The organism is Streptomyces sp. NPDC087901, assembly GCF_044742205.1.
Taxonomy (GTDB): domain Bacteria; phylum Actinomycetota; class Actinomycetes; order Streptomycetales; family Streptomycetaceae; genus Streptomyces.
The window spans coordinates 1-56237 of sequence record NZ_JBIUUC010000006.1; the positions used below are offsets into that span (position 1 = coordinate 1).

Annotated in this window: 53 protein-coding genes (1 of these 53 running past the window's edge); 24 read left to right on the forward strand and 29 right to left on the reverse strand. The window is 70.2% G+C overall.

Annotated elements, in window-relative coordinates; all coding sequences use genetic code 11:
* The 7 genes from ACIOEW_RS20225 to ACIOEW_RS20255 form a co-directional block, all read left to right on the forward strand.
* Positions 1-1389, forward strand: a 1389-nt coding sequence (locus ACIOEW_RS20225; protein WP_401964984.1) for a thioesterase domain-containing protein, incomplete at its 5' end; no start/stop codon positions are given.
* A 110-nt stretch (positions 1390-1499) separates the two neighbouring features.
* Positions 1500-2444 carry a proline iminopeptidase-family hydrolase gene (locus tag ACIOEW_RS20230; RefSeq protein ID WP_362550978.1) on the forward strand — a complete coding sequence of 315 codons (945 nt, stop codon included), beginning with the start codon at positions 1500-1502 and terminating at the stop codon, positions 2442-2444.
* Positions 2445-2640: 196 nt separating this feature from the next.
* Positions 2641-3084: a cold shock domain-containing protein gene (locus ACIOEW_RS20235; protein ID WP_362550975.1), complete on the forward strand. Its 444-nt coding sequence runs from the start codon at positions 2641-2643 to the stop codon at positions 3082-3084.
* 129 nt (positions 3085-3213) lie between these two features.
* Positions 3214-3981 (forward strand): enoyl-CoA hydratase-related protein, encoded by a 768-nt coding sequence (locus tag ACIOEW_RS20240; RefSeq protein WP_362550972.1) that lies wholly within the window; start codon positions 3214-3216, stop codon positions 3979-3981.
* A 251-nt stretch (positions 3982-4232) separates the two neighbouring features.
* Complete coding sequence (locus ACIOEW_RS20245; RefSeq protein WP_362550970.1) at positions 4233-4748, forward strand: ATP-binding protein; 516 nt, start codon at positions 4233-4235, stop codon at positions 4746-4748.
* A gap of 540 nt (positions 4749-5288) precedes the next feature.
* A complete protein-coding gene (locus tag ACIOEW_RS20250; RefSeq protein WP_401964986.1) occupies positions 5289-6095 on the forward strand; it encodes a polysaccharide deacetylase family protein in 807 nt (268 codons plus the stop codon).
* Positions 6095-7288, forward strand: coding sequence for a beta-propeller fold lactonase family protein (locus ACIOEW_RS20255; RefSeq protein WP_401964987.1), 1194 nt, complete (start codon positions 6095-6097; stop codon positions 7286-7288). Before ACIOEW_RS20250 ends, ACIOEW_RS20255 begins: the two co-directional genes overlap by 1 nt.
* Positions 7289-7448: 160 nt before the next feature.
* Here ACIOEW_RS20255 and ACIOEW_RS20260 read toward each other — a convergent pair whose 3' ends face one another.
* The gene (locus tag ACIOEW_RS20260; RefSeq protein ID WP_362550962.1) at positions 7449-8087 is read right to left on the reverse strand and encodes a GNAT family N-acetyltransferase; all 639 of its coding nucleotides are present in this window, start codon (positions 8085-8087) and stop codon (positions 7449-7451) included.
* A gap of 142 nt (positions 8088-8229) precedes the next feature.
* Here ACIOEW_RS20260 and ACIOEW_RS20265 point away from each other — a divergent pair, with 142 nt between their 5' ends.
* Positions 8230-8445: an EF-hand domain-containing protein gene (locus ACIOEW_RS20265; RefSeq protein ID WP_326738861.1), complete on the forward strand. Its 216-nt coding sequence runs from the start codon at positions 8230-8232 to the stop codon at positions 8443-8445.
* A gap of 71 nt (positions 8446-8516) precedes the next feature.
* On the opposite strand, the gene ACIOEW_RS20270 is transcribed toward ACIOEW_RS20265, so the two are convergent.
* Positions 8517-8927 carry an STAS domain-containing protein gene (locus ACIOEW_RS20270; protein WP_362550959.1) on the reverse strand — a complete coding sequence of 137 codons (411 nt, stop codon included), beginning with the start codon at positions 8925-8927 and terminating at the stop codon, positions 8517-8519.
* Positions 8928-9432: 505 nt separating this feature from the next.
* Positions 9433-10770 carry an SGNH/GDSL hydrolase family protein gene (locus ACIOEW_RS20275; RefSeq protein WP_362550956.1) on the reverse strand — a complete coding sequence of 446 codons (1338 nt, stop codon included), beginning with the start codon at positions 10768-10770 and terminating at the stop codon, positions 9433-9435.
* A gap of 356 nt (positions 10771-11126) precedes the next feature.
* Between ACIOEW_RS20275 and ACIOEW_RS20280 the strand changes: the two genes are divergently transcribed.
* The 3 genes from ACIOEW_RS20280 to rfbH all read left to right on the forward strand — a co-directional run bounded on the left by ACIOEW_RS20280 (position 11127) and on the right by rfbH (position 14914).
* The gene (locus tag ACIOEW_RS20280) at positions 11127-12065 is read left to right on the forward strand and encodes a beta-ketoacyl-ACP synthase III (protein WP_401964988.1); all 939 of its coding nucleotides are present in this window, start codon (positions 11127-11129) and stop codon (positions 12063-12065) included.
* A 612-nt stretch (positions 12066-12677) separates the two neighbouring features.
* Positions 12678-13574: an NAD-dependent epimerase/dehydratase family protein gene (locus tag ACIOEW_RS20285; protein ID WP_401964989.1), complete on the forward strand. Its 897-nt coding sequence runs from the start codon at positions 12678-12680 to the stop codon at positions 13572-13574.
* Between the two features lie 32 nt (positions 13575-13606).
* Positions 13607-14914, forward strand: a complete 1308-nt coding sequence (gene rfbH, locus ACIOEW_RS20290) for a lipopolysaccharide biosynthesis protein RfbH (RefSeq protein WP_362550947.1) — start codon at positions 13607-13609, stop codon at positions 14912-14914.
* 735 nt (positions 14915-15649) lie between these two features.
* Here rfbH and ACIOEW_RS20295 read toward each other — a convergent pair.
* Both ACIOEW_RS20295 and ACIOEW_RS20300 read right to left on the reverse strand, forming a co-directional pair.
* The gene (locus ACIOEW_RS20295) at positions 15650-16867 is read right to left on the reverse strand and encodes a cytochrome P450 (RefSeq protein ID WP_362550944.1); all 1218 of its coding nucleotides are present in this window, start codon (positions 16865-16867) and stop codon (positions 15650-15652) included.
* 27 nt (positions 16868-16894) lie between these two features.
* A complete protein-coding gene (locus ACIOEW_RS20300) occupies positions 16895-18040 on the reverse strand; it encodes an acyltransferase (protein WP_362550941.1) in 1146 nt (381 codons plus the stop codon).
* 490 nt (positions 18041-18530) lie between these two features.
* Here ACIOEW_RS20300 and ACIOEW_RS20305 point away from each other — a divergent pair, with 490 nt between their 5' ends.
* The 7 genes from ACIOEW_RS20305 to fabG all read left to right on the forward strand — a co-directional run bounded on the left by ACIOEW_RS20305 (position 18531) and on the right by fabG (position 25481).
* The gene (locus ACIOEW_RS20305; protein WP_401964990.1) at positions 18531-19484 is read left to right on the forward strand and encodes a nitroreductase/quinone reductase family protein; all 954 of its coding nucleotides are present in this window, start codon (positions 18531-18533) and stop codon (positions 19482-19484) included.
* A gap of 239 nt (positions 19485-19723) precedes the next feature.
* A complete protein-coding gene (locus ACIOEW_RS20310) occupies positions 19724-20989 on the forward strand; it encodes a beta-ketoacyl-[acyl-carrier-protein] synthase family protein (RefSeq protein WP_350990911.1) in 1266 nt (421 codons plus the stop codon).
* Positions 20986-22191: a ketosynthase chain-length factor gene (locus ACIOEW_RS20315; protein WP_362550935.1), complete on the forward strand. Its 1206-nt coding sequence runs from the start codon at positions 20986-20988 to the stop codon at positions 22189-22191. Before ACIOEW_RS20310 ends, ACIOEW_RS20315 begins: the two co-directional genes overlap by 4 nt.
* Positions 22192-22220: 29 nt before the next feature.
* The gene (locus ACIOEW_RS20320; protein WP_362550932.1) at positions 22221-22481 is read left to right on the forward strand and encodes an acyl carrier protein; all 261 of its coding nucleotides are present in this window, start codon (positions 22221-22223) and stop codon (positions 22479-22481) included.
* 3 nt (positions 22482-22484) lie between these two features.
* Positions 22485-23408 carry an aromatase/cyclase gene (locus ACIOEW_RS20325; protein ID WP_362550929.1) on the forward strand — a complete coding sequence of 308 codons (924 nt, stop codon included), beginning with the start codon at positions 22485-22487 and terminating at the stop codon, positions 23406-23408.
* The gene (locus ACIOEW_RS20330; RefSeq protein WP_362550926.1) at positions 23405-24607 is read left to right on the forward strand and encodes a serine hydrolase domain-containing protein; all 1203 of its coding nucleotides are present in this window, start codon (positions 23405-23407) and stop codon (positions 24605-24607) included. The genes ACIOEW_RS20325 and ACIOEW_RS20330 overlap by 4 nt, the downstream gene beginning before the upstream one ends.
* Positions 24608-24695: 88 nt before the next feature.
* Positions 24696-25481: a 3-oxoacyl-ACP reductase FabG gene (gene fabG / locus ACIOEW_RS20335; RefSeq protein ID WP_362550999.1), complete on the forward strand. Its 786-nt coding sequence runs from the start codon at positions 24696-24698 to the stop codon at positions 25479-25481.
* A 169-nt stretch (positions 25482-25650) separates the two neighbouring features.
* On the opposite strand, the gene fabD is transcribed toward fabG, so the two are convergent.
* Positions 25651-26610 (reverse strand): ACP S-malonyltransferase, encoded by a 960-nt coding sequence (fabD, locus tag ACIOEW_RS20340; protein ID WP_401964992.1) that lies wholly within the window; start codon positions 26608-26610, stop codon positions 25651-25653.
* Positions 26611-26745: 135 nt separating this feature from the next.
* On the opposite strand from fabD, the gene ACIOEW_RS20345 reads away from it, so the two are divergent.
* Complete coding sequence (locus ACIOEW_RS20345) at positions 26746-27714, forward strand: superoxide dismutase (RefSeq protein WP_401964993.1); 969 nt, start codon at positions 26746-26748, stop codon at positions 27712-27714.
* A gap of 87 nt (positions 27715-27801) precedes the next feature.
* On the forward strand, positions 27802-28560 hold the full coding sequence (locus ACIOEW_RS20350) for an FkbM family methyltransferase (RefSeq protein ID WP_401964994.1): 759 nt from the start codon (positions 27802-27804) through the stop codon (positions 28558-28560).
* On the opposite strand, the gene ACIOEW_RS20355 is transcribed toward ACIOEW_RS20350, so the two are convergent.
* A complete protein-coding gene (locus ACIOEW_RS20355; protein ID WP_362550914.1) occupies positions 28536-29801 on the reverse strand; it encodes a nucleotide disphospho-sugar-binding domain-containing protein in 1266 nt (421 codons plus the stop codon). The two genes, ACIOEW_RS20350 and ACIOEW_RS20355, sit on opposite strands and share 25 nt — an antisense overlap.
* 221 nt (positions 29802-30022) lie before the next feature.
* On the opposite strand from ACIOEW_RS20355, the gene ACIOEW_RS20360 reads away from it, so the two are divergent.
* Positions 30023-30622 carry a dTDP-4-dehydrorhamnose 3,5-epimerase gene (locus ACIOEW_RS20360; RefSeq protein WP_362550911.1) on the forward strand — a complete coding sequence of 200 codons (600 nt, stop codon included), beginning with the start codon at positions 30023-30025 and terminating at the stop codon, positions 30620-30622.
* Positions 30623-30835: 213 nt separating this feature from the next.
* Here ACIOEW_RS20360 and ACIOEW_RS20365 read toward each other — a convergent pair whose 3' ends face one another.
* Entirely contained in the window at positions 30836-31780 is a 945-nt protein-coding gene (locus ACIOEW_RS20365) for an MBL fold metallo-hydrolase (protein WP_362550908.1), read from the reverse strand.
* A 53-nt stretch (positions 31781-31833) separates the two neighbouring features.
* Complete coding sequence (locus ACIOEW_RS20370; RefSeq protein ID WP_362550905.1) at positions 31834-32754, reverse strand: AfsR/SARP family transcriptional regulator; 921 nt, start codon at positions 32752-32754, stop codon at positions 31834-31836.
* 590 nt (positions 32755-33344) lie between these two features.
* Here ACIOEW_RS20370 and ACIOEW_RS20375 point away from each other — a divergent pair.
* Positions 33345-34472, forward strand: coding sequence for a glycosyltransferase (locus tag ACIOEW_RS20375; protein WP_362550996.1), 1128 nt, complete (start codon positions 33345-33347; stop codon positions 34470-34472).
* Positions 34473-34652: 180 nt separating this feature from the next.
* On the opposite strand, the gene ACIOEW_RS20380 is transcribed toward ACIOEW_RS20375, so the two are convergent.
* From ACIOEW_RS20380 to ACIOEW_RS20395, 4 genes are all read right to left on the reverse strand, one after another.
* A complete protein-coding gene (locus ACIOEW_RS20380; protein WP_401964996.1) occupies positions 34653-35609 on the reverse strand; it encodes a Gfo/Idh/MocA family protein in 957 nt (318 codons plus the stop codon).
* A gap of 245 nt (positions 35610-35854) precedes the next feature.
* Positions 35855-36889 carry an LLM class flavin-dependent oxidoreductase gene (locus ACIOEW_RS20385; protein ID WP_362550899.1) on the reverse strand — a complete coding sequence of 345 codons (1035 nt, stop codon included), beginning with the start codon at positions 36887-36889 and terminating at the stop codon, positions 35855-35857.
* A gap of 38 nt (positions 36890-36927) precedes the next feature.
* Positions 36928-37659: an SDR family oxidoreductase gene (locus tag ACIOEW_RS20390; protein ID WP_362550896.1), complete on the reverse strand. Its 732-nt coding sequence runs from the start codon at positions 37657-37659 to the stop codon at positions 36928-36930.
* A 38-nt stretch (positions 37660-37697) separates the two neighbouring features.
* Entirely contained in the window at positions 37698-38135 is a 438-nt protein-coding gene (locus ACIOEW_RS20395) for a nuclear transport factor 2 family protein (RefSeq protein ID WP_362550893.1), read from the reverse strand.
* A 252-nt stretch (positions 38136-38387) separates the two neighbouring features.
* On the opposite strand from ACIOEW_RS20395, the gene ACIOEW_RS20400 reads away from it, so the two are divergent.
* Positions 38388-39566 (forward strand): acyl-CoA dehydrogenase family protein, encoded by a 1179-nt coding sequence (locus ACIOEW_RS20400; protein WP_401964997.1) that lies wholly within the window; start codon positions 38388-38390, stop codon positions 39564-39566.
* Between the two features lie 25 nt (positions 39567-39591).
* Positions 39592-40086, forward strand: coding sequence for a nitroreductase family deazaflavin-dependent oxidoreductase (locus tag ACIOEW_RS20405; RefSeq protein ID WP_362550887.1), 495 nt, complete (start codon positions 39592-39594; stop codon positions 40084-40086).
* A 141-nt stretch (positions 40087-40227) separates the two neighbouring features.
* On the opposite strand, the gene ACIOEW_RS20410 is transcribed toward ACIOEW_RS20405, so the two are convergent.
* The 16 genes from ACIOEW_RS20410 to ACIOEW_RS20485 form a co-directional block, all read right to left on the reverse strand.
* On the reverse strand, positions 40228-40911 hold the full coding sequence (locus ACIOEW_RS20410; protein WP_401964999.1) for an ArsR/SmtB family transcription factor: 684 nt from the start codon (positions 40909-40911) through the stop codon (positions 40228-40230).
* Between the two features lie 31 nt (positions 40912-40942).
* A complete protein-coding gene (locus ACIOEW_RS20415; RefSeq protein ID WP_362550880.1) occupies positions 40943-42217 on the reverse strand; it encodes an MFS transporter in 1275 nt (424 codons plus the stop codon).
* Positions 42214-43485 carry a hypothetical protein gene (locus ACIOEW_RS20420; RefSeq protein WP_401965001.1) on the reverse strand — a complete coding sequence of 424 codons (1272 nt, stop codon included), beginning with the start codon at positions 43483-43485 and terminating at the stop codon, positions 42214-42216. Before ACIOEW_RS20420 ends, ACIOEW_RS20415 begins: the two co-directional genes overlap by 4 nt.
* Complete coding sequence (locus tag ACIOEW_RS20425; RefSeq protein WP_401965002.1) at positions 43482-44789, reverse strand: ATP-grasp domain-containing protein; 1308 nt, start codon at positions 44787-44789, stop codon at positions 43482-43484. Before ACIOEW_RS20425 ends, ACIOEW_RS20420 begins: the two co-directional genes overlap by 4 nt.
* A 59-nt stretch (positions 44790-44848) precedes the next feature.
* The gene (cysK, locus tag ACIOEW_RS20430; RefSeq protein ID WP_401965004.1) at positions 44849-45835 is read right to left on the reverse strand and encodes a cysteine synthase A; all 987 of its coding nucleotides are present in this window, start codon (positions 45833-45835) and stop codon (positions 44849-44851) included.
* A 41-nt stretch (positions 45836-45876) separates the two neighbouring features.
* Positions 45877-46485 (reverse strand): serine O-acetyltransferase EpsC, encoded by a 609-nt coding sequence (gene epsC / locus ACIOEW_RS20435; RefSeq protein WP_401965005.1) that lies wholly within the window; start codon positions 46483-46485, stop codon positions 45877-45879.
* Between the two features lie 85 nt (positions 46486-46570).
* Positions 46571-46861, reverse strand: a complete 291-nt coding sequence (locus ACIOEW_RS20440) for a hypothetical protein (protein WP_401965006.1) — start codon at positions 46859-46861, stop codon at positions 46571-46573.
* Between the two features lie 40 nt (positions 46862-46901).
* Positions 46902-47516, reverse strand: a complete 615-nt coding sequence (locus ACIOEW_RS20445) for an NADPH-dependent FMN reductase (protein ID WP_401965008.1) — start codon at positions 47514-47516, stop codon at positions 46902-46904.
* A 23-nt stretch (positions 47517-47539) separates the two neighbouring features.
* On the reverse strand, positions 47540-48787 hold the full coding sequence (locus tag ACIOEW_RS20450) for an FAD-dependent monooxygenase (RefSeq protein WP_401965009.1): 1248 nt from the start codon (positions 48785-48787) through the stop codon (positions 47540-47542).
* Entirely contained in the window at positions 48784-50148 is a 1365-nt protein-coding gene (locus ACIOEW_RS20455) for a dihydroorotase family protein (RefSeq protein ID WP_401965011.1), read from the reverse strand. The genes ACIOEW_RS20450 and ACIOEW_RS20455 overlap by 4 nt, the downstream gene beginning before the upstream one ends.
* Positions 50136-51275: an acyl-CoA dehydrogenase family protein gene (locus ACIOEW_RS20460; RefSeq protein WP_401965012.1), complete on the reverse strand. Its 1140-nt coding sequence runs from the start codon at positions 51273-51275 to the stop codon at positions 50136-50138. The genes ACIOEW_RS20455 and ACIOEW_RS20460 overlap by 13 nt, the downstream gene beginning before the upstream one ends.
* A gap of 14 nt (positions 51276-51289) precedes the next feature.
* On the reverse strand, positions 51290-52300 hold the full coding sequence (locus tag ACIOEW_RS20465; protein ID WP_401965013.1) for a PrpF domain-containing protein: 1011 nt from the start codon (positions 52298-52300) through the stop codon (positions 51290-51292).
* Positions 52297-54096 carry an asparagine synthase (glutamine-hydrolyzing) gene (gene asnB, locus ACIOEW_RS20470; protein WP_401965014.1) on the reverse strand — a complete coding sequence of 600 codons (1800 nt, stop codon included), beginning with the start codon at positions 54094-54096 and terminating at the stop codon, positions 52297-52299. The genes ACIOEW_RS20465 and asnB overlap by 4 nt, the downstream gene beginning before the upstream one ends.
* Before the next feature lie 14 nt (positions 54097-54110).
* Positions 54111-55085, reverse strand: a complete 975-nt coding sequence (locus ACIOEW_RS20475) for a PLP-dependent cysteine synthase family protein (protein ID WP_401965015.1) — start codon at positions 55083-55085, stop codon at positions 54111-54113.
* Entirely contained in the window at positions 55085-55906 is an 822-nt protein-coding gene (locus ACIOEW_RS20480; RefSeq protein ID WP_401965016.1) for an HpcH/HpaI aldolase/citrate lyase family protein, read from the reverse strand. Before ACIOEW_RS20480 ends, ACIOEW_RS20475 begins: the two co-directional genes overlap by 1 nt.
* Positions 55903-56237, reverse strand: partial view of a TauD/TfdA dioxygenase family protein gene (locus ACIOEW_RS20485; protein WP_401965017.1) — the 3' end only. Its footprint extends 523 nt past the window's final position; only the last 335 of its 858 coding nucleotides appear in the window; its start codon lies off the right edge, out of view — the gene reads right to left on this strand; the stop codon is at positions 55903-55905. Before ACIOEW_RS20485 ends, ACIOEW_RS20480 begins: the two co-directional genes overlap by 4 nt.

Below are 56237 nucleotides of genomic sequence, written 5' to 3' on the forward strand. Positions count from 1 at the left end.
GGCCGGGCTGCTCTGGTTCCGTTGCCGATCGATGTCACCGCGCTCCGTACGCGTACCGACACCATTCCCGCGCTCCTCCGCGACCTCGTCCCCACTACCAGGCGCCGCACTGCCGTCACCAGGGCGGATGCGACGTCTCTGCGGCAGCGATTCGCGCAGGCCGACCAGGCCGGGCAGGAGGCCCTCCTCAGGACGCTCGTCATGGAGCGGGCGGCCGCGCTCCTTGGACACAGCAGCGCGGACGCCCTCGACGCGGAACGGGACTTCCTGGAGGCAGGGTTCGACTCGCTCGGCGCGATGGAGCTCCGTAACGCCCTGATGAAGGACACCGGACTGCGGCTCCCCCCGATGGTGGTCTTCGACAGCAAGAGCCCGGCAGAGCTCGCCCGGCTGCTGCGTACGGACCTGCTGGCGGCAGGCCCCCTCGCGGACGGCGAAGCGGGGGCGCCCGCAGGGGCCGACGGGGTGACGAGCGGGGACGTATCCGGTGAGGCCGAGGCCCCTTCGGCCGGCAGGCCGCCCGAGACGCTCCGAGACCTGTTCCATTCGGCCGTCGTCTCCGGCCGCGCGGACAAGGGATTCGCGCTCCTCCAGGCGGCCGCCGACGTCCGGCCGGGCTTCGGCTCCGTGGACGAGATCGAGCGGCTGCCCGCCGCAGTGCGTCTCGCGGACGCCTCCGAGGGGCCGCACCTCATCTGCCTCAGCACGCCCATGGCCACCGGCGGTGTCCACCAACACGCGCGTCTGGTCTCCCACTTCGGAGGCAGGCACAAGATATCCGCACTGCCCGTCCCGGGATTCCTTGCGGGTGAGAGCCTCCCCACGTCATCCGACGCAGCCGTCCAGGCCCTCGCCCGGAGCGTGCTGGACACGGCGGACGGGAAACCGTTCGTTCTGCTCGGCTACTCGTCAGGCGGCACCCTCGCCTACGCCACCGCCGGACACCTGGAACGGGAATGCGGGGTTCGCCCGGCGGGCGTCATCCTGCTGGACACGTTCAAGGTCCACGACGGCGGGAGTGACGGTGTCCCCCTCGACGGCCTCGCGCTCGGCATGTTCGACAAGGAAGCGGTGTTCGGCCGGTTCGACAGCAGCCGGCTCTCCGCGATGGGCCGCTGGGTCGAACTGGTCCCGCAACTCCCGCTCGCCCCGGTCGAGGCTCCGGTGCTCTTCGTCCAGTGCACCCAGTCCTTCGTGCCGCACGGTGACGACGCGTCGCCCGACCTGGTCAGCGGCCGTGCCGAGCCCTGGGAGGCCACCCACACCCTGCGGACCGTACGCGCCAACCACTTCACCCTCGTCGAGGACCGCGCCCAGGAAACCGCGCACGTCATCGACGAGTGGCTGACGTCGCAGACGGCAGGGTCCGACGCCGGAGTGACCGCGTGACCGCGTGACCGCGTGACCGCGTGACCGCGTGACTGAGTGACTGCGTGACCCACCGCTCCCATCCGCGAGCAGCGTGCGGGACGAAACGAATCGAAACGAGGCGAAGTGACGTGACCGTGGCACCCAGCGCGAAGGGGACCCTGCCGTTCGGCGAGCACGAGACGTGGTACCGGGTGACGGGCGACCTTCGCTCCGACCGGCCCACGCTCGTCGTCGTGCACGGTGGCCCGGGATCCACCCACGACTATCTGCAGAACCTGTCCGACCTGGCCGAAGACGGCTGGTCCGTCGTGCACTACGACCAGATCGGGAACGGCGGATCGACCCATCTGCCCGACCGGGGAGCGGACTTCTGGGCGGTCGACCTGTTCGCCGCCGAGCTCGACAACCTGCTCACGGGTCTCGGGATCGCCGACAACTACGTACTGTTCGGGCAGTCCTGGGGCGGCATGCTCATCACACACCACGCCGCGCAACGTCCGGTCGGCCTGCGTGGCCTGGTCATCGCCAACTCGCCCGCCTCCTACCCCCTCTGGCTCCAGGAGGCCAAGATCCTCCGGGACCAGCTCCCGCCCGGTGTCAACGACACGCTGCTCCGGCACGAGGCAGCCGGAACCACCGAGACGGACGAGTACCACGCGGCCATGCGCACCTTCTACGAGCGTCACGTCTGCCGTCTCACGCCCTGGCCCCGCGACTACCTGGCGTCGTTCTACGAGGTGTACAACGACCCCACCGTCTACTACGCGATGAATGGCCCCAGCGAGTTCCATGTGAACGGCACGCTGCGTGACTGGTCGGTCATCGACCTCTGCCCCGACGTCGACGTGCCCACCCTGCTGATCTCCGGACGTCACGACGAAGCCACCCCCGCGACGGTGCAGCCGTTCCAGGACCTCATCCCAGGAGCACGCTGGGAGATTTTCGAGGAGTCCAGCCACCTTCCGCATCTCGAGGAACCGGAACACTTCCGCCAGGTCATGCGGACGTTCCTCGACGAGGTGGACCCGCCGGCGGGACAGCCGGCCTCCTCCGCCCCGTCCCACCGGCCGTAGGCTGGACTGAGTGCTGACAAGATGGTGTGCCGCTGCAACAGGGATCCCGGTGTCACCTGCGGGGCAATGACATCCGGGACGGTAGCGGTCAAGTAGTCGCACGGCGCGTCCGGAGTGGGTGCACGAGGTCCGGGCGGCCTGTCGCGGCAGGGATGTCCCGGACACGGGTCCGGGATTCGTTGAGAGGGCGGTTCCCATGGTCATCGGTCGTGTGGTGCGTTTCGACAGCGCGAAGGGTTATGGGTTCATCGCTCCCGACCATGGTGGCGAGGACGTCTTCCTGCATGTGAACGACCTCCGTATTCCCGAGGCGTCTCTCCGGCCCGGCCTGATGGTCGAGTTCGAGATCGAGGAGGGCGACCGGGGTCTGAAGGCGTCCTCGGTGCAACTTGCCGCAGGCAACGGAAACGGGTCGGCGGCGGTTACGCCGTCGGTCTTCCCGGGGCGCTCCGAGTCCCTGGGCAGGCAGCCCGTGGACGGCGACGACGTGTTGTGCGACGTGCTCAACTCGGAAGAGTACGTACGGGATGTCACGGAAGTACTTCTGGAATCGGCACCCGGACTCACCGCGGAGCACATTCTTCAGGTACGCCAGGGACTGCTGCAGTTCGCCAAGAACCATGGATGGGTCGAGGGCTGAACCGGGAGCGCTGCCGCACGCCGCGGCCCGGGGCGACGGACCCGGGCCGCGCGGGCTTCCCGGCTGTGACGAACGGCACCGGACCCGGCCCTGCCCGGCCCGGCGTTAGCGCCGGTTAACCTGCCTCCCATGACCGTAACCCTCGAAGTAAGCGGCGGCGTCGGCACGATCCGGCTGGACCGTCCGCCGATGAACGCCCTGGACATCGCCACCCAGGACCGACTGCGCGAGCTCGCCGAAGAGGCGTCCCGGCGCGACGACGTGCGTGCCGTGGTGCTCTACGGCGGCGAGAAGCTGTTCGCGGCCGGCGCGGACATCAAGGAGATGCAGGCGATGGACCACCCGGCGATGATCGTCCGGTCCAAGGCGCTGCAGGACTCCTTCACCACGGTGGCCCGGATCCCCAAGCCGGTCGTCGCAGCCATCACCGGCTACGCGCTCGGCGGCGGCTGCGAGCTGGCCCTCTGCGCGGACTTCCGGATCGCCGGCGACAACGCCAAGCTGGGGCAGCCGGAGATCATGCTCGGGCTCATCCCGGGCGCGGGCGGCACTCAGCGCCTCGCCCGGCTGGTGGGCCCCGCCAAGGCGAAGGACCTGATCTTCACCGGCCGTCATGTGAGGGCCGAGGAGGCCTTGACCATGGGGCTGGTGGACCGAGTGGTGCCCGCCGCCGAGGTGTACGAACAGGCGCACGCCTGGGCCGCCAAGCTGGCGAAGGGGCCCGCGCTCGCGCTGCGCGCGGCCAAGGAGGCCGTCGATTCCGGACTCGAGACGGACATCGACACCGGACTCACGATCGAGCGGACCTGGTTCGCCGGCCTCTTCGCCACCGAGGACCGGGAGCGCGGAATGCGCAGCTTTGTGGAGGAGGGGCCGGGCAAGGCCAAATTCCTCTGACCGAACGCCAGTTGGGAACGGCTGGGCGTGCGTTCATCCGTGTGGGCGGATTAGCTGAGCCTTAAGGGAACCTTAAGGCTCAGCTTCCCGTCGGTCGTGGCAAACCCATTCGGACGCGGTATCCATGCAGGTCGGCGCGGGTGTCGGGCAGGGCATTCTGCCACCGGCATATGCCTGGAGCCCGCTTCGGAGCGTCTGATTCCGGGTCAGGGATTCACCGGGAACGGCCACGGAACGACTGCTGTGCAGCCATGATGGTGTCCATGGCGGGCCTGGAGGGTGTGGAGCAGCCGCGACAGCGCAGCAGCGCGACAGCGGCACGGAGAGTGCCGGCCGTCGATGACGAACAGGCGTTCAAGGCGCTGGAGTTGTTCGGAAATCCGACGGAGGACGAAGTCCGGCTGCCCTCCCGCCCGGAGTCCGCCGCAACCGCTCGCAGGCTCACCTCCTGCGTGGTGCTGCGGCAGTGGGCGCTTTCCCCGCAGACTGCCGAGCATGCCGTTCTGCTCGTGTCCGAACTCGTCGGGAACGCCGTGCGGCACACCGGTGCCAGGGTGTTCGGGCTGCGGATGATGCGGCGCCGCGGCTGGATCAGGATCGAGGTGCGCGACCCTTCGCGTGGGCTGCCGTGCCTGATGCCCGTTCAGGAGATGGACATCAGCGGTCGTGGGCTCTTTCTCGTCGACAAGCTCTCCGACCGGTGGGGTGTGGACCTGCTGCCGCGCGGCAAGACCACCTGGTTCGAGATGCGGATCTCCGACCGCTGACCCGGCGGCGCCGCTGCTCACGGATGAGCGGGAGTGCTGGGCACAAAGGGGCCTCAGGGCGCAAGGAGGCCCCCGGAACGCACGGAAGCCTCCGGACACGCGGAAGCCCCTGGGCGCACGGAAACTCGAACGCGCGGAAGTCCCCGGGGCGTATGAAGCCTCCGGACGCACAGAAGCCCCCGGATCGGCCGTGGTGCGGCGCTTCGGGGGCTTCTGTGTGGGGGCCGTGAAATGGGGGGTGAGTTCACGGCCGCTATTGACGACCTGGCCCGGGTCAATGGGGGTCGTGTCCCCGACTATGACAGACGGACGACTCCATCGCCAAAGCCGCATTATCTGTATATCGCGCCAAACATGAACATTCTGTCAGTGAATCAAAGGTGCGATGGGTCACTCGCCTGGAAATTAGTGAGTGCATATGACATTCCCCGGGTGATTCATTGCCTTCCTGAGGGGCGGGCGTGCGCATCCGTGTGACCTTCGTCGGCCACCGTGGGTCAATTGTTATTTTTCTGACATATCGCCCTTAATGTTCTGCGCATGAACGCCCCCGACAGACCGGTGCACCGCCGCAGCGCCCTGCGTGCAGGAGCCGGGGCCGCCCTCACGGCCGCCCTCGCCGCCGGCTGCGCGGACCCGGACGCCACCGGTGCACCGGCGAAACCCGCCACCCGCCCGGCATCGAAGAAGCAGGCCGCCACCACCGGCGCGCACGCCCCCGCACCCGCACCGCACCGCATCGCCGGGCAGCCCGTGCAGATCGACCACGGCCCCCGCGACCGGGCACGCGTCGCCCTCACCTTTCACGGACAGGGCGACCCGGCCGTCGCCCGGACCGTCCTGGGAGAGGCCGAGCGTGCCGGGGCGAGGGTCACCGTCCTCGCCGTGGGCAGCTGGCTGGACGAGCACCCCGAGATGGCCCGCCGGATCCTCGACGGCGGCCACGACCTCGGCAACCACACCCAGCACCACGTCGACATCTCGTCGATGGACGAGGCACGGGCGTACGCGGAGATCACCGGATGCGCCCAGCGACTGCGCCGGCTCACCGGCTCCATCGGCACCTGGTTCCGTCCCTCGCGAACCCGGTACGCCACCCCGCTCGTCCAGCGGCTCGCCGTCCGGGCCGGATACCCGCACGTCCTCTCGTACGACGTGGACTCCCTCGACTTCACCTCGCCCGGTGCCGCGGCCGTCACACGCAAGGTGGCCGGGGAGATCCGCAACGGATCGGTGGTGAGCATGCACTTCGGCTATGCGGACACGGTCGCCGCACTGCCCCTCCTCCTCACCGAACTCGACCGCCGCCAACTGCGTGCGGTGACGACCACGGAGCTGCTGACCTGATGTCTCCCTCCACCACACGCACCGCGGCCCTGCTCGGGGGCATCCTGCTCGCCGTACTCACCGGCTGCGGCGGCACTCCCGCGGACAGGGACGCGTCGGACGCCCCCACCGAGGCCGCCGCCCCGCCCGCCCGGCCCAAGCGCGTCACCCCGCCCGCGCCGCCGGGCCTGCCCGGGATGCCGCCGGTGCTCGACGCCAGGAACGTGTACGCCGCCGACGCCCCGGGAAAGCTGTCGCCGGCTGTCAAGGGCTTCCCGTCCCGCGTGTACGTGCCCAACACCAACTCCGACACCGTTTCGGTCATCGACCCCGCCACGTACAAGGTCATCGAGACGATCCCGGTCGGCCGTCAGCCGCAGCACGTCGTCCCGTCGTGGGACCTGAAGACGCTCTGGGTCAACAACGACGTCGGTGACAGCCTCACCGCCATCGACCCGGCGACGGGGAAGGCGGGGAAGACGGTCGACGTCTCCGACCCGTACAACCTCTACTTCACGCCGAACGGCACTTACGCCATCGTGATGGCCTCGATGGACCGCGAACTGGTCTTCCGTGACGCGCACACCATGAGGACGGCCAAGACCGTCCCGGTGAGCTGCGCGGGCGTCAACCACGCCGACTTCTCCGCGGACGGCCGGTACTTCATCGTCTCCTGCGAGTTCTCCGGCGAACTGCTCAAGGTCGACACGGCGAAGATGAAGGTCGTGGGCCAGCAGAAGCTGCCGTTCAAGGGCGCCATGCCGCAGGACGTCAAGCTGTCCCCGGACGGCAGCACCTTCTACATCGCGGACATGATGGCCAACGGCGTGTGGGTGCTGGACGGGGAGAAGTTCACCACGCCGGAACTGCTGCCCACAGGCAAGGGCTGCCACGGGCTCTACGTCAGCCGCGACGCCAAGGAGATGTACATCTCCAACCGCGGTGAGGGCTCCGTCTCCGTGTTCGACTTCGCCCGGAAGAAGCTGGCGAAGAAGTGGCACCTGCCGAACGGCGGCAGCCCGGACATGGGCGGGGTCTCGGCGGACGGCAAGGTCCTGTGGCTGTCCGGGCGTTACAACGCGGAGGTGTACGCGATCGACACCACCACCGGCAAGCAGCTGGCCCGGATCCCGGTGGGCAGCGGCCCCCACGGGCTCGCCGTCTACCCGCAGCCGGGCCGGTACTCGCTCGGTCACACCGGAGTCTTCCGCTGAGCCGGTAGTTGCTCGGTCACACCGGAGTCTTCCGCTGAGCCGGTACTTGCTCGGCCACATCGGAGTCTTCCGCTGAGCCGCTACTCGTCCGGCTTCCTCCGCTGAGCCGGTCGCGTACCGTGCGGCCCCCCGGCCGCTCACCGCGTGGGCGGCCGGCGGCTCACCCCGTGATCAGCAGCGCCTCCGAGCCCACCGGCCGGTATCCCGCCGCCTGGAACGTCCGCACACTGCGGGCGTTCCCCGGCGACTGCTGGGCCCACACCACCGCGTCCGGCACCAGATGGCGGGCAGCCCGGGCCAGCCGCTCGCCGAGCCGTTGCCCGCGCGCTTCCTCCGCCACCTCGACCGAGGTCTCCCAGCGCCCCGCCACACCGCGGCCGAGGATCACCACACCGCCCTCGGTTCCCCACACCCGCACCTCGTCGCGGAACATCATCGCCCGTGCCACCCGGGGGTGTCCGGGGTCGCGGATCTCCCGCAGCTCCAGCTCCGGTGCGCCCCGCAGCGCGGGTGCGACCGTGAGCAGATCGGTCGTGTTCATGTGCCGGCCCGTGCGGGTCAGCAGGGCGCTCAGGAAGCGCGGACTCATGGTCGCGGCGAGCGGGTCGCCAGGAGTGGCGGCCAGCGCGTCGTGCACCCACCGCGGGTCCTCGTCGGTGAAGACCACCGAGTGCGCGGTGAACGCCAGCACCCCGGCGTCCCGCGTGCTCGGCTGCCTCACCACGGTCGTGGAACCGTCCGGCGGCGGGAACCGCCCCTGCGCCGCGGCATCCAGAATCCTTGCCAGTGCCTCGCTCATCCCGCCTTGCGCTCCCCGCTCGGGTCAGCGGCCACCGGGTGGTGGCCGGCCCACCCATGATCGACGACCGGCCGCCGCGAGGGCCATCCGTCGCGCCCGTTAATCTGACCTCCGTCAGACAGTCATACGAAGGGGCGGAAAAGTGGCGGACATCGAGTCGGCGCGCAAGGCATTCGAGCGGTTCGACCTGAACAGCGACGGGCTGATCTCGGCTGTCGAGTACAAGAGCGTCATGGCTCAGCTGGGTGACCCCTACGTCACCGAGACGGTCGCACAGGCCGTGATCAACTCCCACGACGCGAACGGGGACGGGCTCCTCACGTTCGACGAGTTCTGGGCCGCGCAGAACAAGGGCTGACGGCCGGGGTCCCCCGGCCGGCGGGCCGGGGGCCGCGGGACGGCGCTGGGTGGACGGGCGCACCGCACCGCTCAGGAGGCGGCAGGAGCTACGGGCTCCGCCGTGCGGAAGGCCTCGTCCGGGGTGGCCACCGGACAGAACAGATCGTGCAGCCGGCCGGCCCGCAGCAGGCGCAGGATCCGAGGGCAGCCGCAGACGAGCCAGAACCGCCCGTCACGGTCCAGCACGCGCCGTCGGGCCCGGCACAGCAGCGTCAGTCCCGAGCAGTCGAGGAAACTCACCTCCGTCAGGTCGACCACCAGCTGGGGTGAGCCGGCCGACGTCGCCCCGTCCAGGGCCGGTGCGATGAGCGCGGCGGTCGCGAGGTCGATCTCGTCGCGCAGTGCCACCACCGTGCGGCCGTCCCTGCGGTACACCCGGCCGCACGGCTCGGGCAGCGGGGCCGGTACGGAGGGTGCCGTGGGGGCCGGCGTCTCGGTCATTGATGCCTTTCCTCGCAGCGCCGGGCCCGCAGGACGTGCTCAGGAGCCCCATGACAGCCGGTGGGGGACGGTCGGTGAGGTGACAGTCGGTGAACCTAACCCGAGGGTCCGGCAAGTAGCGATGCAGAAACGTTCGAGCTTTCTCCAATGCCTTCTTCCGGGTGAACGTCCGCTGTCCCCATGGACAGGGGCGGGCGATTTGTGTGGTTGTCGGTCAGGGAGGGGTGGGCGGTGATTCCGTCAGGTGTCCCGCAGCTGACCGCCGCAGGTGTACGGAGGGCCGTGCCGCCGTAGTGGCGGCCGTTGGCGCGCTTGTCGCTTCGGGCCGGATCGTCCGGACGGACCGGTCATTCGGACGATCCGGTCGTCCGGACGGTCGGGCCCGGGCTCTGGTCATGTGACGTCCCGTCGGAGCGGCCGCGGGTTCTGCTGCCGTACCGGCCGACGGATGGCCCGCGCCCCTGGAATTCGCCTCGCGGGTGCGCGGGCCGCCTTTGCGCGCCGGTCAGTTGTAGCCGAATCCCGCGGGGAGCGGGGACGGCCGGAACAGGCGTGAGGGGACGGCTTCGGCCAGGGCCCGGTAGCCCGCGGGGTTGAGGTGGAGGTGGTCGCCGACGTCCACCGAGGCGCGGAGCGCGCGGGGGTTTTCCGGGTCCCGGACGGTCCGGTCGAAGTCGATCACCCCGTCGAAGCGCCCGCTGGTGCGGATCCAGGTGTTGACCGTCTGCCGGGCCCCCTCGCGGTAGCCGTCCGGATCGTCGTACCCGGTGTTGCCGCCGAAGGGGGTCAGCGTTGCTCCGTACACACGGATCCCCAGCGCGTGCGCCCTGGTGATGATCTGGTCGTACGCGGCGATGACGTCGTCCGCCGCCTGCTTCTGGGCGGCGGGTGTGGCGGACGCCGTCCCGATGTCGTTGACGCCTTCGAAGACGATCAGCCGGTCGACGCCGCTCTGGGACAGCACGTCGCGGTCCAGCCGGGCCAGCGCGTTCGGTCCCAGGCCGTCGTTGAGCAGGCGGTTGCCGCCGGCCGCCTGATTGACGACCGAGGTCCGTACCGCGCCCCCGCCGGCCGCCAGTCGCCGCTGGAGTACGTCCGGCCAGCGGTCGTTCCCGTTGGTGGTGGACCCCCGGCCGTCGGTCAGCGAGTCGCCGAGCACGGCCGTCGCCGAGGTGGTGCCGCTGGACCAGGCCTCCACGCCGCTGAGGAAGTACCAGTGGTCGGTGGTGGCCGCACCGGGGAGATCCGGGTCCTGGACGTGGTCCCCGGACCGGAGGTACGAGGTCGTACGGGAACCGGGGTGCGAGGTGATGGCGGTGGACGCCTGCCCGGTGGCCAGGTAGACCGTCGCCGTCAGGGTGGAGCCGGGTGGGAGAGGGAAGTCCAGAGGATCGGAGACGGCCTGCGAGCCGACGGGGACGGTCACCGAGGCGCTGCCCCCGAACGTCACCGGGCGCGCGGTCCCTTCCCGGATGGCGCCCGTGCCGGTGCGGCCGTCGAGCGGCAGCGCGACGGACACCTTGGTGAGCGGCAGCGCCGCCCCGCCGAACGCGTTGGAGAACCGCAGTCGGATGTGGTCGCCGCCCGCCGAGACGTGGACGGTCTGCCGCAGTGTGGTGTCCGTCATGACGGAGTCGTCCTGGGTGAACGGTGCCGGCGGCATGTTGGACGGCTCCGTCAGCTGCGGCATCGACGTCCAGGCGGCGACCCAGTGCGCGTTCCGCTCCTTGGGCCCGGGTGCGTGATCCGCCCCCGCCGCCCCGCCGGCTCCGAGTGCCGGCGAGACGGCGGCGAGGAGTGCCCCGGTGGCGATCAGGCTGATGAGCGAGGATCTTCGGTTCATGGATGTGTTCCCTCTGTGCGGTGGGGAAACGGGGGGAAGCGCAAAGCGTCCATGTGTGCGGACGGCATCCCCATCCATGCGCCCGCCGGACCACGCGGCAGGCTAGTCCTTCCGATAATTGCGGTCAATCATTCGAAATGTTTCGACCGGCCGGGCCGGCCGGGACATGACGCCAGTTCACTCGCAAGAACGACGAACCGGTTCATTCCCAATCATCCGATGCTCTTAGCTGACATGGCGCGACGAACTGGGGCTTTTTCTGTCCGAAATGAAGGGCAACGCAGCATGGTTCGACGAGGTAGTGCAACGATGCGGGCGAAGAAGAGGTCTCTCGCGGATTCGAAGGAGCAGTAACAGTGACAGGGTCACGCGTGGTCAGCATGGGCCACTACCAACCCCCGAAGGTCCTGACGAACGACGATCTGGCCCAGCGGATCGAGACCAGCGACGAATGGATCCGCAGCCGCGTCGGCATCGAGACGCGGCATGTGGCCGGGCCCGACGAGACCGTTGACTTCATGGCCGCGCAGGCGGGCAAGAACGCGCTGGACCGCGGTGGCGTCGCCCCCGACGACATCGACCTGGTCCTCGTGGCGACCTGCACCGCAATCGACCGCTCTCCCAACACCGCGGCCCGCGTCGCCGCCCAGCTGGGTATCCGTGGCGCGGCCACGCTGGACATCAACGTCGCCTGCTCGGGCTTCTCCCATGCGCTGGCCACCGCCGACCACACCATCCAGGCCGGCTCCGCGACCCGGGCCCTGGTGATCGGCTCCGAGAAGCTGAGCGACTTCACCGACTGGGACGACCGCACCACGTGCGTGCTGATCGGCGACGGTGCCGGCGCGGCCGTGGTCGAGGCGGCCCCCGAGTCACAGATCAGCCCCGTCGTGTGGGGGGCCGTACCGGAACTGAGCAACGCGGTGCGCATCGAAGGCGTATCCGGCACGTTCCAGCAGGAGGGGCAGTCGGTCTACCGCTGGGCCACCACCCAGCTTCCGGCCATCGCCCGCAGCGTCTGCGACAAGGCCGGGGTGGCGCCGGAGGAGCTCGGCGCGGTGGTGCTTCACCAGGCGAACCTCCGGATCATCGAGGCGTTCGTGAAGCGGCTCGGGGCCGGCAACGCGTACATCGCCCGCGATGTCGTCGAGTCCGGCAACACCTCGGCAGCCAGCATCCCGCTGGCGCTGTCCAAGGCGCTGGAGCGGGGCGACATCCCCTCCGGCGCACCCGCCCTGCTGTTCGGGTTCGGCGGTGGTCTGGCGTACGCGGGCCAGGTCATCCGCTGCCCCTGAGAGGCGGGGCCGACCTGCCGTGAGGCCCGGCGTCCACCGCCCGGAGGCCGGGGTGGGCGGAGCTTCGCCGGCCGGAGGCTTCCCCCGAGGCGCCGCGCCGACGACCGGTGGTGCTGCCGCGTTCGGCGGGAGGCCCCACCGCGCCCGCCGACGTCCTGGACGTCTCCAGGCAGGTTCGCGGGGGGCTGCCGGATGCCCCCCGGCGTCCGGACGCCACAGGAGATGTACGAGGTACTGCCCGTCGGCGGGGGCGGTACGGCGGGGCGCCACGGCGGAGGTGCTGGAGAACCCGTGCCTGCTGAAGGCGGTGACCGGGGTCCCTGCCGCGCACCGGCCCCCCCGGCACGGAGCCATCGGAACGCGGTGCACGATGCCGGGACGCCGGTGCTTGCGGCGGATCGGGGTCAGGGATTCACGACGCCCGCGGCGAGGTCGTCGGGCCCGGGTCGTGTCCGCGAGGTCTCGCCCGGCCTGCGGGCGGACGACGGTACCTCGCGGACACTCCCTAGTGCCCGTCGAGCGGCAGTTGAGCCGGCACACCTAGCTTCCCGGTGTGAAGCCGAACCGTAGAGACCTCCTGGAAACCGGCGAGCACCGCCCGGGCGGTGCCCGGTGAACATCGTCGTGCTGGGTGCCGGCGGCTTCCTGGGCACGCACATCTGCCGGGCACTGACGGAAGCGGGCGACCGGGTCGTCACCCTCCCCGCCGGCTTCGACCTCGTGACGGCCGGGCCCGAAAGGATCGCGGCGTTCGCCGAGGAAGCCGACGCGGTCGTCAACGCCGCGGGCCGGGCCTGGAAGGCCGACGAGCCCCAGATGTACACCGGGAACGTCGAACTCCCACTCCGCGTCATACGCGCGCTGGCCCTGTTGGACCGGCGGCCCACGCTCGTACAGCTGGGCAGCAGCCATGAGTACGGACCCGGAACCAGCGGCGCGGGCACCCACGAGAGCGCCGAGCCCGCGCCGGTCACGCCGTACGGGCGTACCAAGCTTCTCGGCGCGCGGGCTGTGCTCGACGCGGCCCGGGACGGCGCGCAGCCCGGGGTGGTGCTGCGCATCGCGAACGTCTGCGGTCCCGGAACACCCCCCGGCAGTCTGCTGGGTTCGGTGGCGGGCAGGCTGGTGCGGCTCGCCACCGAACCGGGCCCGGCCGGTGCCCCCGCGGAGCTGCGGTTGCCGCCGCTGCACGCCTGGCGCGACTTCGTGGACGTACGCGATGTCGCCGACGCCGTCCTGTGCGCCGTCCGGGCCGATGCCTCCGAGGTCACGGGCCAGGTGATCAACATCGGCAGTGGCGCGGCCGTCCACACCCGGGACCTGGTCAGCCGGCTGATCGCGGTCAGCGGACTGCCCGTCCGGGTCGTCGAGGAGGCCCCGGCCGGCGGACAGTCGCGCGTCGACACGGAATGGCAGCAACTGGATGTCTCGCGCGCCGCCAAGGTGCTCGGCTGGGAGCCACGCCGCTCCCTCGATCAATCGCTGCGGGATCTGCTCGCGGCCGCATGACCACCCATCAGCACGGCAGGAAGGAAGCGGAGATGAGCGACCACAGGGCGCTGGTGCTGGACGAGGTCCGCAAGTACCACCAGGAGCGGGAGGAGGGCGTTTCGGGCTTCGTGCCCGGCGTCACCGAGATCTGGCCGTCCGGCGCGGTGCTGGACGAGGAGGACCGGGTGGCGCTCGTCGAGGCCGCTCTGGAGATGCGGATCGCGGCCGGTCGCAGCTCGCGCAAGTTCGAGTCGGCCTTCGCGCGCAAGCTCAAGCGCCGCAAGGCCCATCTGACCAACTCGGGGTCGTCGGCCAACCTGCTCGCGGTTTCCGCGTTGACCTCCCACCTGCTGGAGGACCGGCGGCTTCGGCCGGGCGACGAGATCATCACCGTGGCAGCGGGGTTCCCCACCACAGTGAACCCGATCCTGCAGAACGGGCTGGTCCCGGTCTTCGTCGACGTGGAGCTCGGCACGTACAACACCACCGCCGAGCGAGTGGCGCAGGCGATCGGCCCCAAGACCCGGGCGATCATCATCGCGCACGCACTCGGCAACCCCTTTGAGGTGGCCGAGATCGCCGAACTCGCCACTGAGCACGACCTGTTCCTCATCGAGGACAACTGCGACGCGGTCGGCTCCACGTACGACGGCAAACTCACCGGGACCTTCGGTGACTTCTCGACCGTCAGCTTCTACCCGGCCCACCACCTGACGATGGGCGAGGGAGGCTGTGTCCTCACCTCGAACCTGGCGCTGGCCCGGATCGTGGAGTCGCTGCGCGACTGGGGCCGGGACTGCTGGTGCGAGCCGGGCGAGAACGACAAGTGCCTCAAGCGCTTCCAGTACCAGATGGGTACGTTGCCGATGGGCTACGACCACAAGTACATCTTCTCCCACGTCGGGTACAACCTGAAGGCCACCGACATCCAGGCCGCCCTGGGACTCAGCCAGTTGACCAAGCTGGACGGATTCGTGGCGGCCCGCAAGCGCAACTGGCAGCGGCTGCGCGACGGGCTGCAGGACGTGCCGCACCTGGTGCTGCCCGAGGCGACGCCCCGCAGTGACCCGAGCTGGTTCGGATTCGTGCTGACCGTCGCCCCCGACGCCCCGTTCACCCGGGCGACACTGGTCGACTTCCTGGAGAGCCGCAAGATCGGCACCCGGCGGCTCTTCGCCGGGAACCTCACTCGCCACCCGGCCTACATCAACCAGCCGTACCGGGCCGTCGGCGACCTCACCAACAGCGACATCATCACCGAGCAGACCTTCTGGATCGGTGTCTATCCCGGCCTCACCGACGAGATGCTCGACTACGTCATCGCCTCGGTGAAGGAGTTCGTGCAGGCACGAGGCTGAGAATCCGCGGCAGGGCCCTCGGCCCTGCCGTGCCCACGCGAGAACAGCGGTCCGGCGCCCTGCCGGACCGCTTCGCCGGGTTCCGGACCGGACCGGACAGGTACAGGTACAGGTATCCGGCTTCGTGGACATCCGGTGGTGCTGCGCGGAGCGGCCGGCGGTGCGCGACGGGCCGGTGTCGCCGATGGCCCGGCAGAGGCACCGGCCTGATGCGCTGCCTGCTTGTGCGGACAGGCTCGCCGCCTTCCCCGTACGCGCACGGTGGGTGTACGCGGACAGGACCCGTCGACAGGACGTCGGGGCGTCGGGGCAGGGTGATGCCGGGGGTCATGCCGGGGGCCAAGCCCTGGCGGGGCAGCTCCATGTCAGACATGGCGTGCCCCCGGTGTCGCGCTCTCGCCCGACGATCCGGACCGCCCGGACCGGCTGGACCGCCTGGACGTCCGGACGTCCCGGACGGGTCGGACACTGGTTCCGGTGGGATCGGGACGACGCCCATGCGCCGCGCACGCCGCAGGCGGCCGGGCGGCCGCTCCGGAACCGACCCGCCCCACGCCGACGGAGTCGCCGGCGTTTCCACGGCGCTGCGTTTCCACGGCGCTGCGTTTCCACGGCGCTGCGCGTCCACGGCGCTGCGCCTCAGCGGCCGGAGCCACGAATGGGCAACGGGGCGACAGACGCGAACGACGCGTCGAGGACGTGGTGCGCCCTCAACGCGTCGTTCGGGTTCCTCCTTCAGCCGGCCTGCGGATACCAGGCGACCGGGAGGCGGCGCGGGCCGCGGATCAACGCGGTGTCCTCACGCCACGGCACCTCGGCTACGGGTACAGCCAGGTGCAGTCGGGGGAACTCGCGCAGCAGTGTCGCGAGTGCGACCCGGATCTCCGTCCGGGCCAGTTGGGCGCCGAGGCAGAAGTGCGGGCCGAAGCCGAAGGCCAGGTGCGGATTGTGCTTCCGGTCGAGATCGAGAACGTCCGGATCGGTGAACACCTCGCCGTCGAAGTTGGCCGAGACCATCGCGGGAAAGACCGCTTCCCCCTTGCATACGGTCACGTCCCCCAACGACACGTCCTCGGTGGCGACCCTGGGCAGGGACTCGCTGCCACCCAGGGGAACGAACCGCAGCAGTTCCTCGACCGCGGTGTCGAACCGGTCCGGACGCGCCGCCAGGTCCTCCCACAGCCCGTCGACGAGCAGGGTGTGGACGAAGTTGGCGATCGAGTTGGCCGTGGTCTCGTGTCCCGCGGCCAGGATGGTCATACCGAGGGTGACCAGCTCTTCCTCGGTCAGCCGTCCCTCGTCCTCGTCGCGTGCGGCGATGAGTTCGGAGAGCAGGTCGTCCTGTGGCTCGGCGCGGTGGCGGGCGACGTGTTCGGCGAGATAGGACATCAGCGCGGTGGCGGCGTCCTGGATGTCCTGGGCTGCGACGCCGGTACCGCTGAACATCAGTTCGGAGAACCGCTGGAAGAAATGGCGGTCCGCGGCCGGCACGCCCAGCATCTCGCAGATCACGGTGATCGGGAGCGGCATCGTGAACGACTCGACCAGATCCACCGGGGAGCCGGCCGCCCGCATGCCCGCCACGAGTTCGTCGACGAGCTCCTCGATGCGGGGCCGCCACAGCTCCACATTCCGGCGCGAGAACGCCCCCGAGACCAGCTTGCGTATCCGGGCGTGCTCCGGCTGGTCCAGCGAGAGGATGTCACCGCCCGGATTCAGCCATTCCTTCGTCCGGGGGACGTCTGCCTGCACGGTCGCCGCCCGGGAGAACCGGGGGTCGCCGAGCACCGTCTTGACGTCGGCCTGCCGGGTCACCAGCCAGCCTTCACCGCCGTACGGCAGTTCCACCCGCTGCACCGGACACTTCGCCCGCAGGCCGGCGAACTCCGGCGGGACGTCCAGCCGGTGGCTGTCGGGGAAGGGGAACTTCATCACCTGGTCCGGATCGGTCACAGGAGCTCCTCGGTCAGTGGGGGACGGTCAGGCCGGTACGGGGTCGGGGGCCGGCTTGCGGCGTGCGGAGCCGAACCGGCGCATGACCGGCCGTTCCACCGCGAGGAACATGGCGACACCGACGAGCTGGGTGATCACGAAGAGCGTGACCACGATGAGGAGTCCGGTCCCCACGCCGAACTGCTTCCCGTCGCCGACCACGTGCCGGGTCAGTGCGAGCAGGGGGAAGTGCACCAGGTAGGCGGCGTACGAGGCGTTCCCCAGCAGCACCATGAACTTGTTGTCCAGCCAGCTCGGCTTGTCGTCCAGGTCGCGCGTGGCGATGGCGGGGACGAACAGGCACAGACCGATGGTGAGCAGGCCGCTGGCGCGGAACGTCTCCGGCAGCTGGAACATCAGCCAGCACAGGCCGGCCGTGAAGATCGCCGGCAGCCAGATGCTCATCCGGGGCCAGTTGCCGGTCTGGACGATGCGTGCGAGGAAGACGCCGAGCAGGAACTCGGGCATCCGGGAGAGCGGGAAGAAGTCGGTGTAGTAGATCTGGTCCCACGACAGGCTCTGGCCCGGCGCGAGCGGTCCGTCCAGGAAGAAGTGCGTGAGGGTGGGGATGGCGACGATCACCGCTGCGCACAGGGCGAACCAGTGCCACAGGCGCTTGTCGGCGATGCGCAGGATCGGGCGTATCAGCAGCGGCAGCGCCAGGTAGAACACGATCTCGACGGAGACCGACCAGTTCACGCCATAGACGCTGAAGACGTACGGCATCCGGGGAATCCAGTCCTGGACCAGGAACAGATTGGCGACGGCGGGGCCGGCCTCGGTCTGCTCCCAGGAGCCGATCATCGCCATCGGGCCCACGGCGAACAGCATCAGCAGGGTGGCGCCCCAGACGATCATGTGTCCGGGGTAGATCTTGACCACGCGCCGCCGCCAGAACCGGCCGATCGTGCTGCGCCACGGCTCACCCCAGGTGAGCACGAAACCGCTGAGCACGAAGAAGGTGGCCAGGGCGCCCGTGCCGTAGGGGAGTTGGGTGCCGGCCTTGTTGATCGACTGGTTGGCGAAGAAGTACCCCGCGCCGAGGGCGTGGGTGATGAACACGGCGACGAACAGGATGGCGCGGTAGCCGGTCAGAGAGGGCAGCTGGCGGATCGGTGGAGACGCACTGGTCATGTTCCAGCTCCTGGAATGGGTTGGGGAGTCGGCGCCCGACGCCGGATCGGCCCGAAAGCTATGGGCGTCCGCTAGGGGCAGACTCGAGATCCGGCTCAACTCCCGCTCGACTCCGGTACGCCGGCACGACGTACGTGCTCCAGGGCCGCAAGTGCTCCCACGACGTTCGAGCTCCGCGCGCAAGTGCTCCCACGACGTACGAGCCCCAGGGCCGCAAGTGCTCCCACGACGTACGTGCCCCGCCGGGTCACGTTGCCCGCCCGGAGGGGCGGTGCTACGGTTTTCTCCGAGCCCCGTATGGGCCTACGCATGGAGGTAGCGGCTACTCAGCCATTACAGAGATCGGCATGGTCCGTCTCTCGCAGCTTGTCAATCCCTGAATGGGATTGCTGCGCCCATCTTCACTGCGTAGGCGTGCGGGGTATTTCTGTGTCGATTTCCGGTTGCGTGGCCCGCCTTCTGTCGTCAATCGACTTCGGGAAGGTAGTGCATGAGCAAGGAACAGGCCGAGACCTGGGAAGCGCAGTCCGAGAGCTGGGCGGGCTTCGATGTCAATGAGTTCCAGCGACAGGTCATCGCCGAGTTTCGGGCGAACAACGGAAAGATGAGCGGGATGTTCGAGGGCTGGACATTGGCCGTGCTGACCACCGTCGGAGCCAGGACCGGCCAGCGCCGGGAGAGCATCCTGGGGTACCTCGACTTCGACGGAAAGGGGATTGTCGTCGCATCGTCGAACGGCGCCGACAAGCACCCCGCGTGGTACCACAACATCCGCAAGAACCCGATTGTGACGGTGGAGACCGGCACCGACACCTATCAGGCGATCGCCGCCATTCCGCCCGGTGAGGAGCGGGACAAGCTCTTCGACCGGGTGATCGCCGAGGCGCCGGGGTACGCCGACCACCAGGCCAAGACGACCAGGGAGATTCCCGTCGTCGTCCTGAACAGGATCGGTCCCAAGCCCGGCGAGGAGCGGGTCAAGGGCATGGGGGACTGGATCGTCGAGGTGCACGACTGGCTGCGGGGAGAGCTGGAGACGCTCCGTACGCAGGCGGACCAGCTGATCGACGGCAGCGCGGACAAGATCGAGCGGACACCGCCGGACCTCGCCCAGCAGATGCGCACCCACTGCCTCAGCTTCTGCGGAGCGCTGAGCAGGCACCACGGTGGCGAGGACGCCGCCATGTTCCCGATGCTGGCCAAGCAGTTCCCGGCGCTCGCTCCGGCGCTCGGGCAGCTCGGCGAGGAGCACAAGGTGGTGGCGCGGCTGCAGGACGACATCAAGCAGCTCGTCGACGGCTTCGTCCCCGGTGAGTCCGACCCGGTGCGGCTCCGTGCGGATCTGGAGCGGCTGGCGAACCAGCTCGAGTCCCACTTCAGGTACGAGGAAGAGACGATCGTGACGGCGCTCAACGCCACGGCCCCGGCCCCGAACTTCGGCTGATCGCCCACCCACACCCCCCGGGCCGGATCCTTCCCCGGCCCGGGGGGTGCTGCTGTGTGTGGGGAAGGGGCGTGCCGCGGCCCGGGAATCCCGCTTCCAGGGTTCTCGATAGCAGGCGTTGAGTTGTCCTCAAGCGGAGGTTGCCAACCTGAGCGGAGGAAGATACTCGGCGTTCTCCTCGGGGGACCGCAAAGGCTCGCAGCGTGAGTTCTTCCCAGAATCAAGGAAGGAACTTTAATATGTCCTGTCGCGTCGTGATTACGGGAATCGGGGTGCGAGCGCCAGGGGCATCCGGAACAAAAGAGTTCTGGGACCTGTTGAGCTCTGGCCGCACCGCGACTCGTCGGATCAGCTTTTTCGATCCCTCCCCCTACCGGTCCCAGGTGGCCGGCGAATGTGATTTCGATCCCGAACTCGAAGGCCTGACCGCCCGGGAGATCCGGCGCATGGACAGGGTCGCGCAGTTCGCCGCAGTGTGCACCGACGACGCAGTCGCGGACAGCGGGCTCGTGCTCGACTCACTCGATCCGCACCGGGTCGGTGTCAGCCTCGGCAGTGCTGTGGCGGCATCCACCAGCCTGGACCGCGAATACCAGATCCTGTCCGATGCGGGCAAGCGGTGGAACGTGGACTCCGGGTACCTGTCGCCGCACATGTTCGACTACCTCACTCCCGGTGTGATGCCGGCCGAGGTGGCGTGGAGGGTCGGGGCCGAAGGCCCGGTGGCGATGGTCTCCAACGGCTGCACGTCAGGGCTCGACGCGGTCGGCAACGCGGTCCAGACGATCCGCGAGGGCGCGGCCGACGTCATGATCGCCGGAGCCGCGGACACCCCGGTCACCCCGATCGTCGTGGCCTGCTTCGACGCGATCAAGGCCACCACCACGTACAACGACGACCCCGAGCACGCCTCCCGGCCGTTCGACGCGACCCGCAACGGCTTCGTACTCGCCGAGGGCTGCGCCATGTTCGTCCTGGAGAGTTATGAGCGGGCCACCGCCCGCGGGGCGCACATCTACGCCGAGGTCAGCGGCTACGCCACGCGCAGCAACGCGTACCACATGACCGGTCTGAAGAGGGACGGCCGCGAGATGGCCGAGGCCATCGGCGCGGTGCTCGACCAGTCGCGGACGAACCCCGACGCCCTCGACTACATCAACGCCCACGGCTCGGGCACCAAGCAGAACGACTGGCACGAGACCGCCGCGCTGAAGCGCAGTCTCGGCGAGCACGCGTACGGGACACCGGTCAGCTCGATCAAGTCGATGGTCGGGCACTCGCTGGGTGCGATCGGGTCGATCGAGATCGCGGCGAGCCTGCTCGCGATCGAGAACAACGTGGTGCCCCCCACCGCGAACCTGCACCAGGCCGACCCGGACTGCGACCTCGACTACGTGCCGGTGGTCGCCCGCGAACAGCGGGTGGACACCGTACTGAGCGTGGGCAGTGGGTTCGGCGGATTCCAGAGCGCGATACTGCTGAAGCAGCCGGGAGGAGCGGAATGACCACGGCTGTAGTGACCGGCCTCGGTGTGGTGGCCCCCAACGGGCTGGGCATCGAGGAGTTCTGGAAGTCGACACTGGACGGCCGCAGCGGCATCGCGGCGATCACCCGGTTCGACGCTTCCGAGTACGGAGCCGAACTGGCAGGCCAGGTGACGGACTTCGAAGCCGGCTGGCAGACACCTGCCAAGCTGCTTCCGCAGACCGACGTCTCCACCCGGTTCGCACTCGCGGCCGCCGAGTGGGCGCTGTCCGACGCAGCCGTGGACCCGTCCGCACTGGTCGACTACGACATGGGTGTGGTGACGGCCAACGCCTTCGGCGGCTTCGAGTTCACGCACCGGGAGCTCAGCAAGCTGTGGTCCAAGGGCGGGCAGCATGTGAGCGTCTACGAGTCGTTCGCCTGGTTCTACGCCGTCAACACCGGCCAGATCTCCATCAGGCACGGGTTGCGCGGGCCAAGCAAGGCCCTGGTGGCCGAGCAGGCGGGCGGACTGGACGCGATCGGGCACGCCCGGCGCACCCTCCGGGAGGGCACCGGCCTGGTCGTCACCGGAGGGGTGGATTCGGCACTCGACCCGTGGGGCTGGGCGTCCCAGCTGTCCGGCGGACGGGTGAGCCCCACCGCCTACCGGCCCTTCGACGTGCACGCGAACGGCTACCTGCCGGGTGAAGGCGGCGCGATCCTCGTGGTCGAGGACGTCGACGCGGCCCGCCGGCGCGGAGTCGGCCGGATCTACGGAGAGATCGCGGGGTACGCGAGGACCTTCGACCCGGCTCCCGGCTCCCCGCGCCCGCCGGGGCTGCGCCGGGCCGTCGAACTGGCCCTGGCCGACGCGGGACTCGCACCGGGCGATGTCGACGTGGTCTTCGCCGACGCAGCCGGTGTTCCCGAACTGGACCGGCAGGAGGCCGAGGCGATCTCCGCGGTCTTCGGCCCGTCCGGTGTGCCGGTGACCGCACCCAAGACGCTGACCGGCCGGCTCTACTCGGGGGGCGGGCCGCTCGACGTGGTCGCGGCCCTGCTGTCCGTCCGGGACGGCGTGATCCCCGCGACGGCCGGCGTCGTCGACCTTCCCGACGACCACCCGATCGACCTGGTGCGCGGGGAACCGCGCTACGGGACCGTGTCGAACGCTCTCGTGCTGGCCCGTGGCAAGTGGGGCTTCAACGCGGCGATCGTCGTACGTGCCTTCAACGGCTGACACCCCCCTAATCCCTAAGGAATTCACCTATGAACGACACCATCACCGCTGACGATCTCCGCCGCATCCTGGCCACGTGCGCCGGGGCCATGGACGGCGGGGGCCTCGACGGGGACGCCCTCGACAAGGCCTTTGACGACCTGGGCTACGACTCGCTGGCCCTGATGGAGACCGCGTCCGCGATAGGCCTCGAGTACGGGATCGTGATTCCGGACGACGAGCTCTTCGACCTGGAGACTCCGCGTGCGCTGCTCGAGATGGCCAACGGCCTCGTCCGCACGGCCGGCTGAGCGATGCGGAGGCACACGCGACACACACTGAAATCCTCCGCGCCCGCCGATGTGCTCTACGGCCTGGCCGCCGACGTGAGCCGTTGGCCCGCCGTGTTCGCGCCGACCGTGTACGCACACCACTTCGAGCGTGCCGAGCGGTCCGAGCGGTTCCAGCTGTGGGCCGAGGTGGGCGGCGAGGTGAAGACCTGGGTCTCCCGGCGGGAGCTCGACGCGCACCGGCGCCGTATCCGCTTCGACCAGGAGAGGAGCGCGGCGCCCATCGCGAGCATGGGCGGGGAGTGGATCTTCGATCCGCTGCCCGGCGGGGGGACCGAGATCGTGCTGCTGCACGACTTCACGGCCGTGGGCGACGACCCCGCGACGGTGGACTGGATCAATGCCGCGCTGGACCGCAACAGTCCGGTGGAGCTGGCCGCCCTCGCCAGGGTGGCCGAGTTCGGCCACCCCGTCGAGGACGTGGTGTTCTCCTTCAGCGACACGGTGACCTCGCAGGGCTCGGCCGCCGATGTCTACGACTTCGTGTACCGCTCGGACCTGTGGCCGCAGCGACTGCCGCATGTGGGCCGGGTGGCCCTCACGGAGGAAGTGCCGGGCATCCAGCACATGGAGATGGACACCGTCACCCAGGACGGTTCCGCGCACACCACCCGGTCGATCCGGGTGTGTTCGCCGGGGGAGCGCATCGTCTACAAGCAACTGGTGCCGCCGAAACTGCTGCTCGGCCACAGCGGGCGGTGGGAGTTCGCCGACACCCCGGACGGTGCGGTGGTCACCGCGCAGCACACGGTCGCCATCGACCCGGCCGCCGTCACCGAGGTTCTCGGCGGTTCGGCGACGCTCGCGGATGCCAAGGAGTACATCCGGTCGGCGCTCGGCAGGAACAGCCGCAGCACGCTGGCCCACGCCCAAGTCTCCGCGCCATGAGCGGGGTGGGCGCGGTGCGTGGTGTTCCGCGGGGCGGGTCGGTGGAGGACGCCTTCGCCGGAGTGGCGGAGGCGTTCGAGGCGAACTTCGCGTCGGGTGCGGAGGTGGGGGCGGCCGTATGCGTCTACCACCGCGGCCGGCCGGTGGTGAACCTGTGGGGCGGTACCGCGAGCGAGGACGCCGACGACCTCTGGCGGCCCGGCACGGTGAGCATGCTCGCCTCACCCACCAAGGCGCTGGTCACCGTTTCGGCGCTGCTGCTGGTGGAGCGGGGACTTCTGGAGCTGGACACTCCGGTCGCGGAGTACTGGCCCGAGTTCGCCGCGGGCGGCAAGGAGCACATCACCCTCAGGATGGTGCTCAGCCACCGTTCCGGAGTGGTCTGCCTGGACCACGCACCGATCACCAACGAGGACATGCGGGCCCATACCCCGATCGCCGAGGCGCTCGCCGCGGCGCGTCCGGAGTGGGAGCCGGACACCGCACACGGCTACCACGCGATCACCTTCGGGTATCTGGTGAGTGAACTGGTGCGTCGCAGGACCGGGTTGACGGTCGGCCGGTTCTTCGCCCGGGAGATCGCCGAGCCGCTCGGGCTGGACAGCCACATCGGCCTGCCCGATCCGGACGCGGTCCATGTCGCCACCATGTTCCAGTCCAAGGCCGAGGACGTGATGTCGGGCGGCGATCCCGGTGACGCGGTTCCCATGCTGGTCGAACTCGGCAAGCCGGAATCGCTCACCTGCCGCGCGACGATCAGCAGCATGTCGCTGGATCCGGGATTCCTGGATCTCACGGTGGAGGACCCGTCCTACGGGGGCCTCAGCAGCGCCCGGTCGCTGGCCAGGCTGATGGCCCTGCTCATCGGAGAGGCCGAAGGGCCCCGCCTGATCGGCCCGGACCTCACCGCGGAGCTGAGCCGGGTGCACGCGAGCGGCCCGTGCCGCATCACGATGATGAACACGGCCTGGAGCCTGGGGTTCATGCGCGGCGACAGCCCCGTCTTCCCGGTCTCCGCCGGCCTGGGCACCGCCTTCGGCTTCGACGGTGCGAACGGCACCTTCACCTTCGCCGATCCGGCGGACGGACTCTCGTTCGCCTATGTGCAGAACGCGGGCTCGCCCGGGCTGGGCAAGCTGGACGACCGGGCCCGAGGTCTCATCGAGGCCGTCTACCGCAGCGTGGGAGCACTCCGCTGACAGGAGCCTGCCGGGCTCACGGCGGCCTCGGGGCGAGTACGGCTCGAGGCCGCCGGTTACGCACAACCCATTCGACCTTCATGGAGGAATCATGCCTGGGAACAACCGGGTGGCACTCGTCACCGGCGCCACCAGTGGAATCGGCCTGGAGATCACCAGGCGGCTGGCCCAGGACGGGGGGCGTGTCTATATCTGCGCCCGGAAGGCGGACGCGCTGGCGGCCACCGTCAAGTCGCTGCAGGACGACGGCCTGGACGTCGACGGCCAGGTCTGCGACGTGACCTCGCCCGAGGACATCCGCTCGTACGTGAGCTCCGCCACCGAGCGCTTCGGCCCCGTCGACATCCTGGTGAACAACGCGGGCCGTTCCGGCGGCGGGGTCACCCGGGACTTTCCGGACGACGAGTGGTTCGACGTGATCAACACCAATCTCAACAGCGTCTTCCTGATGACCAAGGAAGTCCTCAACCACGCGGGGATGCTGGAGAAGGGCCACGGGCGGATCATCAACATCGCCTCCACCGGCGGGAAGCAGGGTGTCCTGCACGGTGCGCCCTACTCGGCGTCCAAGCACGGCGTGGTCGGGTTCACCAAGTCGCTCGGCCTCGAACTCGCCAAGACCGGCATCACCGTGAACGCGGTGTGCCCGGGCTTCGTGGAGACCCCGATGGCGGAGCGGGTGCGGGAGCACTACTCCGGGATCTGGGGTGTTCCGGTGGACGAGGTGCACGAACGGGTGAGCGCCCGTGTGCCGATCGGCCGGTACGTGATGCCGGAGGAGGTCGCGGCGATGGTCGAGTACCTGGTCGGCGCCGGCGCTGCGGGAGTGACCGCGCAGGCGCTCAACGTCTGCGGTGGGCTCGGCAACTACTGACCCCTCCCGGAGCCGGCGTCAGGCTCGCGGTGACGTCCGTACCCCCGGCAGGCCGCAGCGTGAGTACCCGCTGCGGCCTGCCGGTGTTGCTGTTGCTGCCGGTGTTGCTGTGGTTGTGGTTGTCGCGGAAGCCTGCGCTGTCGGAACGTATCCTCCGGCGACGCCGGGCTCAGGAGGTGCGAGGGCCCCGGTGGAACGCCTCGACGGCCAGGTCGAGATGGGCGGCGTCGCCCGTCCGGTAGGTCTCCACACCGGGACTGATCCGACGGCAGAGGCCCCCGAGGGCCTTGCCGGGACCCACCTCGACGAACCGCCCCACCCTCGCGGCCGTCAGGTACTGCACCGTGCCCGTCCAGTTGACCCGGCCGGTGAGCTGCCGGAGCAGGCAGGCACGGGCCGCGTCCCCGTCGGCCACCGGTTCGGCCGTGACGCTGGAGATCACCGGGACCACCGGGTCCCTGAACTCGACCTCCCCGAGTGCCGCGGCGAATTCCTCCTCGACGCTGCCGAGCAGCGTGCAGTGGGCAGCGCCGCCGATCTCCAGCACCACGACCCGGTTCGCGCCGGCGTCGTTCACCAGATCGAGGAGGACGTTGACCGCCTCCGTCTGACCGGAGATCACCACCTGGGTGAAGTCGTTGTGGTTGGCGACCTCCACGACCTGTCCGGACTCCGCGGCGGCCTTGGCGCACAGCGCTTCCATCACCGCCAGCTCCAGGCCGACCACGGCGGCCATCTTGCCCGGGATCCTCTCGGTGACCGATGCCATCAGCTTCCCGCGGATGCTGACCAGTCGAAGGGCGTCGGTCCAGTCGAGGACGCCCGCGCAGACCATCGCCGTGAACTCGCCCAGGCTGTGGCCGGCGACGAAGTCGGGTACGACTCCGCGCTCCTCCAGCACCCGCAGGGCGGCAAGGCTGGTCAGCACCATCGCGGGCTGTGTGACCGTCATGTGCCTGAGTGTCTCGGCCGGTCCTGTGAAGCACAGGTGCGACAGCCCGAAGCCCAGCAGCTCATCGGCGGGCCGGTAGTGGGTGTCGGCCAGCGTGGGCCAGCGTTTCAGCAGGTCGAGGCCCATGCCTACGCGCTGGGCGCCCTGGCCGGGGAAGACGAACGCGGTCCTGTCCATGGGGAGAGGATCCGGGACCGGCCTACACGGCTGCTCGAGTCCCGCTGCAGCCCGGCGCCGCCCTCCTGCTCAAGCGGATCTCAGGTGGATTCTGCGACGGTGCACCCCGACACTCAGGAGGGCAGTATGCAGGGAATGACGACAACACGCCGCGGCTTCCTCGGCCTCGGCGCCGCGCTGGGCGGTGCGGTGGTGCTGGGCGCCGGGCAGGGCACGGCCCGGGCAGCGGACGTACGGTCCAGGGGGGCCTGGCCCACCACGCTCAACCTGCCGGACGGTTTCCACCCGGCGGACATCACCATCGGAAGGCAGCCCTACGCCTACTTCGCGTCCCTGCTCGGTGGTGCCGTCTGCCGCGTCAGCCTCGCGTCCGGGCAGAACGAGGTCATATACCCGGGCCTCGGAGACGGGTACATGGCCATCGGGATCCAGGTGGACGACCGCGGGCGGCTGTTCGTCGCGGGCGGCTGGGGGCGGACGATCACCGTCATCGACGCCGCCAGCGGTGCCGTGCTCAAGACGTACGAGGTGGGCATCCCCCACTCCTGCGTCAACCACGTGACCGTCACGCCGGAGGGCGCGTGGTTCACCGACGCCTGCAACGGGCTCCTGTTCGGGCTCCCGTTCGGACCTGACGGCTCGCTGCCCGGTCAGGACGAGGTGGTGACCCTGAACCTGTCGGGGGAGTGGGTGCAGGGGCCGCAGGACGTTATCACCTCGGCCGGCGTCGCGCCGACACCGGACGGCAGGGGCCTGCTGGTGGTCAACCAGTTCACCGGCGGAGGGACCCTGTTCCGGATCGACCGGACCACCGGATCCGCCCGCCGGGTGCCGCTGGGTGACCTGAAGCTGCCGACCGCGAACGGGATCACCCTGCACGGCAGGACCCTGTACACGCCGCAGCAGACCGATCTCACGGCCGTCCGGCTCGACCGTACGGGGCACAACGGAACCCCGGTCCTCAGGCTCACGGACCCGCGCTTCGACACACCCTGCGCGGCCGCCGTGTACGGCGAACGCCTCTACCTGGCGAACTCCCGCTTCCCGCTCCCCCCGACACCGACGACGAAGTACAACGCGGTGTCCATCCCGCTTCCGGTGTAGCGCCTGGACCGCCGGGGCGTGCCGGAGCCATCGCGCCGGCGCGCCCCGGCGGACACGGACACCCTCAGAGGACAGGAGGAGAATCCCATGCCCGAGGACGGCATACAGCTGATCGAGCTGGAGGACGGGTTCCGCTGCTACACGAGCAGTGAGGCGGAGGCCCGGTTCATCCACCGCGAGATCTTCCAGGACGACACCTACGATCTGGACGGGCTGCCAGACGCCCCCGTGATCGTCGACGCCGGGGCCAACATCGGTCTGTTCACCCTGTTCGTCAAGCGCAGGTACCCGGCGGCCCGGGTCATCGCCTTCGAGCCCGTCCCGGACAACATCCGCGTCCTGAGGAAGAACCTGCGGCTGCACGGCATCCACGATGTGACGGTCCACCCGGTCTGCCTGGGCGCGGAGCCGGCGGCCGCGGCGGACTTCACGTACTTCCGGCGCATGCCCGGCAACTCCACCCGCCACCCGGAAGGCCTCGCCCTCCAGAAGACCCTCATGGCCGAGCACATGGGCAAGGAGCAGGCCGAGGCCGCCCTGGAGCCGACCGGGATCACCGTCCCGGTCGACCGCCTCTCCGACGTGCTGGCCGCCCGGCATCCCGGGATCGGCCCGATCGACCTGATGAAGATCGATGTCGAGGGCGCGGAGCTGGAGCTGCTCAGGGGTGTCGACGCGGCCGACTGGGCCAGGACCCGGGCCGTGATCATCGAGGTCAGCGGTCTCGACGGCGTACGCGCGGAGGTGGAGCGGATCCTGCGGGAGCGCGGGCTGACCGTCTCGGGCGCCCGCGCCCCCTTCATGTGGCCCGAGCTGGAGCTCTACAACGTGACGGCCAAGCGCTGAGTCTGCCGGGACGGGACGAGTGACTCGAGGCGCCGAACCGTGTCGTGCGGGCTCGGCGCCTCCAGCATCTCCCGGTGCAGCAGGTCCGTGCCCTCCCGGAACGACGGTTCCGTGAGGACCCGGGTCAGCTGCTCACGGAGTGTCCCGACGGTGAGTTCCTTCGGTTCGAGCAGCAGTCCCGCACCGCGATCCGCCATGTGCCGTGCGGTGATCGCCTCCCCCCACATCGGCATGGGCGCGATCAGCTGCGGCACCCGGTGTGCCACGGCCGCCGCGAACGTGCCGCCGCCGCCGTGGTGGATCAGCGCACTGCACGTGGGCAGCATGTAGTTCAGCGGCACGTACTCGACCAGGCGGACGTTGTCGGGCACCTTGCGGACGGTGTCCAGATGCTTGGCGTGCAGAGTGGCGACCAGCTCGATGTCCAGCTCGGACAAGCCGGAGACGACCTCGGCGAACGTCACACCGGCCTCGCGGAACAGCTGCCTGCCGCGCCCGCCGACCCCGAGGGTCAGCAGCACCCGGGGGCGCTCGGGCCGGTCGTGCATCCAGGGCTGCGGAGCGAGGTTCCCGTTGTAGGGAACCCGCCGGATCGGCTGGTACGTCAGGTCCAGCGGCAGCCGCAGCGCGGCCGGCATCGGATCGATCGTCCACTCGCCGAGCAGGAGGTCCTCCGTGAACTCGAGGCCGTGCGGCTTCAGCATCGGACTCATCAGGGCCGTCACCGGGTCCTCCTCGGCGCCCGCGCCGCGCTCGGCCAGCGCGGCACGCGACTTCGCCCGCAGCCAGCCGATGTTGTCCTGGCCCCACAGGAAACGTGCCTGCCTGGCGCCGGTCACCTTGGCGGCGACGGCGGCCGCCACGCAGAACGGGTCCCACAGCACCAGATCGGGGCGCCACCGCTCGCAGAAGTCCACCAGGTCGTCCAGCATCGGTGTGAAGCGGGAGAGCATGCCCGTGGTGCCACGCCACTGCTCGGCCCAGGTGTCGTCGTGGTCGGCGTCGAGGGCCATGAAGTCGGTGAGGGCCTCCAGCTTCTCGAAGTTGTCGTTCCACTCCATGACGTCCTCGAGCCGGCCGCCCGCGGGGACCGCGGCGAGACCGGCCTCCGTCACCAGGTCCACGGCGTCCGGATGGATCGCGACGCGGACCTCGTGCCCGGCGTTCTGCAACGCCCAGGCCAGCGGGACGATCGGGTGCACATGTGCCGTCGCCGGGAACACACTGAACAGGACACGCATCGGGGTTCTCCCAAAATCCGGGTAGGGGCGGGTTCGTACCACACTGGAGGCGCGTCCTCGATCCTGGCTCGAATAGCGATCGCGGTCCCTGACGGAGCGTTGTTAGGGCCCCGCTCGAGTGCCGCCTGCGCACGGCTGGAGTGCCCCAACTACCGCTGCCTGGGCGGTGATCGGTCTGGCAACATCGAGCGGACCCAGACCACCGAGTGAATGGATGTGTCATGCAGGTGCGCCAGCTCGCCGTTCCGGGCAGCTTCGAATTCACTCCGCAGCATCACCGCGACCATCGCGGGGTCTTCGTCTCGCCGATGGAGGAACCGGCCTTCGTCGAGGCGGTCGGCCACGGGTTCCACGTCGCCCAGACCAACCAGAGCCGTTCGGCCAAGGGCGTGTTGCGGGGAGTCCACTTCACCACCACGCCGCCGGGGCAGGCCAAGTACGTCCACTGTGTGAACGGGCGTGCGCTCGACGTCGTCGTGGACCTCAGGGTCGGCTCACCGACCTTCGGGGTCTGGGACACCGTCGAGCTGGACACCGTCTCGTTCCGGTCGGTCTACCTTCCCGTGGGCGTCGGCCATGCCTTCCTCGCGCTGGAGGACGACACGGCGATCTCCTATCTCGTCTCCACGGGCTACCGGGCGGGCCTGGAACAGGCGGTGGACGCGTTCGACCCGAAGCTGGGCCTGCCGTGGCCCAAGGACACGGAGTTCATCGTGTCCGAGCGGGACACGGACGCGCTCAGCCTCGACGAGGCGCTGGAGAAGGGAGTCCTCGCACGGTATGCCGACTGCCTGCCGGTTCCATCTGCGGCAGCTTCCTGACCGCACCGGAACGTGCCGGAACGGCCGGCCCCGCTTCCCTGTGACGGGAGCGGGGCCGGCCGTTCCGGCCTCTGAGCGGTCAGTGCGCCCGGCCGCCGCTGGGGGCACGTGGGAACAGAGCTGCACAGGAGCGGCGCGCCGGTACGTACGCCGTGCGCGGCACCCGCACACAGCCGGTACCCGGCCGCGTCGAGGACGCGCGGCCGGACGGGGTCAGGCGTGGCACGTGATCGGGCCTCCGTTGTAGTCGACCATCTCCTGGAAGATGACGCCCATCTCCTTGAGCATCGCCGCGACATCCGGTTCCTGGCCGACCGCGGCGCCGCGCTCCTCGGCGTAGGCGCGGTGCAGGTTCGCCACCAGCCGCTCCGGCTCGAGGAGTTCGGTGAAGGGCCCCGCCTCGGCGTCGCGCGCCGCCTCGTGGGGCGGGACGCCGGCCGCGACACCGGCCTTGGCCAGTTCCTGGACCCATCGCAGGTACGCCTCGCCGGTCTCGAGGATCTCGGGACCGCCGACCGGGCCATGACCGCTCACCACGGTGACGGCGCCCAGGCTGCGCATGTGTGCGACAGCCCGCAGGGAACCGGTGATCGAACCCATGGGGAAGAACGGAGTCGCTCCGGACATGACAATGTCACCGGTGAAGAGGACCCGCTGTCCGGGTATCCACACGATGGTGTCGTTGCTCGAGTGGGCGGGCCCGGTGTGGATGAGTTCGGCCGTGAGGTCGCCCACGTGCAGGGTCATACGGTCCTCGTACGTCGCTGTCGGCAGCGCGAGTTCGATGTGGCCCCACTCCACCTCCGGCCACAGGTCGGTGAGGTGCAGACCGGCCTGGTGCATCTCGGCCCGGGCGAGGGCGTGCCCGTAGACCGTCGCCTCGGGAAACACGAAGTTGCCGAAGCTGTGATCCCCGTGCGAGTGGGTGTTGATGACGGCGAACGGCGCACCGCGCCCGTCGCGGACCACGTGCTCGCGCAGCCGGCGGGCACGCGCCTCGGTGGCCGCGGTGTCTACCAGCGCCACCTTGTTACCCGAGGTGAGGACGCCCGCGTTGTTCACGCACCATCCGCCGGGCGCCTGGACGTATGCGAAGACGCCGTCGGCCACCTCCTGCAGTACCGGCTCGCTCGTGGGTGTCGCTGATGACGGCGGCATGGAAGAGCTCCTCGCTGTGTCGGTTGTCCTGGTCTTCGTGCGGTGCGTCGTCATCAGGCGACACCGAACCCTTGGAGCGACAGGTCAGGGGCGTTCGCCAGTACTGCCCGGTGCAGATCCTGCAGTCGGCTGGAGGGCTCGACGCCGAGTTCGCTGCTGAGGGTCTGACGGAGGTCCCGGAACGCCTGCAGTGCCCGCCACGGCGCCCCCGCCTTGTGGAGACAGACCATGAGCATGGCGCAAAGTCGTTCATCCATCGGGTTCTGAGCGATCAGCACCCGTAGTTCGGGGATCAGCACGGCGTGCTTGCCGAGGCTCAGATCGGCGAGGATCCGCTGCCCGTGCACGCGCATCCGGCCTTCTTCGAAGCCGATCGACTCCATGTGGAGCACACGTCCGGCCGGCACGTCCATCAACGCGGGACCGCGCCACTGATCGAGTGCCTCTTTCAGGCACTTTGCCGCGGTGGCGGCATCCCCGGACTCGAGTGCGAGATCACCCTTCACCGAGAGCCGCTCGAATTCCCGTACGTCGAACGCACAGGAGTCGATCATCAACTGGTACCCGTTGAAGTGGGTCACCAGGATGCTCTTGGCTCCTCCGGGGTAGTCCGCGGGCAGGGATTCCGTGATCAGCTTGCGCAGCTGAAGGATGTAGGTCTGAAGTGTCGTCGTGCTGCTCCGGGGAATCGAGTCTCCCCAGATCTCCTCCATCAGGGTCGAGATGGGCACGACACGGCCGCAGCGCAGGGCCAGCAGGGCAAGGAGCTGCTTCGGCTTTCCTGCCGAAGGGACGATCGATACCCCACCGATTCGAACATCCAGCGGACCGAGAAGATTTATCTCGGCTGTCTGTACATGCCGCGCCTCGACCAATTGCTTGGACGTATTGTTCTGGATAATTATCCTCATCCCCCTGTGAATTGTCCAGAAGTGCGTTTTCAGGAAAATCGACGAGCCTTTTTTCTGCCTCATTCTGCTTTGCGGAGCTGAATCCCCTCCGGGAGAGCAGCCGAAAATCGCCATTGAGTTTTGTGCCGTATGAGGGGCGCAACGCTGCTACCCATGACGGGGTTCCGGTGGAACAGGGGGCGCTCGAGGTGCCGAGTGCACCGCCGCCACCGCTGAAGACTCCCTCACGCCTGGATCGTTGCTGGTTATGCGCAGGTGTGGGGGGTCTCGGGCGGGTCAGGCCCTATGCGCGCTCCAGGAGGTCACGTGGTTACCCGTGACCGCACTTCCCTATCGGTACCTCTTCCGTGGGTGGAGCGCCCTTGCTCATGGCTTGATCGACTGACTCAGTTTGCAGCCTGGCCCCGCGGCAGCGCAGGTGGATTTCCAGTCATGCCTGAGTGACGGGTTCCGGCTCCGCGTTGGCGCGTGCCCGGTTACATCGCGGCAACAAATGCGTCGGCGGTGTGCACGAGAGGTACGGAAGGTGACGTTTGCAGTATGAAACGCTTCCTCCATTGAGGATATACCCGGACTCAAGTGGCGGTGTGGAGACTGACTTCGCGGTTAGGGCCGACGAGAGGAGCTCCGCAGTCATGGGAAGCGGTTTGAGAATGCTATTCGTGGCGGCGGGGAGCCCCGCGACCGTCTTCGCCCTCGTACCGCTGGCGACCGCGGCGCGCAACGCCGGGCATGACGTCTTCGTGGCGGCGACCGAGGAGATGACGCCGGTCGTCGTCGGGGCGGGGCTGCCGGCGGTGTCCCTGACCCGGCGGACGATGCGCGAATACATGTTCACCGGTGACGACGGTGCCCGGCTCACGCTGCCGGCCGACCCGGTGGAGCGGATGCGATTCGGTGGTCACGGCTTCGGCCGACTGGCATCGGACGGGCTGGAGAACCTGCGGGCGCTGAGCGACGTGTGGCGGCCCGACATCGTCGTCGGAGGCACCCTGTCCTTCGCGGCGGCGCTTCTGGCCAGGCATCTGGGTGTTCCCTGGGTACGGCACGCGTGGGACATGGGTGAGCCCCTGGAAATGGACCTCGGAGCGGCCGGACAACTCGCGCCGGAGCTTTCCCGGGTCGGTCTCACCGAACTGCCCGAGCCCGATCTGTGGGTCCATATCTGCCCACCGAGTCTGCTCGCCCCCGAAGCGGCGGCCGGCGAGGTGATGCGGTTCGTGCCCACCGGCAGGCAGCGGCTGACGGAACCGTGGATGTACACCCGTCCGGCGAGGCCGCGCGTGTGTGTGACGGCGGGCAGCCGGGCCAGCCGTGAGCAGGATCTCGGCCTGCTCGACGGCTTGGTGGCGCAGGTCGGCAGCCTCGATGTGGAGCTGGTGATCGCCGCACCGGACGAACTCGCCCCGGCGCTGACCGAGGGGCGGCCGCAGGTGCGCGCGGGCTGGCTTCCGCTGGGCACCGTGCTCCCCACCTGCGACGTGCTCGTGCACGCCGGCGGAGGTCAGACCGCGCTCACCGCCCTGCACGCCGGTGTGCCGCAGCTGGTCCTGCCGAACATGCCCAAACTGGTTCCGCACTCGCGTCGCCTGACCGAGTCCGGCGTCGCACTCACGCTGCTGCCCGGCGAGGACGATCCGGACGCCGTCGTGGAGGCCTGCCGTGAGCTGTTGTCCACGCCGTCGTACCGGAAGCGGTCGCAGGAGGCCGCCGCCGAGATGGCCGCGCTGCCCGGTCCGGCCGAGGTCCTGGAGGTCCTGGAGGACCTGAAGGCGGGCTGACCACCGGCTGACCACCGGCGGACCGGCCCGGGTGAACCGGCCCGGTCCGCCAGGCCGTTGACCTCTGGCCGCCCCCCCGCAGACAGGCCTCCGGCCCGCGCCTGCGCGGTCCCGCCGGCGCCCGGGGGGCCTTGCGGTGGGACTACGGGGTGAGGCCCGGGGCCCGCGCCCGGACCCCTCTCACCGGCGGCCGGCGGTCCGCAGGACGGCGGCCAGGAGATCCGCCTGAGCCACGCACTCGACGTGCGGCGTCTCGCCTGTGCGTACCGCCGAGACAAAGGCGGAGAGGGTGTTCGCCACCTGATCGTCCGGCGGCAGCGGCACGGTCCGCGTGCCCGATGCCGTCTCCAGTGTGACCGTCGGCGTGTGGTCCGCGGGCGGAGTGAAGGCACGGTCCACGACGACCCGGCCGGCGCTGCCCGTCAGCTCGTAACGGGAGCGGTAGGCGTGCTCCATACCGAACGACAGATGTGCGGTGACGCCGTCGCCGCGGCGCAGCAGCACGGCACCGGAGGTGTCGACCTGCCGCCCGGGAGGACGCTCGAGTACGGCGCCCCGGACCTCCAGGGCGCCGCCGAGGAAGTGCAGCGCCGCCCGTACGGGGTACACACCGACGTCGTACAGACTTCCGCCGCCGAGCTCGGACCGGTACCGGATGTCCTCGCCCGGCAGGGCGGGAATGGTGAAACTCGATTGGAACGAGCGGAGATCACCGATCGCCCCGTCCGCCACGAGCCGCCGCACCGCCGCGTGCTGGGAGTGATGGACGAACATGACGTTCTCCATCAGCGTCAGCCCCCGGGTGCGCGCCGTCGCCATCAGGCCGCGCGTGCGTGCGGGGTCCGTGGTCAGCGGCTTCTCCGCGAGCACGTGCTTGCCGGCGGCGAGGGCCGTCTCGGTCCAGTGTTCGTGCAGCGCCGCGGGCAACGGTACGTACACGGCCTCCACGTCGTCGAGCGCCACCAGGGCTCCGTAGCCGGTGACCGGGCGGCAGCCGAACTGCCGGGCGGTGTCGGCGGCCTTGGCGGCATCCCGGCTGGCGACGGCGACGATCTCGATGCCGGGGTGGGCCAGCATCGCGGGCAGCATCCGGCGCCGGGCGATCGAGGCACAGCCGATGACTCCGATTCGCAACATCGAGGGCACTCCACGATTGAGTGGGGACGGGCGGGTCCATGAACGATGACCGACCCGTCTCGACCGCGGCTCAAGCATCGGCGGAACCCGGCCCGCCCCGCTCAGCGGTGACGTGACCGGCCCCTCCGGTCCGGTGGGGCGCACGCGGAGGGGCCGGGGCGCGGGTGGTACGGGGGCCGGCAACCGGTACGTCCTTCGACCGGACCGGCACCCGTCTCCGCCGCTCGCGGGGCGGTGCGTCATGGTCAGTCGCGGACGCCGGACCGGTCCAGAGCCGTCATGGCCTGCTCCAGGATCGCGAGCCGCCCGTCCAGGTCCGTCGCCACCGCCGAGATCATGACGCTCAACGTGGTCACACCCACGTCGGCGTACTCCCGCAGGCGTTCGGCGATCCGGTCGACGGGACCGACGAGTGCCGTCCGGTCGATGAAGTCCCGGGGCACGGCCTTGGCCGCACGGGCCCGGTCTCCTGCCCGGACGGCGCTGCTGACCTCTGCCGCCTCGTCCGGGAAGCCCAGCCGCGCCGCCAGTGAGCAGTAGAAGTTGCGCTCGGCCGTCCCGATGCCCATGAGGTGTGCGTAGTGGTCGCGCAACAGGTCGATGCACGCGTCGGTGTCCTCGCCGATCGACGTCGCAAGGGCCGGTACGGTCTGGAATCCGCTCATGGTCAGGCCGACCGACTCGCGGCCCTGCCTGATGTGGTCGACGGACTGTGCGACATGCTCCGGCGCGGCGAACACGCCGATCCATCCGTCGGCGATCTCGCCCGCCAGCCGCAGGTTCTTCGGCCCCACCGCACCCAGATAGACCGGGACGGGGGAGTGCGCGGGTTCGGTGATCACGTGCAGGGGCGCGCCGCCCGAGCCGGAGTAGGGCAGCCGGTAGTGCTCTCCCTGGTACCGCACCGGCTCGCCGGAGAGAGCCATCCGCACGATCTCCACGTACTCGCGGGTTCTGGCCAGGGGATGCCCGAAGGGAACGCCGTACCAGCCGTCCGACACGTCGGGGTTGGAGACGCCCAGACCGAGACGGAACCTGCCGTTCGACAGGGAGTTCAGCGTGGCCGCGGTCAGTGCGGCCAGAGCCGGGGTACGGGCGGGGATCTGCATGACCCCGGAGGCAAGGCCGATGCGTTCGGTGCGCCCGGCGACGAGACCCAGCACACTGGGCGCGTCCGAGCGGTATCCCTCGGGTGCGAAGGCGACGTCGTAGCCGAGCCGTTCGGCCGTGACGGCGAGTTCCGCCGCGCCTTGGTAGGTGAGGTTCACGCCAAGTTTCATCACTGCCCCTTTGTGAGCGTCGAGGGTGCTGGTCGTGCTCAGATCAGCAGGTGGGCGCCGCCGTCGGCCAGAACCACCTGACCCGTCGAGTACCGCGCCCGGTGCAGGCCGACGACCAGCTCGGCGACGTCATCGGTGGTGCCGACCCGGCGCAGGGGAGTGGTGGCCTCGACCCGTTCACGGATCTCGGTGAAGTCCTTCGTCCACGCGGTGTCGATCAGCCCGGGGGCGACCGCGTTGACCCTGACGGCCGGTCCGGCGGACGCCGCGAGCAGCCGGGTCATGTGGTCGACGGCCGCCTTGCTGACCGCGTACGGGATGGAACTGCCCGCCGGCCTGGTCCCCGCCACGGAGGAGATGTTGACCACGTGTCCGTCGGCGGACCTGCGCAGGTGCGGCATGGCCGCGACGGTCGTCTGCCAGGTTCCGATGACGTTGAGGCCGAGGATCTCCCGCCAGACGTCGCCCGTCGCCGCCTCCAGGTCGGCGTGGGGGATGGGGCGGGTGACGCCGGCGTTGTTGACGAGCAGGTCCAGCTGCCCGTATTCGGCGATGACCGCCTCTACGAGGGCGCGGGCCTGCTCCTCGTCGGAGACGTCGGCCTGGACGAACCTCGCGTCCGGCAGCGAATCGGCGAGCTCCTTGCCCGCCTCCACGCTCCGTACCGCGTTGACGACGACCGCCATGCCCTCGGCGGACAGCCGGCGGGCGATGGCTGCGCCGATACCGGACGACGATCCGGTCACCAAGGCGACCTGCTTACGGCTCATGTGTGGGTCCTCTCTGCGTGGTCGACGGTGCCCGGGGCTCAGAACAGCTGGTCGTGTCCGACCTTGCGGGAACGGTTGCGCAGCTCGCCGTCCTCGAAGACCAGTACGTCGTTCACGAAGCAACTGGGCCCGACGAGGGGCTCCTTGACACCGGGACGCGTGGTGAGGACCAGGGCGTAGAAGGAGGCGTCGATGGCACCGTCCGGGCGCTCGGCCAGATTGATCATGTTGAACCAGTGGCGTCGCTGCACCGGGTCGCCGTCGAACCGGGTGTTGAACGACCTGAGTTCGGCGATGATGCCGGCCGTCGTGCGCGCGGCGGGCATATTGGGCGTGTGCTGGAACTCGCCGTCGGCGGTGAAGGTCGCCGCGTACTCCTCGAACCGCCCGGAGTCGAGGAGTTGCACCTGCCTTGCGTAGAACTGCAGTACTGCGGCGTAGGTGTCGGTGAAGGTGGTGTTCACGACAGTCGTCATCGCGGGTTCCTCCGGTGAGTGGATCGGTGCGGGACGAGCCGCGCCGCGGAACGGCGCAGGGCCCACCGCGGGGCAGGCGCAGGGCGCACCGCGGGGCAGCGTCCGTTCGGAGGAGTCTGTGGCGGCCGCCTAGAGCCCGGCTCGAAGGGCCGGTGAGCCGTGGTCCGGCCGGTCGGCTCCAGTGGCGTTCTAGCTGTCCGCGATCCGTGGTGTCCAGGATCGGCCCGGAGTCGAGCCGAGGAGGCCATGTAGATGACCGACCAGTCTCTGCCCGGATCAGGGGTGGCGCGAGCCGCGCAGGACGTCGCGTCCCTTGCGGCTCTCCGGGCCGACCAGGCCGAAGAGGACCGGCAGTTGAGCGCGGATGTGGTGCGGGCGATGGTTGTGGCGGGGTTCGCCCGCCACTTCGTGCCGGCCGACCACGGCGGCAGCGCCGGCACCTTCGAGGAACTGTCCGCCGCGATCACCGTCATCGGCGCCCGGTGCGCGGCGGCGGCCTGGTCCGCCTCACTGATGGCGAACCTGGCCAGGATGGCCGCCTATCTTCCGGAGGAAGGGCGTAAGGAGGTCTGGAAGGACGGGCCCGACACGCTGATCGTCGGCGGTGTCTCCCCCGTCGGGAGGGCGCACGCGGAGGGTGACGGATGGCGGTTGTCGGGGACGTGGGCCTACATCAGCGTCGTCGACCACTCCGACTGGGCGCTCGTGTCCGGTGTGGTGCCGGCCGGTGCGGGCTACGAACCGAGACTCTTCGCCCTGCCCCGCGAGGTCTACACCGTCGAGAAGACGTGGTCCGACATCGGGATGCGGGCCACCGGGAGCAACACCCTGGTCGCCGAAGACGTGTTCGTACCGGCCACACTGAGTTTTCCGGTCAGGGACCTGCTCGAAAGCGGTGCCGGCGAGTCCGTGTCCCCGTGCCATGCCGTGCCGCTGCCGTCGGTGAACGGACTCTCGTTCTGTACGCCGATTCTCGGCGCCGCCGAGGGTGCGCTGGAATACTGGTCGCACTACGCCGCGCAGAAGATCCGCGCCTGGTCGCCCGCCAGGCCCGGCCCCGGCCCCGGCCGGGGGTTCTACGAGGAGGTGCTGGCCCGGTGCTCCGGCGAGATCGACGCCGCACGGCTGCTGTTGGAGCGGGCGGCCCGGGTCGCCGACAAGGGGCCGGGGATCACCGCCGTGGAGACCGCCCGCAACCAGCGGGACTGCGCACTTTCGGCGGATCTCCTGGTGGGGGCGGTGAACCGGTTGTTCAGAGCCTCGGGAACCGCCGGGCACAGCGACGAGCAGCCACTCCAGCGGATCTGGCGCGACGTCAACTCGGCCGCGGGGCACGTGGTGCTGCAGTTCGGCCCGTGTGCGACCGCGTACACCGATCGGGCGCTCGGCCTGAGCGCCGGTGGCCATGACAGCCAGCAGGCACGTCAGTAGACGCACCACTCGAAGGGACAGTCGTATGAGTGTGGAAGAGAACGGAGAATCCGGGGACGCCGGACAGGAGTCTCCGCGTGAGGAGTTCGACGCCGGGGCGTTCCAGCGCGGCGTCATCACGGAGTTCCGGGCGAACGAGGGGAAGGTCGGCGGGATGTTCGAAGGAGCTCATCTGCTCCTGCTGACCACCACCGGCGCCAGGAGCGGCGAGCCGCGGACCAACCCGCTGGGGAAGATCGAGGTCGAGGGCAGGACGGTGGTCGTCGGATCGATGTTCGGCGCACCCAAGCACCCCGACTGGTTCCACAACATCAGGAAGAACCCGAAGGTCACGGTCGAGGTCGGCACCGAGACCTACGAGGCGGTCGCCACCGTCCCGCAGGGCGGGGAGCGCGACCGGCTCTTCGAGAAGGTCGTCGAAGTCGCTCCGGGGTACGCGGAGTACCAGGCCAAGACCACCCGGGTGATTCCGGTCGTGGTCCTGGAACGGGTCGGCGGCGGCGCTCCCGAAGGGTCCTGAGGCGCCACCCCCTCATGCCGGTGAGCCAGGGCAGCCCTGCCCTGGCTCACCGGTATGCCCGCGGGCGGACGCCCGAAGGTGGCCGGCGCACCGGCCACCGCGACGGCTGCGTCCGGCCGGTCCGGCCGGACGCACCCGGGATCAGGAAGCGGCCCCCGCGGAACCTTCCCCGGTCTGCAGGGCGCCGCCCTCGCGCTGCCACCGGGTGATACCGCCCTCCAGCGGACGGGCCGGGATCTCGTGGCTGCGCAGCAGACGGACCAGGTCGGGGGAGAGCACGCAGTACGGGCCCTGGCAGTAGGCGATGACCTCCACACCCCTCGGGATGCTGTCCATCTTCTGCCTCAGCTCCGCGGCGGGCAGCGAGATCGCGCTGGGCACATGACCTCTGGCGTAGTCCTCCGACGAGCGCACATCGATGATCAGGATCCTCGGATCGTCGATGTGCGCCCGCAGTTCCTCTGCCGTGACCGGCTGCAGCTCGGAGCTGTTGCCCAGCAGGTCGTCGATGGCCAGTCGGAGATCGGCGAGCCGGACCTCCGCACAGGTCTGCAGAGAGCCGAGCAGGCGCGACACATCGGGCCCGGCGAGCCGGTAGATGATCCGGTTGCCCTCTCGCCTGGTGGTGACCAGGTTCGCGCCACGCAGCTGCTGGAGCTGGGCCGAGGTGTTCTTCAGCCCTACGCCCGAGGCGGTGACGAGGCCCTCCACGTCGCTCTCGCCGTTCTCGAGCAGATCGAGCAGGCGCAGCCGTACAGGACTGGCCAGCGCCTTCCCGATCCGAGCGAGCTGTGTGTAGACCTCGGTCTCGATGAACTCTCCCATGGGACCATTCTCGCTTCCAAGGCCGTCGCTTCTACGCCTGCTGTGACCGGGGGCCCGTGAGCCCCGGCTTCTGCGGTTCGGCCGGCCCGGCGGGCGGCGGCGCGTCCGGCCGGACCGCCCGCTCGGGAAGCCGGGGTTCGAGGCGGATCAGGGTGAGCGCCGAACCGGCGACCCCGAAGGCGAGCAGCAGCCACATGCCCGTCGGGGACAGCGTGAGCAGCGCGGTCAGCGCGGCCGGTGCCAGCGCGGTCGGGACCGCCCAGGACAGCTGGTAGACCGCGAGATGCCGGCCGCGGGTGGCTTCCGGGGCGGCGCTGGCCACCAAAGCCGACGTGGTCGCTCCGTGCATCAGCTCGCCCAGGGTGAACAGCAGCGTGGCCGCGAAGACACCGATCAGTACGGGCGTCCTGGCCGACACGAGGCCCAGCGCGGCGAACGACACGAAGGCCGCGCAGAACACCATCCCGCCGAGTGCGGCGACACGGGTGCGCCGGTAGCGGGTGAGCAACCGGGTCATCGGGATCTGCAGCAGCGCGATGCCCACGGTGTTGGTCGCGTAGAGCACGCCGACCAGTGAATCCGATGTGTTCAGCTCCTGCGTGATGTACACCGGCAGGCTCACCGAGAGCACCATGTAGCCGAACGCTGTCGGCACGTTCAGCGCGGTGAGCAGGAGGAACGGCCGGTTGCGCGCGACCAGCCGGTAGCCCCGCTTCGCCCGTGCGGGCAGCACGGCGTCCGCGGCCCGCGCCTGCGGGATGGACCGGATGAGCGCGGCGGCGGCCAGATAGGCGGCGGCCGTGCTCAGCACGATCGCCTGGAAGGCGGCGCCGAAGCCGAGGGCGAGCACACCGCCCGCGACCAGACCGCCGACGCCCAGACCCGCGTTGCGCAGGCTGCGCTGGGCGGCGAGGAGCTTGTCCCGTGCGGTGCCCTGCACGATCTCCGCGATGAAGGACTGGATCGACGGCGAGAACGACACGTCGCCGAACGCCACCACGGCCACCACCACGAACATCGGTCCGGCCGAGTCCACCAGCGGATACGTCGCGAAGCCCGCGGCACGCAGCACGTATCCGCCCACCACGACCGCGCGGGCGCCGTACCGGTCGATCAGGATGCCGGTGACGGGGTTGCCGACCAGGCCGAGCAGTGCGGCGGCCGTCATGACGGTGCCGACCTGGGTGAGCGACATGCCGGTGACGTGGTGGAAGTACAGCAGCGACAGGGGCAGGTACATGCCGCTGCCGGTCGCGTCGATCACCATGCCGAGCATGTAGCGCGTCTGTACCGAGAGCTTCCTCAAGGCGCCACCGTGATCTCGGTCTGGGCCTCGAAGCGCGCACCCAGCTCCCGGAGTCTGCGCTCGCACTCCGTGCGTGTGGGCGCTGACGCCACGGCGCAGGTGAGGAAGTCCGAGGAGCCGAAGGCGGGCGGGATCACCTGGCCGGCCTCGCCGTAGAGCCAGAAGTGCTCCACCCAGGGCTCGTCCGGTACGGCCGGTACGGAGCGCAGGAGCCCCGGCCGCTTCATCATCAGCACCTGGCCCGCCATGGAGTGCGGCCGCGGCCGCACCCCGCCCCGCAGGCTCTGCTCCAGCAGGGGCAGCGGCAGCCCGAGGGAGGCCCGGGCCGCGTACGCGCCGAGGTTGAAGCCGAACATGGCGTGGAAGACCTCGCGGACCTTGGCGCCGCCCGGCCGGCAGGCGATCTCGCACAGGACGAGCCGGTCGTCCGGGGTGTGGAAGATCTCCGCGTGGAACCCGAAGTCCTGCATTCTGCCGCCGGGGTCGCGCAGGGCGGCCAGGACCCGGTTGGTCAGCGTCAGCAGCCGCTCGGTGAGCGGATCGTCCGGGTCCAGGGTCAGATCGATACGGGCGCCCGGGTCCGATCCGTAGGAGGCCAGGTCGTACTGGTACTGCGAGGGCCAGGCCAGCACGGTCCGCCCCTGGGCCACGAGTCCGTCGACATGGCACATCCGGCCCGGGACGAACGACTCGAGGATCAGGTCGTCACGCGGGGCGCCTGCCAGCACCCGCTCGGTGTGGGCGCGCAGTTCCTCCCGGTCCCGCAGGATGCGCAGGCCGATGGAGTTGAAGCCCGCCCGGTCCTTGAGGACCAGCGGGAAGCCGTGGAGGTCGGCGAAGTCGAGCGCTTCCTGGGCGTTCTGCGGCACGGTGTAGCGGGCGACCTCGACTCCCGCCTTCTCGAGGCGCTCCTTCATCAGGGCCTTGTCCCGGAAGGGCTGAACCTCGGCGGTCCAGGCGCCGGCCAGCCCCAGAGCCTCACGCAGCCAGGCCGCGATGGTCACGTCGCCCTCGTGGAACGCGAGGACGTGCCGGACACCGAACTCGTCCGCGAGCTTCAGCGCCCTGCCGCGCACCTGCTCCTCGTCCTCGAAGTCGTCGAGCATCTCCAGGTGGGTGAAGCCGTGGTTCCCGGTGGGGATCGGCTCGCCGGATATTCTCAGCCGGTCGCGGGCGGCCAGCACGACGACGGCGCCCGTGTAGTCACTCAGCCAGCTCTGATAGGGGAAGGGCTCGAACGGGTTGCGGTGCAGGATCAGCAGGCTCATGCCGCGTCTCCCGAGTCCTGCGTGAGGGCCTCGCGGCCGGCGACACGGGCGCGGGTACTGCCGCCGCCGTCGCGGGCGATCCGGATGTCGAGGGTGTCGCGGATGAGCTCCGCGCCGCGCCGGATCGCGCTTGTCGTGTCCGGGCCGGTGACGGCCACCAGGCCGATCCGGTCCCAGTTGTCCTTGAGGTCACGTACGGCGTCGCCCGGTCCGGCGTTGAGCCGCACGGCGAGGACGTCGGGTTGTCTCCGGGCCTCCTCGACACCGGAGACCGACTCGACCCGCCCCGCCTCGCCGACGAGGAACCGGGTGCTGGCACCGGCGTGGGCCTCGAGCGTGTCCGGCAGTTCCGGCACCAGGCCGAAGGGCCAGCCCAGGGCGTGGGTGACCAGGTCGATGCCGTAGGCGCCCTGCACCAGATCGGTGATGGCGTCACCGGCGATGCGGTTGTGACTCTCGATGATCGCGGGCCCTCGAGCACCGATTCGCACCTCGGTGTGGCAGACCCCGTCCCTGATGCCCATCAGGTCGAGGAAGCCGCTGACGCACTCGCGTACCTGCTGGGCGGCGGCCGGGTCGAGGCGGGCGGGCACGGCGTGCCCGAGTTCGGCGAAGTGCCGGGGGTCGACGAACTTCTCGGTGATCGCCACGACGACGTGGCGGCCCGCGAAGCTGAAGGACTCGACGCTGAACTCGGGGCCGTCGACGTACTCCTCCATCAGGAAGTCCTGAAGGACGAACAGGGTCGAGATCCGGTCGGTGCGCGTGCCGCGCAGCCGTTCCACCTCGGCCCAGACGCGGTCGGCGTCCTCGGGGGCTTCCACCCGGAAGACACCCAGGCTGGCGGTGCCGTCGGTCGGCTTCACCACGAACGGGTACCCGTGGCGGCCGGCGAAGACGTCGAGGTCCTCCCGCTTGACCAGGGAGGCCGCCGCCAGTGCCGCCGGGTCGAGTCCGGCGAGGTGCAGGCGCATGGCCCACTTGTCGCGGATACGGTTCGCCACCTCGAACCCGGTGCCACCGAGGCCGAACAGGTCGTTGACCCGCCCGGCGTTCTCCAGCCCTGCTTCGGTGAGGGAGAGCGCGGCGCCGAAGCCCGGCGACGCCTTCAGCTCCTCGGCGACGGGCCGGACCTCGGACCAGTCGGTGTAGTCGAGGACCCGGGTGTGGTCCGAGAGTCGTTCCTGTTCGGCACTGAGCTTGCTGGGGTGCTGCAGCAGTAAGACGTGGAGGCCGAGTTGCCTGGCCTTCTGCACCGTCTCGTCGTTGGCGCCTACGAGCATCAGTGTGGTGTCCGGATTCAAGCGGTCCGTTCCTTTCCTGCGGGTGATGTGTGGTCGGGCGGGGCTTTCGGAACTCGCCCCTAGGACCTTTCGGCCGTGCCGTCCCCCGGAACGTGGGCGAAGACGCTGAGATAGCGCTCGCCCGTGTCGGGGAGGATGGTCACGATGGTCCTGCCCGCGTTCTCGGGCAGCCGGGCGGTGCGCAGGGCGGCGTGTACCGCCGCACCCGAGGAGACTCCGGCGAGTACGCCCAGGCGCCGGGTGAGCCACCGGGCCGTTTCCATGGCCTCGTCGTCGGAGACGGTCAGCACCTCGTCGATGAGGTCGAGATCGGTGGTCTCGGCGACGAAACCGCCGGTCAGCCCGGGGATGGCATGCGTACCGGCGTAGCCCTTGGACAGTACGGGGGAGCTCTCCGGCTCCACCGCGACGGCCTTGAGCCCCGGATTGTGCTTCTTGAGGAAGCCGGCCGTGCCGCAGAGCGTGCCGCCGGTGCCGATGCCGCACACCAGGATGTCGACACGGCCTTCGGTGTCGGCCCAGATCTCCGGGCCCGTGGTCTCGTGGTGGGCGCGGACGTTGTCGGAGTTCTCGTGCTGCCGGGCGTACCAGGAGTCCGGAGTCGCGCGGTGCAGTTCCTCGGCCCGGTCGATGGCGCCCTGGAAACGGAGCTCGTGGGGGGTCAGCACCACCTCGGCGCCCAACGCCTTGAGCAGGTTGATCCGTTCGGTTGTCGCGCTGTCCGGCAGCACGATCACGCAGCGGTATCCGCGGGCCCCCGAGAGGGCGGCCAGCGCGATGCCGGTGTTGCCCGACGTCGCCTCGATCACGGTGCCGCCGGGCCGTAAAAGTCCGGACGCTTCGGCGCTTTCGAGCATCCACAGCGCGGCCCGGTCCTTGACACTGGCCAGCGGATTGGCCGACTCCAGCTTGGCCAGCACCCGTGTTCCCTCCGCCACCCCGGTGACAGGCAGGGCGAGCAGCGGCGTGTTCCCGATCAGTTCGTCGATGCTGTTCGCGATACGGGGCCGGACACCGGCCAGTACCAGCGGCGGTGATTCGGGCATGTGGGGCTCTCCTCCGACGTCCTTGGCGGTGCGGTCCGGGGTCACCAGGAGCCCGCCGATGCGTTTCGGCGCAGGAGCTCGATGGCGCCCTGCGGGGTGTGCCGGGACGGCGTGGGGGAGGAGCCCTGCGCGTGGACCCTGGCCTTGGCCGGTACGTCCTTGACGACGAGCGTCCGGGCTCCGATGACGGCACCGGCCTCCACGGTCACCGGGCCGAGCACCGTGGCGCCCGCACCCAGCACCACGCCGTCCCCGATGACGGGGTGGCGCCGCTCTCCCTCGGCCCTCCTGTTGTCGTGCCACCAGCCGACCGCGCCGAGGGTGACCTGGTGGTAGATCGTCACGTCGTCACCCACCCGTGCGGTCTCGCCGATGACCACGGCCGCGCCGTGGTCGATGAACACCCTGCGGCCGAGCTCCGCGCCGGGGTGGATCTCCGTGCCGGTGACCGCGCGGACGAGGACCATCAACGCTCGCGCGGTGACCCGGTGTCCTCGCCGGTGCAGCCGGTGGGCGATCCGATGGGTCCAGAGCGCGGGCAGTGCGGGGTGGAGGACGGCTTCCGCACGCGTGAGGACCGAGGGGTCCCGCTCGATGACGGTCCGCAGATCCTCGCTCAGCGTCCCCAGGAGCATCCGTGAGCGACTCACGTGCCGACCTCCGAGTCTGTAATTCTAGTGATCTTTAGATTAGTAGAACGTATGGGACTCCGCAAGAGATCTCCGTCCCGGTCCCTCACTTGACGTCCCGCTCGGCTTCCTTCGGGATGCCGGCCATCGTGTCCTGGTCGAAGTTGACCGCGCTGCACCAGCGGCCCGGTGCCAGGAGCAGCCAGATGTCACTGACGATCGTTCCCTCGATGACCTCGTCGCCGTACGCCCATCCGACGGCCCGGTGACTCACCTGGCTGTCGGGGAGGAGCAGTTCGAGGACGGGGCTCTCCAGCGACGGGCCGGAACGGACGTTGGCGTCCCGCCAGATCGGCCCGGCCGTGAAGGTGCCTGCGGTCTGCTGTTCTTCGGACATCGTTCCTCCTGAGGATGGGGTGAAAGGGATGAGCGGTGGATCAGCTGCGGCTGCCCGCGAGGCGCTGACGGGCCGACGCGGTGGCGTTCACGAACGCCATGGAGAGAACCTGGGAGATCATCACGGCCATTTGGTCGCGCGACTGCCGCTGTTCGGAGGTCATGGCGTCCGTCGGCGCGGCCCCGTCGTCGGCCCAGTCGCGCGCGGTCACCCCGAGGGGCGTCGGCCAGGCGCGCAGGGCGTGGCCGATCGTGCGCAGGGTGGTCAGGGTGGACGCCATGCCCTGCGCCCCCGCGCCGACCGCGACGCAGCCGACCGGCACTCCCTCCAGGAACGCCCGGGGCGCGACCAGGTCGTTGGCGTAGTCCAGCGCGTTCTTCAGGAGTCCGGAGACCGTGCCGTGATAGGTGGGCGAGACGAGCACGAGACCGTCCGCGCGGCCCAGTGCGCGCACGAACCCGCCGATCTCGCCGTCCTCTCCGTCCTGTTCGGACAGACCGGGACGGTAGAAGGGGAACTGCAGCTCGGCCCCGGTGAACACCCGGGCGTCGGCGCCCTGTTGCGCACACTGGCGGGCGCACCAGCGTGCCACCCGGTCAGAGGTCGAGTCCGCCCTCAGCGATCCGCTGACAAGCACTATGTTCGGTGTGTCCACTGTTGCGAGAACCTCCGTCGATGTCATGCGCCGGCCGCGTCGGCGTCCGGCCGGTGGACCGGAGCCCCCCGGCCCCGGTCCGCTTCGGTGGGAGGACCGGCCGTGTCCGGCCGCCAGTCGACGACGTCGAGCGTGGCGGCGTCCTTGCGGCCCCTCTGTTTCATGGCGCCGTCGCGCGCCTGCGCGTGCTCCCGGCTCGCGCCCTGGTCGAGAGCGCCCTGCCGACGCGAGTGCAGGACGATCCGGGTCGTACGCCCGACGCGCCGTGCCTGATAGCGCAGGAGCGCCTCGCCAGGATCGGCGCACTCCCGCAGTGACTGCGCGAGCACGACCGCGTCCTCGATCGCCGTGTTCGCGCCCTGGCCCATCGCGGGCGCCATCGGGTGCGCGGCGTCGCCCAGCAGGGTCACCCGGCCGTCCACCCAGCGGGACACCGGGTCGCGGTCGTGGATGTCCGTCACCGACAGATCCGCGGGGTCCGCGGTACGGATCATCCGCACGACCGGCTCGTGCCAGCCGGCGATGCGGTCGAGCAGCGCCGCCAGCGCGGCCTGCTGCCCCATGGCCGGCCAGACACCCGGCGGGGAGGTGATCTTGGCCGTCCAGTACAGCGTCTCCCCGTCGGCCGGGGCCACGAAGATCTGCACGCCCAGCCCGTTGGCGACGAACGCCTGGGGGTGCAGTTCGGAGCCGACGGCCCGGCCCCGGACCGAGGTGTACCCCAGGTACTGGGGCGGACCGTCCCGCAGCATCGCCGCCCGGATCACGGAGTTGAGGCCGTCGGCGGCCACCAGCACGTCGCCGTCCAGGGCGGTGCCGTCGGACAGGTCCACCGACACCCGCCCGCCGTCCTGGGAGTACCCCTCGACGGCCGTGCCGAGGCGGATGTGCGCCCCGGCGGCGGCCGCTTCCCGCAGCAGCAGGTTCTGCAGCGCCGACCGCAGGATGGGCACCTGCGGCAGGCCGAGGCGCCGGCCCATCTCACCGATCCGTTCCCGGGCCAGGACCCGGCCGGCCGAGTCCATCAGCACGCGCACGTCCTCGGGGCCCACCACGTGTCCGGCGGCGCGGATCCCTCTGCCCAGCCGGGGGCTGATGGCGTCGGCCGCCGCGATGCCGTTCTGATAGAGCAGCAGACCGGAACCGACGTCACCGATGTGTGCCGCGCGCTCGAGCACGGTGACCCCGAACCCCGAGGACGCGAGGGCGGCGGCCGCCGCCAGGCCGCCGATCCCGCCGCCCGCCACGACCACATGGCTGCCGCCGCTCACTGGATCCACCGTCCCTCGTACGAGCCGAACGTGCCGCTGTCGGCATCCCAGACGACCTGGCCGCGGCGCATGGTGCGCGTCACCCGGCCGGTCATCGTCCAGCCCTCGTACGCCGACCAGCCGCACTTGGACCGCATGGTCCGCGCCGAGAGCATCCAGGTGTCGTCCGGAGCGAAGAACACCAGGTCGGCATCGGCTCCGGGCGCGATCCGTCCCTTGTCGCGCAGACCGAAGAGCTCGGCGGGCCGCGTCGACATATGGCGGACCAGCCGCTCGACGGCGACGTCGGGATGCTCGTCGGGCAGCCGTCTGCGCATGCCCGTCCACACCGCGACCGCGAGTTCCTGCACGCCGGGCAGTCCCGGTGGCGAGTCCTGGACCGACCGGGTCTTCTCCTCGATCGTGTGGGGTGCGTGGTCGCTGCCGATCGTGTCGGCCTGACCCGACGCCAGTGCCTGCCACAGCCGGTCCTGGTCGCTCTGCTGGCGGATCGACGGTGAGAGCCGCGTCCGGGCTCCCAGGCGCAGGGTGTCGGTGTCGGTGAACGACAGATGGTGCCCCGTCACCTCGAAGGTGACGGGCAGTCCGGCGGCGCGGGCGGCGCACACCAGATCCGCCTCCTCCCGGCTGGAGAGGTGGAGTATGTGCGCCGCGGTGCCGTGGCGGCGGACCAGCTCGATGACCTTGGCCACCGCCGATATCCCCCCGCTGCGCGGTCGGCGCGCCTCGTAGTCCAGATAGCTGTCGGGGGTGCCCCACCACTCGTCGAGCAGGGCGAACAGTTCGCCGTCCTCGGCGTGCAGCACCAGACGCACCCCGCCCTCCGCCGCTGCGATGAAGGCCTTCTCCAGCTGCGCCGGGTCGCGGAACACGGTGGGAGCCGTATGGTGCCCGGCCATGAAGATCTTCGCGCTGGTGGCGACGGCGGGCTCCAGTCCGGCCAGCGTCTCGGGACGGGCGGGGTCCGCTCCGATGTGGAAGCGGTGGTCGACCAGGGAATGGCCCGCGATCAGCGCGGCCTTCTCCCGTACCGCTTCGGCGGTCAGTGCCGGAGGGCTGGTGTTGGGCATGTCCAGCACCGTGGTGACCCCACCCGCCACGGCCGCCCTGCTGCCGTGCTCCCAGTCCTCCTTGTACGTCAGGCCGGGCGTACGGAAGTGCACGTGGGAATCGATGAGACCGGGCAGGACATAGCTGTCACCCGCGTCGGTGACGGGCACCCCGGGGGGTGGCGCGACACCGGGGTCCAGGACGTCGATGACACGGCCCTCCCTGATCAGCACCGTGCCCGCGCGGACCCCGGTGGGGGTCACGAGCCTGCCGGCGGTGACGGCCAGATCGGCTGGGGTCAGTCGGACCATGTCGAAGCCACCAGCTCTCGGCAGAGTGCGTTGGCCGGTCCCATCAGGGACACGGCCCGAGCGTCGGCCAGCAGCCGGTTGAGGCCCGACGCGGCCGTGTACCCGGCCGAGCCGAGCATTCCGGCCGCCTCCAGACACACCTCCTCGGCCACGACGGACGCGTGCAGCTTGCTGTGCAGCGTGGTCGTCCCGGGGTCGGCCGAGGACCGGGCACCCGCCCGCTCGACCACCGCCCGCGCCGACTCGATCCGCGTGGCCATGGACACCAGCCGGTCCCTGACGACGGGGTGCGCCAACTGGCCGCGGTGCCTCAGGTGTTCGACCAGCAGCTCGAGCGCGGCCTGCGAGGCGCCGACGGCGACCGCGCCCAGGGACGCCCCCGACTCCCGTACTCCGGCGATGATCTGGGCCGCACGGCCTTCGGGGCCCAGCCGGTCCGTCTCGGCGACGACGCACTCGTGCATCGAGACGAACCCGGTGGCCGACCCCCGCATCCCGATGAGGTCCAGGCTCAGATCGGGGGCCAGCCCCGGATTGCCCGCGTCGATGAGGAAGAAGGTCTGTCCGGCCGCGCCGTAACCGCTGCCCAAATCCCCGGACCGCTCACCCGTGCGCACCAGGACGAGGTAGACATCGGCGACGGACGCGGTGGTGGTGAAGGACTTCGCCCCGTTGAGGACCCAGCCCCCGTCGGGCAGGCGGACGGCGGTACTGCTGAGGTCGCGCTTCGCCGCGCCGGCGCCCTGCTCGCTCCACGCGGACGCGGCGAGGCAGGTGCCGTCGGCCAGCCGCGGCAGGAGGTCCCGCTTCTGTGCGGGCGAGCCCCATTCGGTGATCCGGGAGCTCACCGCGAAGTGCTGGAATGCCACGATGGCCAGGGACGGGTTCAGCTGCGCGAGCCGCTCGACGACCCGGTTGACGTCGGTCGCGTCGCCCCCGGCCCCGCCGTGTTCGCGGGGAACGGCGGTGGCGAGCAGACCTGACCCGCGCAGCTCGGCCAGTGCCTCGTGGTCGGGTTGTCCGGTGACGGCGGTCCGGTCGGCCGACTGCCGTAATCTCGCGGCGAGTCCGGGCTCGATGTCGGTATCGGTCCGGACCTCGTGGATGTCGTGGACGGTGACAGGCATGTTCGGCGAACTCCTCACAACGTGGCTGGTGCCGGCGGATCGAGCGACAACGGCCCCTGGAACGTCACCCGCTTGTCGTCGACGGAGGCCCAGCTCAACGCGGCCACCCCGTCGGTGTTCTGGACCGCCGCGGTCACCGCGGTGCGGCCGCCGGGCGTGATGATCTCCAGGCCGTCCGGGCAGCCCAGTTCCTGCGCCACCTGCCACGGCACCGTGCCGGGGATCTGCACGGCGGAGCCGAGACACACCGCGCCGGTCAGCGCGATGGTCGGATGCCACGACGGCACCGAGATGGCCCGTGCGGCGATCCGGCCCTCGTCGACCGGCAGCAGGGCGGCGATCTTGGGGAACGCCCCGCCGGCGGGCCAGCCCAGATGGCTGGTCACCGCGGCGCGGATGCGGGTGAGGGTCCCGAAGAGCGCCTCGCCGCCGGCGAAGAGCGCCTCGGGATCCTTGACGCCCACCGTCCGCGCGTCGAGGAACGCGTACGCGTTGCCCGACGACACCAGAGACACCTGCGCCAACTCGCCGTCGACCGCGATGGTGGTCCGCGGCTCGCCGGTGATCAGCAGGTCCGTCACCGGGATCGCCTCGGGAGGGACGAAGTGGACGGTGAACCGCGCCGTGTCACGGTCGACGGCGTCGACCTCGCACACCACGCTGTCACCGTTGTTGAGGACCTTCACCCGCACCCTGGAACCCACGGAAAGCCTCGGGAGCATCCCCACCCGCTCGGCGACGACGGCCGAGGACAGGATCGAGTGCCCGCACGACCCTCGCAGGTCGAACGAGTGCACGGCGTCCGGCAGCGCCTGTACGAAGCGGTACTCGAGGTCGAACATGGGGTGACGGGACGGACGCACCAGCGCGATCTTGAGCACCTGCGCGTTGCCGGTCGCCTCCAGACGCCGCCGGACGCCGGCCAGGTATTCCAGCAGCGAGCCGTCGTCCTGCGGAACGGCGTCCGCGTCGAGGACCAGCGTCGGGCAGGGGCTGCCTGCCGCGTACGCGAGATGCGCGATCACGAGGCGGCCCCCGCGCCGACTAATCCGGCGGACCCCTGGAACTGGTCCTGCCACACCTCGTACGTCATCAGGGCCCAGATGGTCAGCGCGGTGGTGTCGTCGGGCCGCAATTCCTGCGTCCTGAAGAGGGCGTCGACGGCGTGCGGGTCGAGCCGGCCGGCGGGGCGCAGCCGCCCGGTGGCGAGGGTGTCCCGCGCCATCTCCCACAGCGGTGATCCGGGAGCCAGCATGGCCGTCACGGGAAGCGTGAAAGGCTGCTTCACCCGCTGGTGCACCGCGTCGGGGACCAGTCCGGCAGCCGCACCGTAGAGCGTCCGTTTGACCTTGCCGCCGCCGATCCGGAGCCGGTCGGGCAGCGCCCGGCCCAGCGAGGTGACGCTGGGCTGGCAGAAGGGCAGCCGCGACTCGACGGAGTGGGCCATGCTGAGGTGGTCCACCCTGCGCAGGTGGTAGGCGGGCAGCCGGTGGGCCAGTTCGAAGTCGGTGATGCGTTTCAGCACCGTGCCTTCGCCGTGGCGCAGCCGGTCGAGAGCCGCGGCGGGGATCGGCGGGACGTCCTGGACGAGCAGCCGGTAGTCGTCGGTGTAGAGCGAGTGCCGCCGTGCGGCCGGGACGACGGCCAGCGCGTCTAGGTAGCGCTCGTACCACGGGCCGGCCGGTGCGGACTCGTGTGCCGCGTGCATCCGCGCGTAGCCACCGAACACCTCGTCCGCGGCGTCCCCCGTGAGCGCGACCTTGAACCCGGCTTCGCGCACCGCGGCGAACAGCGCGTAGGTGCTCACGGTGATCGGGTCGGCGTTGGGCTGCCCGAGGTGCCAGACCACGTCCTCGACCAGGTCGGGCAGCGTCGCAGGGTCCAGTTCGACCTGGTGGTAGACGGCGTGGGCGTGCTCCGCGGCCTGCCGGGCGAAGTGCCGCTCCTCGAACGGCCAGGTGCCCCGGTAGGCGATGTTGAACGAGTGCACGGGTCCGCGTTCGGCCGCCAGGGCCGTCACCAGGCTGGAGTCGAGCCCGCCCGAGGTGATCACGGCGACCGGGACGTCGGCCACCAGGAGCCGTCCCACCTCCGTGCGCAGAGTGTCGCGCACCAGCTCGGCAGCCCTGTCCGCGTCGTCGGGCACCTGCGCGGTGGCGTGCGGACGGTGGAGCGCCTCGGGTGCCTCGCCCAGCGTGCACCGCAGTGTGGTCGCGGCCGGCAGGACCTTGATCTCCTGGAACATGGTCTGCTCGCCGAACGGAGTCTTGCTCGCCAGATACGCGTCGAGCCCCGGGCCCCAGACGCCCGTGCCGAGCCCTTCGAAACCCAGCAGTGCCGGGATCTCCGACGAGAAGCGCAGCGACCTGTCCACCGCGTCCCACCGGTAGTAGAGCGGCTTCATCCCCATGTGGTCGGTCACCAGCAGCAGTTTCGGCCGCTCGCGCAGGTCCAGCAGGGCGATGGCGTACATGCCGTCGAGGTGATCGGTGAACTTCTCCCCGTACTCCTCGTACAGGGCTGGGATGATCGCTCCGTCGCAGCGGTCGGCGAACCTGTGGCCGCGCTTCCTCAGCCGGTCCCGCAGGGCGTCGTGGTTGTAGATCTCCCCGTTGAACACGGCCGAGATCCGGCCCTCGATCTCGTACGGCTGTATGCCGCCGTCGAGGTCGATGACCGCGAGTCGGTTACTGCCCAGGCCCCAGCCGGGAGCCCGTGACAGCCCTGTGCGGTCCGGCCCCCCGTGCCGTTGCAGTGCCCCGACCCTCTTCATCTCGTTCGGTGACGCAACGGCGTTGAAGTAGCCGTAGATGCGGCACATTAGCTTCCTCTCCTTCAGGACCGCGGTGCGGACGGCGGGCTGGTCAGATGGTCCGGATCCTCCGAGGCCAGGGACAGATAGCGTTCCCCGGTGTCTGGGAAGACGGTCACGATCGTCGACCCGGCCCAGCGCTCACGCCGGCTCAGCACGCGGCAGGCGTGTGCCGCGGCGCCCGCGGAGACGCCGGTGAGCAGGCCGGTGGCCAGAGCGATCTCCCGGCGCGTGGTGGCAGCCGCCCGGTCCGGCACGGTGACGACCTCGTCGATGACACCGAGGTCGGTGATGTCCGAGACGTAACCCGCCCCGATACCGGGGATCCCGTGCGGTCCGGCTTCCCCGCCGGACAGGACCGCCGAGCGTTCGGGCTCGACGGCGACCACGTGCACGTTCCCGCGCTCCTTGAGGTAGCGGGCCACCCCGGTCAGCGTTCCGCCGGTTCCGACCCCGCACACGAAGACGTCGACCTGCCCGGCGCACGCCCCCCAGATCTCCGGCCCGGTCGTCTCGTAGTGCGCGAGGACGTTGGCCGGGTTGCGGTCCTGGTGGGGCAGCCAGGAGCCGGGGGTCTCCCGGTGCAGTTCCTCGGCGAACTTCCAGGCGGGAAGCAGCCCTTCCTCGTGCGGCACCAGGACGGTCTCCGCACCGAGTTCACGCAGGATCTGGCGCCGTTCCACGGTCGCGTTGTCCGGCAGGACGATGATGCAGCGATGGCCGCGCGCCGCGCACATCGCCGCGAGGGAGATGCCGGTGCTGCCCGACGAGCACTCGATCACCGTGCCGCCGCGGGCGGGCAGCAGGCCCGTCCGCTCCGCCTCGCGCAGCATGAACAGGACCGCCCGGTCCTTCACGTTGAACAGCGGGTTGAACATCTCCAGCTTGGCCAGCAGCCGGACCCCGTCGGGGACTCCGGGCAGCTGTATCTCCATCGTCGGCGTGCGGCCCACCAGCTCATCGAGGGAGCGGACCGGTCGTGCGAAGGATTCCGTCATCACGGTTCACGGACCGGTGCCACGGGGGGAGCGGTCGCTCCCGCGCCGGTGGCCGCCGCCAGGTGGGAGGCCGCCACCTCCTGCAGGTGGGTGATGTCGCTCGACACCGTGGCGAAGGTGAACCCCTCGGCCAGCCGGCGGGCCGCCGTGGAGCCGTCCAGGCAGTGGATCCCGCAGGCGATACCCGCTTCGGCCGCGGCTTCCGTGATATCCGTCAGCGCCTGCTCCAGGCGGTCCTGCACCGCCGGGTCACCGAAGTACGTGGCCCCGAGTGCGACGGACAGGTCCGCCGGGCCGACGTACACCGCGTCCAGTTGCGGGGTGGCGCAGATCGCGGCCAGGTCCTTCAGGGCGCCGGCGGTCTCGATCATCACGATGCAGGCCACCGCGTCGTCCAGCTCCCCGGGAACGGAGCCGAGCCGGAGCTCCGCGCGCACGGGTCCCCCCAGGCTTCGGGTGCCCACGGGCCAGTGGCGGCAGGCGCGGGCGACGACCGCGGCCTCCGCGGCCGTCTCGACCATGGGCACGATCACCGCGCGCGCACCCGAGTCCAGGGCCGCCCCGATGGCGATCGGGTCGACCGAGGGGACACGGATGACCCCCGCCGAACGCCCCATGGCGTCCACGGCGAGCATCGCGGACTGCCAGCCCTGCTGGTGGAGGACACCGTGCTGGCCGTCGACGCCGATGTAGTCGTAGCCGACGCCGGCGATGCGTTCGGTACCGACCGGGTTGTCGCACGCGATCCAGTAGCCGACGAGTCTCTCCCGGTTGCGCAGCCGAGCCACGAACGCGCTCGGGTCCTGCCCCCCGGAGCTCACTGGTCCTCCTCGAGCGCGTAACTGCTTCTGCCGTCCAGGCCCACCGGCGTGTCACCGGTGACCGAGACGCGGTTCAGCACCCGTTTGTGGCTGCCGTAGTCGTTGACCGCGAAGTGCTGGGTGTTGCGGTTGTCGAAGATCAGCACGTCGCCCGGCCGCCAGGTCCACCGCGCCACGTTCTCCGGCCGGTGCACGTAGGACTGGAGTACGTCGATGATCGGGCGGGACTCGCGCAGCGTCAGGCCTGTCAGCCGCTGGGCGAAGCCGCCGAGGAACAGCGACGGCTCACCGGACTCCGGATGCACCCGCACCACCGGGTGCGCGGTCTCGA

Excerpts from the sequence above, each read along its gene's own strand:
- ACIOEW_RS20235 (WP_362550975.1), top strand. The coding sequence starts at position 2,641 with ATGGTCATCGGTCGTGTGGTGCGTTTCGACAGCGCGAAGGGTTATGGG.
- ACIOEW_RS20240 (WP_362550972.1), top strand. The coding sequence starts at position 3,214 with ATGACCGTAACCCTCGAAGTAAGCGGCGGCGTCGGCACGATCCGGCTG.
- ACIOEW_RS20245 (WP_362550970.1), top strand. The coding sequence starts at position 4,233 with ATGATGGTGTCCATGGCGGGCCTGGAGGGTGTGGAGCAGCCGCGACAG.
- ACIOEW_RS20250 (WP_401964986.1), top strand. The coding sequence starts at position 5,289 with ATGAACGCCCCCGACAGACCGGTGCACCGCCGCAGCGCCCTGCGTGCA.
- ACIOEW_RS20255 (WP_401964987.1), top strand. The coding sequence starts at position 6,095 with ATGTCTCCCTCCACCACACGCACCGCGGCCCTGCTCGGGGGCATCCTG.
- ACIOEW_RS20260 (WP_362550962.1), bottom strand. The coding sequence starts at position 8,087 with ATGAGCGAGGCACTGGCAAGGATTCTGGATGCCGCGGCGCAGGGGCGG.
- ACIOEW_RS20270 (WP_362550959.1), bottom strand. The coding sequence starts at position 8,927 with ATGACCGAGACGCCGGCCCCCACGGCACCCTCCGTACCGGCCCCGCTG.
- ACIOEW_RS20275 (WP_362550956.1), bottom strand. The coding sequence starts at position 10,770 with ATGAACCGAAGATCCTCGCTCATCAGCCTGATCGCCACCGGGGCACTC.
- rfbH (WP_362550947.1), top strand. The coding sequence starts at position 13,607 with ATGAGCGACCACAGGGCGCTGGTGCTGGACGAGGTCCGCAAGTACCAC.
- ACIOEW_RS20300 (WP_362550941.1), bottom strand. The coding sequence starts at position 18,040 with ATGACCAGTGCGTCTCCACCGATCCGCCAGCTGCCCTCTCTGACCGGC.
- ACIOEW_RS20305 (WP_401964990.1), top strand. The coding sequence starts at position 18,531 with ATGAGCAAGGAACAGGCCGAGACCTGGGAAGCGCAGTCCGAGAGCTGG.
- ACIOEW_RS20310 (WP_350990911.1), top strand. The coding sequence starts at position 19,724 with ATGTCCTGTCGCGTCGTGATTACGGGAATCGGGGTGCGAGCGCCAGGG.
- ACIOEW_RS20315 (WP_362550935.1), top strand. The coding sequence starts at position 20,986 with ATGACCACGGCTGTAGTGACCGGCCTCGGTGTGGTGGCCCCCAACGGG.
- ACIOEW_RS20320 (WP_362550932.1), top strand. The coding sequence starts at position 22,221 with ATGAACGACACCATCACCGCTGACGATCTCCGCCGCATCCTGGCCACG.
- ACIOEW_RS20325 (WP_362550929.1), top strand. The coding sequence starts at position 22,485 with ATGCGGAGGCACACGCGACACACACTGAAATCCTCCGCGCCCGCCGAT.
- ACIOEW_RS20330 (WP_362550926.1), top strand. The coding sequence starts at position 23,405 with ATGAGCGGGGTGGGCGCGGTGCGTGGTGTTCCGCGGGGCGGGTCGGTG.
- fabD (WP_401964992.1), bottom strand. The coding sequence starts at position 26,610 with ATGGACAGGACCGCGTTCGTCTTCCCCGGCCAGGGCGCCCAGCGCGTA.
- ACIOEW_RS20345 (WP_401964993.1), top strand. The coding sequence starts at position 26,746 with ATGACGACAACACGCCGCGGCTTCCTCGGCCTCGGCGCCGCGCTGGGC.
- ACIOEW_RS20350 (WP_401964994.1), top strand. The coding sequence starts at position 27,802 with ATGCCCGAGGACGGCATACAGCTGATCGAGCTGGAGGACGGGTTCCGC.
- ACIOEW_RS20355 (WP_362550914.1), bottom strand. The coding sequence starts at position 29,801 with ATGCGTGTCCTGTTCAGTGTGTTCCCGGCGACGGCACATGTGCACCCG.
- ACIOEW_RS20360 (WP_362550911.1), top strand. The coding sequence starts at position 30,023 with ATGCAGGTGCGCCAGCTCGCCGTTCCGGGCAGCTTCGAATTCACTCCG.
- ACIOEW_RS20365 (WP_362550908.1), bottom strand. The coding sequence starts at position 31,780 with ATGCCGCCGTCATCAGCGACACCCACGAGCGAGCCGGTACTGCAGGAG.
- ACIOEW_RS20370 (WP_362550905.1), bottom strand. The coding sequence starts at position 32,754 with ATGAGGCAGAAAAAAGGCTCGTCGATTTTCCTGAAAACGCACTTCTGG.
- ACIOEW_RS20375 (WP_362550996.1), top strand. The coding sequence starts at position 33,345 with ATGCTATTCGTGGCGGCGGGGAGCCCCGCGACCGTCTTCGCCCTCGTA.
- ACIOEW_RS20380 (WP_401964996.1), bottom strand. The coding sequence starts at position 35,609 with ATGTTGCGAATCGGAGTCATCGGCTGTGCCTCGATCGCCCGGCGCCGG.
- ACIOEW_RS20385 (WP_362550899.1), bottom strand. The coding sequence starts at position 36,889 with ATGAAACTTGGCGTGAACCTCACCTACCAAGGCGCGGCGGAACTCGCC.
- ACIOEW_RS20390 (WP_362550896.1), bottom strand. The coding sequence starts at position 37,659 with ATGAGCCGTAAGCAGGTCGCCTTGGTGACCGGATCGTCGTCCGGTATC.
- ACIOEW_RS20395 (WP_362550893.1), bottom strand. The coding sequence starts at position 38,135 with ATGACGACTGTCGTGAACACCACCTTCACCGACACCTACGCCGCAGTA.
- ACIOEW_RS20400 (WP_401964997.1), top strand. The coding sequence starts at position 38,388 with ATGACCGACCAGTCTCTGCCCGGATCAGGGGTGGCGCGAGCCGCGCAG.
- ACIOEW_RS20405 (WP_362550887.1), top strand. The coding sequence starts at position 39,592 with ATGAGTGTGGAAGAGAACGGAGAATCCGGGGACGCCGGACAGGAGTCT.
- ACIOEW_RS20410 (WP_401964999.1), bottom strand. The coding sequence starts at position 40,911 with ATGGGAGAGTTCATCGAGACCGAGGTCTACACACAGCTCGCTCGGATC.
- ACIOEW_RS20420 (WP_401965001.1), bottom strand. The coding sequence starts at position 43,485 with ATGAGCCTGCTGATCCTGCACCGCAACCCGTTCGAGCCCTTCCCCTAT.
- cysK (WP_401965004.1), bottom strand. The coding sequence starts at position 45,835 with ATGCCCGAATCACCGCCGCTGGTACTGGCCGGTGTCCGGCCCCGTATC.
- ACIOEW_RS20440 (WP_401965006.1), bottom strand. The coding sequence starts at position 46,861 with ATGTCCGAAGAACAGCAGACCGCAGGCACCTTCACGGCCGGGCCGATC.
- ACIOEW_RS20455 (WP_401965011.1), bottom strand. The coding sequence starts at position 50,148 with ATGGTCCGACTGACCCCAGCCGATCTGGCCGTCACCGCCGGCAGGCTC.
- ACIOEW_RS20460 (WP_401965012.1), bottom strand. The coding sequence starts at position 51,275 with ATGCCTGTCACCGTCCACGACATCCACGAGGTCCGGACCGATACCGAC.
- asnB (WP_401965014.1), bottom strand. The coding sequence starts at position 54,096 with ATGTGCCGCATCTACGGCTACTTCAACGCCGTTGCGTCACCGAACGAG.
- ACIOEW_RS20475 (WP_401965015.1), bottom strand. The coding sequence starts at position 55,085 with ATGACGGAATCCTTCGCACGACCGGTCCGCTCCCTCGATGAGCTGGTG.